Source organism: Verrucomicrobiota bacterium, assembly GCA_016871495.1.
GTDB lineage: Bacteria > Verrucomicrobiota > Verrucomicrobiia > Limisphaerales > VHDF01 > VHDF01.
In genome coordinates, this window is the sequence record VHDF01000029.1 from 1 (window position 1) to 53,871 (window position 53,871).

The 53,871-nt window shown below is 61.0% G+C and carries 36 protein-coding genes; 20 read left to right on the plus strand and 16 right to left on the minus strand.

Translation table 11 applies throughout. The features are described 5' to 3' along the window. Positions 1-220 precede the first annotated feature (220 nt). The 3 genes from FJ404_08505 to FJ404_08515 form a co-directional block, all read right to left on the minus strand. The gene (locus FJ404_08505; protein MBM3822907.1) at positions 221-691 is read right to left on the minus strand and encodes a fibronectin type III domain-containing protein; all 471 of its coding nucleotides are present in this window, start codon (positions 689-691) and stop codon (positions 221-223) included. A gap of 131 nt (positions 692-822) precedes the next feature. Beyond that, a complete protein-coding gene (locus tag FJ404_08510; GenBank protein ID MBM3822908.1) occupies positions 823-1,518 on the minus strand; it encodes a DUF4956 domain-containing protein in 696 nt (231 codons plus the stop codon). Next, positions 1,511-2,392, minus strand: coding sequence for a polyphosphate polymerase domain-containing protein (locus tag FJ404_08515; protein ID MBM3822909.1), 882 nt, complete (start codon positions 2,390-2,392; stop codon positions 1,511-1,513). The genes FJ404_08510 and FJ404_08515 overlap by 8 nt, the downstream gene beginning before the upstream one ends. A gap of 596 nt (positions 2,393-2,988) precedes the next feature. On the opposite strand from FJ404_08515, the gene FJ404_08520 reads away from it, so the two are divergent. Further along, positions 2,989-5,466, plus strand: a complete 2,478-nt coding sequence (locus tag FJ404_08520; GenBank protein MBM3822910.1) for a DUF4131 domain-containing protein — start codon at positions 2,989-2,991, stop codon at positions 5,464-5,466. A gap of 37 nt (positions 5,467-5,503) precedes the next feature. On the opposite strand, the gene FJ404_08525 is transcribed toward FJ404_08520, so the two are convergent. The 3 genes from FJ404_08525 to FJ404_08535 all read right to left on the minus strand — a co-directional run bounded on the left by FJ404_08525 (position 5,504) and on the right by FJ404_08535 (position 7,967). Next, a complete protein-coding gene (locus tag FJ404_08525) occupies positions 5,504-5,899 on the minus strand; it encodes a hypothetical protein (protein ID MBM3822911.1) in 396 nt (131 codons plus the stop codon). 3 nt (positions 5,900-5,902) lie between these two features. Then, positions 5,903-6,094, minus strand: a complete 192-nt coding sequence (locus FJ404_08530) for a hypothetical protein (protein MBM3822912.1) — start codon at positions 6,092-6,094, stop codon at positions 5,903-5,905. Between the two features lie 523 nt (positions 6,095-6,617). Next, positions 6,618-7,967, minus strand: coding sequence for a signal recognition particle protein (locus FJ404_08535; GenBank protein ID MBM3822913.1), 1,350 nt, complete (start codon positions 7,965-7,967; stop codon positions 6,618-6,620). A 757-nt stretch (positions 7,968-8,724) separates the two neighbouring features. Here FJ404_08535 and FJ404_08540 point away from each other — a divergent pair. The 5 genes from FJ404_08540 to FJ404_08560 all read left to right on the plus strand — a co-directional run bounded on the left by FJ404_08540 (position 8,725) and on the right by FJ404_08560 (position 22,145). Beyond that, complete coding sequence (locus tag FJ404_08540) at positions 8,725-9,243, plus strand: hypothetical protein (protein MBM3822914.1); 519 nt, start codon at positions 8,725-8,727, stop codon at positions 9,241-9,243. Positions 9,244-9,482: 239 nt separating this feature from the next. Continuing rightward, entirely contained in the window at positions 9,483-11,039 is a 1,557-nt protein-coding gene (locus FJ404_08545; protein MBM3822915.1) for a VCBS repeat-containing protein, read from the plus strand. Further along, positions 10,961-14,731 (plus strand): hypothetical protein, encoded by a 3,771-nt coding sequence (locus FJ404_08550; protein MBM3822916.1) that lies wholly within the window; start codon positions 10,961-10,963, stop codon positions 14,729-14,731. The genes FJ404_08545 and FJ404_08550 overlap by 79 nt, the downstream gene beginning before the upstream one ends. Further along, positions 14,728-18,441: a hypothetical protein gene (locus FJ404_08555; protein ID MBM3822917.1), complete on the plus strand. Its 3,714-nt coding sequence runs from the start codon at positions 14,728-14,730 to the stop codon at positions 18,439-18,441. Before FJ404_08550 ends, FJ404_08555 begins: the two co-directional genes overlap by 4 nt. Positions 18,442-18,476: 35 nt before the next feature. Then, on the plus strand, positions 18,477-22,145 hold the full coding sequence (locus tag FJ404_08560) for a hypothetical protein (protein MBM3822918.1): 3,669 nt from the start codon (positions 18,477-18,479) through the stop codon (positions 22,143-22,145). Positions 22,146-22,937: 792 nt separating this feature from the next. On the opposite strand, the gene FJ404_08565 is transcribed toward FJ404_08560, so the two are convergent. Both FJ404_08565 and FJ404_08570 read right to left on the minus strand, forming a co-directional pair. After that, positions 22,938-24,146, minus strand: coding sequence for a hypothetical protein (locus FJ404_08565; GenBank protein ID MBM3822919.1), 1,209 nt, complete (start codon positions 24,144-24,146; stop codon positions 22,938-22,940). A gap of 188 nt (positions 24,147-24,334) precedes the next feature. Then, positions 24,335-24,544, minus strand: a complete 210-nt coding sequence (locus FJ404_08570; GenBank protein ID MBM3822920.1) for a hypothetical protein — start codon at positions 24,542-24,544, stop codon at positions 24,335-24,337. A 156-nt stretch (positions 24,545-24,700) separates the two neighbouring features. Between FJ404_08570 and FJ404_08575 the strand changes: the two genes are divergently transcribed. The 3 genes from FJ404_08575 to FJ404_08585 all read left to right on the plus strand — a co-directional run bounded on the left by FJ404_08575 (position 24,701) and on the right by FJ404_08585 (position 30,499). Beyond that, positions 24,701-25,645, plus strand: a complete 945-nt coding sequence (locus FJ404_08575) for a cobalamin B12-binding domain-containing protein (protein MBM3822921.1) — start codon at positions 24,701-24,703, stop codon at positions 25,643-25,645. A 311-nt stretch (positions 25,646-25,956) separates the two neighbouring features. Then, on the plus strand, positions 25,957-29,004 hold the full coding sequence (locus tag FJ404_08580; GenBank protein ID MBM3822922.1) for a DUF1553 domain-containing protein: 3,048 nt from the start codon (positions 25,957-25,959) through the stop codon (positions 29,002-29,004). A gap of 43 nt (positions 29,005-29,047) precedes the next feature. Beyond that, on the plus strand, positions 29,048-30,499 hold the full coding sequence (locus FJ404_08585; GenBank protein MBM3822923.1) for a DUF1501 domain-containing protein: 1,452 nt from the start codon (positions 29,048-29,050) through the stop codon (positions 30,497-30,499). Here FJ404_08585 and FJ404_08590 read toward each other — a convergent pair. From FJ404_08590 to FJ404_08600, 3 genes are all read right to left on the minus strand, one after another. Next, positions 30,491-30,973, minus strand: a complete 483-nt coding sequence (locus tag FJ404_08590) for a hypothetical protein (GenBank protein ID MBM3822924.1) — start codon at positions 30,971-30,973, stop codon at positions 30,491-30,493. The genes FJ404_08585 and FJ404_08590 overlap by 9 nt on opposite strands. 260 nt (positions 30,974-31,233) lie before the next feature. Further along, entirely contained in the window at positions 31,234-31,446 is a 213-nt protein-coding gene (locus tag FJ404_08595; GenBank protein ID MBM3822925.1) for a hypothetical protein, read from the minus strand. 158 nt (positions 31,447-31,604) lie between these two features. Continuing rightward, positions 31,605-32,300 (minus strand): hypothetical protein, encoded by a 696-nt coding sequence (locus FJ404_08600; protein MBM3822926.1) that lies wholly within the window; start codon positions 32,298-32,300, stop codon positions 31,605-31,607. Positions 32,301-32,770: 470 nt separating this feature from the next. Between FJ404_08600 and FJ404_08605 the strand changes: the two genes are divergently transcribed. Next, on the plus strand, positions 32,771-33,025 hold the full coding sequence (locus FJ404_08605; GenBank protein MBM3822927.1) for a response regulator transcription factor: 255 nt from the start codon (positions 32,771-32,773) through the stop codon (positions 33,023-33,025). A gap of 182 nt (positions 33,026-33,207) precedes the next feature. On the opposite strand, the gene FJ404_08610 is transcribed toward FJ404_08605, so the two are convergent. Continuing rightward, positions 33,208-34,149, minus strand: a complete 942-nt coding sequence (locus FJ404_08610; protein ID MBM3822928.1) for a sigma-70 family RNA polymerase sigma factor — start codon at positions 34,147-34,149, stop codon at positions 33,208-33,210. Between FJ404_08610 and FJ404_08615 the strand changes: the two genes are divergently transcribed. Continuing rightward, complete coding sequence (locus FJ404_08615) at positions 34,095-35,876, plus strand: hypothetical protein (GenBank protein MBM3822929.1); 1,782 nt, start codon at positions 34,095-34,097, stop codon at positions 35,874-35,876. The genes FJ404_08610 and FJ404_08615 overlap by 55 nt on opposite strands. Before the next feature lie 185 nt (positions 35,877-36,061). Here FJ404_08615 and FJ404_08620 read toward each other — a convergent pair whose 3' ends face one another. The 4 genes from FJ404_08620 to FJ404_08635 form a co-directional block, all read right to left on the minus strand. Continuing rightward, a complete protein-coding gene (locus FJ404_08620; GenBank protein MBM3822930.1) occupies positions 36,062-38,218 on the minus strand; it encodes a hypothetical protein in 2,157 nt (718 codons plus the stop codon). A 352-nt stretch (positions 38,219-38,570) separates the two neighbouring features. Then, complete coding sequence (locus FJ404_08625) at positions 38,571-40,277, minus strand: DUF885 domain-containing protein (GenBank protein MBM3822931.1); 1,707 nt, start codon at positions 40,275-40,277, stop codon at positions 38,571-38,573. A gap of 113 nt (positions 40,278-40,390) precedes the next feature. Further along, positions 40,391-41,098, minus strand: a complete 708-nt coding sequence (locus tag FJ404_08630) for a YggS family pyridoxal phosphate-dependent enzyme (protein ID MBM3822932.1) — start codon at positions 41,096-41,098, stop codon at positions 40,391-40,393. A gap of 99 nt (positions 41,099-41,197) precedes the next feature. After that, a complete protein-coding gene (locus FJ404_08635; protein ID MBM3822933.1) occupies positions 41,198-42,613 on the minus strand; it encodes a DUF839 domain-containing protein in 1,416 nt (471 codons plus the stop codon). Between the two features lie 84 nt (positions 42,614-42,697). Between FJ404_08635 and FJ404_08640 the strand changes: the two genes are divergently transcribed. From FJ404_08640 to FJ404_08680, 9 genes are all read left to right on the plus strand, one after another. After that, positions 42,698-42,931: a hypothetical protein gene (locus FJ404_08640; protein ID MBM3822934.1), complete on the plus strand. Its 234-nt coding sequence runs from the start codon at positions 42,698-42,700 to the stop codon at positions 42,929-42,931. A 196-nt stretch (positions 42,932-43,127) separates the two neighbouring features. Beyond that, complete coding sequence (locus FJ404_08645; protein ID MBM3822935.1) at positions 43,128-43,880, plus strand: type II secretion system protein; 753 nt, start codon at positions 43,128-43,130, stop codon at positions 43,878-43,880. Positions 43,881-44,093: 213 nt separating this feature from the next. Beyond that, complete coding sequence (locus FJ404_08650) at positions 44,094-44,813, plus strand: hypothetical protein (GenBank protein MBM3822936.1); 720 nt, start codon at positions 44,094-44,096, stop codon at positions 44,811-44,813. Between the two features lie 141 nt (positions 44,814-44,954). Beyond that, entirely contained in the window at positions 44,955-45,545 is a 591-nt protein-coding gene (locus FJ404_08655; GenBank protein MBM3822937.1) for a response regulator, read from the plus strand. A gap of 50 nt (positions 45,546-45,595) precedes the next feature. Beyond that, positions 45,596-46,015, plus strand: coding sequence for an Hpt domain-containing protein (locus FJ404_08660; protein MBM3822938.1), 420 nt, complete (start codon positions 45,596-45,598; stop codon positions 46,013-46,015). Between the two features lie 5 nt (positions 46,016-46,020). Then, entirely contained in the window at positions 46,021-46,542 is a 522-nt protein-coding gene (locus FJ404_08665) for an HIT domain-containing protein (GenBank protein ID MBM3822939.1), read from the plus strand. Next, on the plus strand, positions 46,539-47,501 hold the full coding sequence (locus FJ404_08670; GenBank protein MBM3822940.1) for a PhoH family protein: 963 nt from the start codon (positions 46,539-46,541) through the stop codon (positions 47,499-47,501). Before FJ404_08665 ends, FJ404_08670 begins: the two co-directional genes overlap by 4 nt. Then, on the plus strand, positions 47,498-47,965 hold the full coding sequence (gene ybeY, locus FJ404_08675; protein ID MBM3822941.1) for an rRNA maturation RNase YbeY: 468 nt from the start codon (positions 47,498-47,500) through the stop codon (positions 47,963-47,965). The genes FJ404_08670 and ybeY overlap by 4 nt, the downstream gene beginning before the upstream one ends. Before the next feature lie 68 nt (positions 47,966-48,033). Continuing rightward, positions 48,034-53,481 carry a hypothetical protein gene (locus FJ404_08680; protein MBM3822942.1) on the plus strand — a complete coding sequence of 1,816 codons (5,448 nt, stop codon included), beginning with the start codon at positions 48,034-48,036 and terminating at the stop codon, positions 53,479-53,481. Positions 53,482-53,871: the final 390 nt, after the last annotated feature.

A 53,871-nucleotide genomic window follows, 5' to 3' on the forward strand; every position in this document is an offset into this window, starting at 1 on the left:
TCGGGGAGCTTCAGCGAGCGATAGACGCGCGAAGTGGCCAAGAGCCCCGCATGAGACGAAGCGGTCTCGTCGAGCGGCTTGGGATCGATGGCGAACGGCGACTTGGCTTGGACGGGCAAGCGAGCTGGCATGCGAAATAAATACATGATGTATATAACATTGCAAGAGAACAATTCACATCTGATGCGTCCTGAAGCGGTTTTTTTGAATCGCTACCGAATTACCCGTGGATCAGGGCCCTCGTGGGTGGCGTGACAATAATGTAGGTCAGAGGAAGGCTGGCGGAATCCGTGCCGGCGAGCGTGACCGTTTGGGGGGTGTCTTCAGACACGGTCAAAGAAGCGGCGTTAGCCGTCGGGCGCCCCGAGGCGGGAGAGCCGAACACCTCGTTGGAGGGATCACTCTCCAACCCGAAAAAGCTGTAGGCCACGACCACGAAGTAATAAGTTGTCCCCACCGTCAAATCGGGAACATTGTGAGTCATGACATTCCCCACATCCAGGGTGGTGGTGCAACGGCCGGTCGAGAGCCCGTACTTCACCTTGTAGCCGGCCACGGAAGGCTCCGGATTCCGATCCCACGCCAGTTTCACCACCCCCAAAGCACCCAAGGCTTCGGTGGAAATCCAGATCGAGAAGACGCAAACCAAGGAGAGCCAAGAAGATACTGCCAGGGAACGTTTCCTATACATCGGAGGAATTCATAGCCAATTTTCCGAAGGGAAGAAAGCAGAAAACTCGCATCGTTCCCAGGGCACACTCCACCCCGGCCTTTTACCCCTCCAGCCCAGACACGGGTCAACGCGACTGCCCGCACCCAGCGCTAATCATCGTCCTCCACGTCCATGTCCTGAAGCCGGACACTCTGCACGCCTTCCTTCTGGTTCAGGGCTTTGACCAGCGCACTCGCGGTCGAATCGAGCCTGAACACCACGCGATACCTCAGGTCCAAACTCAGACCTTGCTTGGCGCTCTCCACCGACAACATCCGGCACGAGGCAAGGTGGTCCGAAAGCATTCCTTTCTCCAGGACGGCGGGCTCCAACGAAGCGCTGACGCGCAAGCTCAGCAAACGCTCTTCCGCCCCCTCGCTCGCCTGAACCTCGGCCGCGGACCTTCGCATCAAATAGGCCCCCGTCCCCACGACGAGAAGACCCAAACCCGCGACCCAATAATGGTTGGCGCCAGCCGCCATGCCCACCACCACCGCAAAAATCACATAAGCCGTGTCTTGCGTGTCCCGCACGACGGTCCGAAACCTCACGATGGACAAGGCTCCGACCAGGCTGAAAGCCCGTGCCACATTGTCCCCGATCACTTGCGTCACCATGGCGATCAAGGCGGAAAGAAGAACCAGGGTCGTCGGAAAAGAGGGGGCAACAACAATATCTCTCCGGGTCCAGCGGTAAATCAAGGAAACCACCCAGCCCAGAGCGAGGGCCGCCGTCAGTCGAATCGCGACCGCGACCGGATCCGTGGGAGGACCGGATTCCAGAACCGGCTTCAGCCAATCAGGCATGGTGGGGTGCCACACGTCCGCCGCCGTTTACCTGCAAATCGGGCGCGCATCCGAGCTTGAACAGTCCCAGGCGGTACTTGGAGACGGCGCCGGGTTGCAAGGTCAGGAACTGGGCAAGCTCCTTGAAGACGGCGGGCATTTTCCCGCGAAATTTGAGTTCAAGGATCATGTGATTCTCGAGCAGGAGCTCGCCGGTCCCGGGTTCCGCGAATCGAGGCTCCTCCATCCGCACCACATGAACCGCCTCGTCCAAAGTCAGGCGCAACGGACCCCATTCGTTGGAGCCGACCAGAGCAATGCGCTCATAACTGATCTGGCAGACCACTCTAAGTCCGCGAAGGTGAAGCCGTTTCTCATACCACGCGGCTGAACCCCCGCTCTGCTTGGCGCCCGTCAAATCGAGGCCCGGCAATTCATCGATCGCCAAGTCGGAACGGCGTTTCGACACCTTGTCACCCACCTTCAACTTCCGCTCCAAGAAGACGCGTTTCGAGACCCCATATCTCCGAATGCGGAACTTCGCGCGTCCGAAGGATCCGTGCTTGCGATACACCGCGAAATCCGGAGTGTCCAAATACAGGCTGCTGATGGAATAACCGCCTCCTGCTTCCGGACGGCTGTAAGGATCGGTTTGAAATCGTGACTTGGCCCAGTCCAACACTCCGGCGGCCCTATCTCGCGTGATGAGAAATTTCACCTCATGCGCGCTTAAACTCGGATTCCCTGAGACCAAAGATGGCGAGACAGCAATATTCACTTCAGGAATCCGCCCGCTCATTCCACTCTCCGAGAGCACTTCCCCCTGGAGCTGTTCCGCGCGCCATCCGCGAGGCGGCGGAACCGTCCATCGAAGGCTGGGCTGATTCGTGGCCATTTCATGAAGGGGATGCCGCGAAAAGTCACGGAAAAGTTGCGTTCAGGCCGGAAGGGCGGTGCCTCCAGAGGTCGTCGGTGGCCGGGTTGTCGTGGTCACGCAGACAGCCCTGTCTGCTGTGGCGCAGGCTGCCCAGCCTGCGGGGCGACGAAGGAACTAGGCCGGTGCATCCCGATGTTGCCGGTGATGCAGGTAGGGCGCGTCCGTCCCGGCGCGCCGCCGGAGCATGATGTTTTGCATCCCGTGGGCGGCGGGCTGGGACAGGCCCGCCCTACCAACAACATCGGGATACACGGGAACTAGGCGCGTGGAGATCATGGAAGGACCTCGTTCTTCACCCGCCGGGCCGACGGGCAGTCGGCGATACGGCAGGCTGGGCAGCCTGCGCCACGCGACAGACCACTTCGGGAGGCACGGCCGAAATGGGGTCAGCCCATGGCGAAAATCCAGTCACGACCCTTGGGGAAGTCTGGCCGGCCTTTTCCATTGCGACACTCTCGTGCCGGGGGCATGATCTCGGCATTCCCGGTGCCAAGACTGTGAGATTCGACTGAGACGGAGTCGAGGCTTCGGGAGACTGAACACTCAAGGAGGGCATGGTGCGGTATCCGTTGCTGATGGTGGCGGCGCTTTTTGCCGCCGGAATTGCGTTGGGTGATGCGATCCCCGCGTGCGCCTATGGCTCAGGAGGGCTCAGCATCTGCTTGCTGGCTGGCTTTGCACTCGTGCGTGGAAAGGGTCGAACTTCATCACGGGAGGATGCGAACGCGACATGTTCTCAAGCCGCCGGAAATTTTGGACGGCCCGACTTGGTTTCGTCAGGTTTCCTGGCCGCTGCGATTTTAACCTGCGGATTCACGTCGCAGCGGTTCGTCTTGGAAACTGTCCCTCCCGACGATGTTCGACACGTTTCGCCCGCTGCCCCGGCGCTCGTCCGCCTTCGCGGCACGCTCCTGGAAAAACCCCATCTGCGCGCCTTCGAGAACGCCCGGCATGAAAGAAAGATTCGATCCCAATCCCGCCTTCGGGTCGTCGCCATCCTGCACGCCGGAACCGAATGGCGTCCTGCTTCCGGGATCGTCCTGGTCACCACGCCTTTCGAGCACGGCCCGGAATATCACACCGGAGCGCCGGTCGAAGTCTTCGGCCTCTTGGAGGTCCCGCCGGGCCCTCAGGCTCCTGGCCTCTTTGATTATCGGTCTTACCTTGCCCGAGGCGGAATTCATCGACGGCTCAAGACGCAAAGCCTGGAAGACTGGCGGCGGACACAGCGTTTTGATCCCGGGGAAGTGCCCTGGCCGGACCGTTTTGAGGACTGGGCGCGCCTTACTTTGGCGCGCGGCGTTCCGGTGGAGGACGACGGACTGCGCTTGAGTTGGGCCATGGCGCTGGGTTGGAAAACGGCGTTCACCGACGAAGTGAGCGATCCATTCATGAAAACCGGCACGATGCATTTGTTCGCCATTAGCGGACTGCATGTGGTGTTGATTTCCGGGATCTTCGTGCAACTGCTGAAAGGGATGCGCGTTCCCCGGGCTTGGAGCGGGTGGGCCATCATTCCCCTGCTCTGGGCCTATACGGCGGCCACGGGCTGGCAGGCCTCCGCCTTGCGCGCCAGTGTGATGATGACCCTGGTGCTGGCATCCTGGAGCCTGCGCCGGCCCGTTGATTTGCTCAATTCGTTGGGCGCGGCGGCCCTGGCCATTCTGGCCTTCGATCCCCAACAACTTTTCCAGGCGGGCTTTCAGTTGTCGTTCCTGGTCGTCTTCAGTCTGGCCGTGCTGACTCCGAGGCTGGGCGGATGGCACAGCAAGTTGCGATGGGTCGATCCGTGGGTTCCCGAACGTCTGATTCCTCCCTGGAGATTCAAGCTCGAGGCGGCGTTGCGTTGGGTGGATCAAGCCCTGGCGACCTCGCTGGCGGCCTGGCTGGGATCCGTGACCCTCACGGCCGAGTATTTCCATTTGATCGCGCCCTCGGGTTTGTTGGCCAATGTGATTGTGGTTCCTATCGGGAACCTGGCGTTGATGTGCCAGCTCGGATCACTCCTTTGCGGCCATGGACTGGCGGAGTTGGGCGAACTCTTCAACCTCAGCGGGTGGTTCTGGATGCATGTCATGATCCGGATTTGCGAAACGATGGCGGATTGGCCTGGATCCCACGCCTACGTTCATGCGCCGGGGGCAGCGGCCTGTCTGCTGGCTTTGGCCGCCATGGCGGCACTCCTCCTCGAAAGTCCAAATCGATGGCGCCTGCTGGTTTGGAGTGGCCTTCCCGTGGCGGTGGCCATGAGCCTGTGGATGGAGCGCTGGCATCGAAGCCAGAGGGAGACGCGGTTGACCGTGCTGAACTTGCCCCTCTCTCGAAGCCTCTTTGTCGATCTGCGCGGAAGTCAGGACGACGTTGTGCTGGATACCGGAGCCGACGACGATACCAAGCGGGTGCTCACGCCCTTCCTCCACAGCCTGGGCAAGAACAGTTTGCCGCTGGTCATCATCACGCAGGGGGATGTGGCCCATGCCGGAGGTTTGCAGCGCTTTCTCGACCATTTCGACCCGCCCGCCGGCATGGTGCCAGACCAACGTTTTCGTTCTCCAGCCCATCGTGCGGCCATGGCGGCCATGGAAGAACGCAAAATGCGGCTCGATCGAATTCAGCGGGGCGATCAATTTGGTGCTTGGGAAGTTCTGCACCCCGTTCCGCAAGAAAGGCCGAGGCAGGGTGATGACGCGGCAGCGGTGCTGCGTCTGGAAGCGGAGGGCGTTCGCGTCCTGTTCTGCGGCAGTCTCGGTGAATCGGCTCGCAAGAGTTTGTTGCATGCCCCCCATTCCATCCTGGCGGATGTCCTCTTATGCGCGATTCCAGCGCGGGACGATCCGCTCGACGAGGAGACTTTGCGCTCCATCAGTCCGCGCCATGTCCTGATCACAGAACGGGAAAACCAACTGCGTCGATCCGCGATCTTGAAGCAGCGCCTTAATCGATTGGGCATTCCCTGGCACAGCACTTTCGAATCCGGAACTCTGCAAGTGCGGCTTCAATCCGGGAGCTTCGAAGTCATTTCGAGCAAGTGAGAAGGGTTGGCGAACCGTGGGGAAACCGTCCTGGCGGTCAACTCGTCTTGTCGAGGGTCTCGCAGAATTCCTGGAACGCGCGCTCCTCGATGTCCGTGGCCACGCCCGCGACGATGTGCCCCGCGAGGCTGCGCGCGACCACGGCCTTGGCGGGGGGGAGCGACAAGCTACCCATCACATCACGGATAATCGCTGCAAACGTGTTGCCATTGTAAAAGCAGAATGGAGCGAGGCGATGGCAGCGGCGGCAAAGTTCGACGGCATCCTCCAATGGCATCGTGGTGGCGTGGCGACTTTCCCAAAGCTGCCTCGTCGCGGCGTGTCCATCGGAAGTCGGCTTGTGCAACGCATTTTTCGCGGCGCACAGGATCGCGTTCTGCGCGACGACAAACTCCCACGTGTAGTCAGCCAGCCATGTCCGCGCCCGGCTCACGGCTTATCGGCGGCGGCGATTTGCCTTCACTTGGGCGGCCCGCACCTCGGCCACGCCCGCGCTCTTGAGAAACCCCTTGCCCGTTTTCGCATAAACCGGCTCGGCGGCGAAGCGATCCTGGATCTCCAGCCCGTCTTTCATCACGCGCTGGAAGACGGGATTCGCCAGCAGCTTCGGGTCAATCGCCGGTTTCATGGCGGCACTTTACGCCGCGCGGGCAGCCCGCGCAATGCCGTTGTGGGCGCGCCCGTCCGCCGCCTGGGAACTTTGAACAAAGGTGTTCCAGCTTTCACCCCGGGGTTGGAGCGCAGCGCCTGCCCCGGGTGGACGGTCACTCACGCAGGCGCCAAGACACGGGAGGCGGGGAATCCGGACTTTTAGTTTTTCCGCTGAGGTCAGTCGAATCCGAAGCCATCTTCTCACTCATGCTCATGCTCATGATCATGTTCATTCACTTCTGCTCGGCGAGCGATGAGCTGGGACATGGCCGGCAGGAGGAGACCCTGCCGCACTGAACATCGGCGGGCGATCAAGAGTAAGAGCAAGATCACGATCAAGAAGACGGACGGACGATGATGACGCCATTCCACCGAACACAGCGAGGAATCGAAATTCATTCGCATACCCGGCCAGCCCCGCATTGCTCGCCATCGCCGAGTCCAGGTGTCTCCGTGGGAAGGCCGCGGATGATGAGGAACCCTTTCGCGGGTGCCGCCGTTTACCGGAACAGGCCCGGGTTGGGCGGGGCGCCGCCGCCCATTTTCCCCATCATTTTTTGGAACTTGTTCATCTTCCGCATCAATTGCTGCATTTGATTGAAGCGATTGAGCATCGAGTTCAGTTCCGACACTTTCACGCCGCTGCCGTTGGCAATGCGCAGCCGGCGGCGGGCGTTCAAAATTTGGGGATTGCGGCGCTCGACGGGGGTCATGGCGCAGATCATCGCCTCCATGCGGCGGAACTCGCGCTCGCTCTTCGAAAGGTCCGCCCCCTTGATCATTTCGGAGCCGCCGGGAAGCATGCCCACAATCTTCTCCAGGGATCCGAGCTTTTTCATCCCGCGCAACTGCTCGAGAAAGTCCTCGAGCGAAAACTGGCCCTTGCGCATTTTCTCCTCCATGCGCAGGGCATCCTCTTCGTCCACGGCCTGGGCGGCTCTTTCCACCAAACTCACCACGTCCCCCATGCCCAGGATGCGGGAGGCCATGCGCTCGGGATGAAAGGGCTCGAAATCCTCGGGTTTCTCGCCGACGCCGATGAACTTGATCGGCTTGCCCGTGACGGATTTCATGCTGAGCGCCGCCCCACCGCGCGCGTCGCCGTCGAGCTTGGTGAGGATCGCGCCCGTGACGTTCAACGCCTTGTCAAAATGAGTGGCGACATTCACAGCCTCCTGCCCCGTCGCGGCGTCAAGCACCAGCAGGATCTCCCGGGGCTGGACCAGGTCGCGCAGTCTCACGAGCTCCTGCACCAGCGGCTCGTCGATTTGAAAGCGGCCGGCGGTGTCGAAAATCACGATGTCGATCTGCTCGGCGCGGGCCCGGTCCATGGCCTCGCGCCCGATGCGCAGCACGTCCGTCTCACCCTTGAGCGTGAAAACCGGCACGCCCAACTGCCGCCCGAGCGTTTCCAATTGGTCCATGGCCGCGGGCCGGTAAACGTCCGCCGCGACGAGCAAGACTTTGCGTCCCTCCTTCGTGAGCAGGTTCGCGAGTTTGCCGCTGGAGGTGGTTTTGCCGGAGCCATGCAGGCCCACCATCATGAGGCAGGAGGGGGGATGGCTCAGGGCGAGTCCGGCGCCGCTGCTGCCGAGCAATTCGACCAACTCGTCATGAATGATTTTGATGATCTGCTGGCCGGGCTGGATGCTTTGGATGACCTGATGTCCGATCGCCTTCTCCTTGACCCGGTCGATAAAGTCGCGGGCGACCTTGAAATTCACATCGGCGTCCAGCAACGCCATGCGCACATCGCGCAACGATTCGCTCACGTTGGTCTCGGAAATCTTACCGAGCCCGCGCAGATTGCGAAAAACGTTCTGGAGCTTGCTGCTGAGGGAGCTGAACATGGGCGCGAAGCTAGGCCATCCCTCCCCGCCTGACAAGTGAAGGGCGAACGGTGGGCGGCGGGCATGGGATCCCACAGAACGGAAGTGTTCAGCCAGACGAGGCGAGGCAGGGCATCGACACGAGCTCTTTTCGCACGGCAGCATGCTTCATGGAGCCAGGCTTTCACCATCGCACGCATCCCGAAGCTGTTCCTGGCTCTCCTCGCCCGCGGATGAATGACTTTGGAAACCGTATCCCTTGTCTGTCATGTGGCGCAGGCATCATAGCCGGCCGTATCGCCGACGGCCCGTCGGCCCGGCGGGTGAAGAACGAGGCCCTTCCATGCTCTCCACGCGCCGGGTTCCCTTCGTCGCCCCGCAGGCTGGGTAGCCTGCGCTACAGCAGACAGGGCTGTCTGCGTGACCACGACAACCCGGTCACCGACAACCTTTGGATGCACCGCACCTAAAGGCTCCGTGTATCCCGATGTTGTTGGTAGGGCGGGCCTGTCCCAGCCCGCCGCCCACGGGATGCAAAACATCATGCTCCGGCGGCGCGCCGGGACGGACGCGCCCTACCTGCATCGCCGGCAACATCGGGATGCACCGCTAAAGGCTTCGCGCAAAAGCGGCATGACGCCGGAGATCTGGCCGGCTATCTTGGCCGCGTGGTTGAAGCATTGACCAAAGCCAAGCTGCTCGAATTTCTGACCCGATTGGGATCGAGCGCGAGGACGCCTGGCGGGAGCGGTGCCGGTTGGTCGGAAGCTTTGGGACCTTGCCGGTTTTCAACTATGACTTTCTTTCCCAAGCCCTGTCGAAACTTGAACGCGGACACACCCAGGACCTCTGGGACGTGCGGGAAATGCTCAGGCTGGGGCTGATCTCGGAAGCGGATGTGCTCACCCAGGCCCGGGCGCTGCGCCCGCGGCTTCACCGGTATTCCGCCATTGACGCGGATTCCTTCGAGCAACGGGTAAGGAATTCTTCGCAATCCCCGGCCATGCCTGAACCCTTGCCCGGAGGCGAGATTCTCACGGAAGGCCTTCGAGATTTGGATCGAGGGATCCGCAGTGTTCCGGCTTTGCTCGTGTTAATCGCCTCGCCACGACTTGCCCGCAGCGGCATTGTCATGCCGCCGGTGACGCCCTCTCTTCGACTACCGGAGCACGAGCTGTACGATCTGCTGGTCGCCGCGCATGGCCCCGAGGCTTACCGCATGTATCGATCGTTGCTGCGACGCCTGGTCAACCTGGAGAACGCACTCGATGTCTCCCAGCCTCCCTCAGCGCACTAGCCCGGAAAGGTCCCGCAGGTTCGGCGACTGGGGATTTCCGGGCTGAGGAACTTGCGCCGTGGTTGCACGAGAAGCTTCATGTTGGCCGCGTCCGGTGAAGAACTCCGCCCCACGAGGGGTGGAGCAGAAGAGATCGCCGCGGGCGGGTTCGCGCACGCGCCCCGGCAACTCGCGGATGCACCGCTTGAGTGGACTCGATCCTCTTGCGGATCGACTCCGGGTTGTGATTCGCTTCCCGCGTGACTTTGTTCCTATGGCCGGGCTTTGCCGCCGCGATGATTTCGTGGATGACGGCCATGACCTCCGCTCCGGCCTCCGGCCCGGCACGGCTCGAGTCAGGCAAGGCGCTCGCCCAGGCTTATTGCGCCGCCTGCCATCTTTTTCCCGAGCCCGACCTGTTAGACCGCAAGACCTGGGCGGAGCAAACCTTGTGGCGCATGAAGGTTCGGATGGGATTGGCGCCCGAAGACCTCAAACGCTACCCGGACTTTGAACGCATCAAGGCCTCCGGCTCGGTCTTGAGCGCGCCCCTCTGCACGCCGGATGAATTCCGACAGATCGCGGATTATTATCTGGCGTCCGCCCCCTTGAACGCTTTGCCCCAAGCCCAGCGCCCGGCCATCGAGTCAGGTGTGCCCGGCTTTCGGTTCGAGCCGGGGTCCTTCCGGATCCCGCCCCCGGCAACAACGCTGGTTCATATCAGCCGCGCCTCCAAAAGGATTTATGCCGCGCACGCGGAAACGAAAACACTTCACGTCCTCGATGCTTCCGGCCAGGAGGTCGATGCCATTGCGGTGGGCAACGTGCCCGTGGCCCTCACCGAGACGAGCCGGGGCCTCTACGTCACGATGATCGGACAATTCCTTCCCTCGGAGGAGGCGCTGGGCGAGATGACCCTGCTGGAGCGGCAGGGAGAACGGTTCCGCCCGTCGCGCGTCTTCTTTCAGCACGCTCCTCGGTTTACGCATTCCGAATTCGCGGACCTCAACGGGGACGGGCGGATGGATTTGGCGGCGTGTTATTTTGGTTATTTTACCGGACGCTTCGTCTGGCATGAGTCCTTGGGCGGAGGAGAATACCGCGAGCATGTCCTCTATCCCAAGCCGGGCGCGGTGCGCTCGGTCGCGCGGGATTTCAACGGGGACGGACGCCGCGATCTGGCCGTGCTGATCGCCCAGGAAACGGAGGCCATGTTTCTCTTTCTGAACAACGGACAGGGACAATTCACTCACCAAGCGGTGTTTCAACATTCCCCGTGCCACGGGCACACCTACTTCGAGGTGGCCGACTTCAATCGCGATGGCTTGGACGATTTCCTCGTCACGAACGGGGACAACGGCGAGTATCCGTCTCCGACCAAGCGTTACCACGGGGTGCGAATCTATTTGAACCGGGGAAATTTGCGGTTCGAGGAGTCCTGGTTCTTCCCCATGAATGGCGCTTTCAAAGCGGTCGCCCGCGATTTCGACGGGGACGGGGATCTGGACATCGCGGCGATCTCGTTTTTTCCCGATTACCGGCATTCGCCCGAGGAAAGCTTTGTGCTGTTGCAGAATCAGGGCGGCATGCGTTTCCGCGCCTTCAGTTTTCCGGAGGCCGTCTCCGGACGCTGGCTGACGATGGACGCGGAGGATCTCGATGGCGATGGCGACATCGATCTCGCATTGGGATCCTACATTCGCGGGCCGAGTGAGGTGCCGGAACAGGTGGCGACCAAATGGGAGGCCGAGGGAAGGTCGGTCGTCCTGCTCCGCAACTCGCACCGGAATGCCTCCGTGGACGCGCGAACCCCATGAGCGCGATTCCCGCATTCGGCCGCCTGCTCGCCGTGGGATGGATCGGACTCGGGGTGAGCCTGCCGTCCAGCGCCGCAGCGGATTCATTCGCGAGCGGGCCGGGTTATCGGGCGAAGCCGCTGTCCGTCACGCCCGGCAACCGGGTTGGATTCGCGCGGATGCAGGCGTCCGCCACAGGCATCGCGTTCACGAACGTCCTCTCGAGAGAACGTTACACCACGAATCAGATTCATCTGAACGGCTCCGGGGTGGCGGCGGGCGACATCGACGGGGACGGTTGGTGCGATCTGTATTTCTGCGGATTGGACGGATCCAACGCGCTGTATCGGAATTTGGGCGGTTGGCGCTTCGAGGAGATCGCCAAGCAAGCGGGCGTGGAGTGTGCCGGCTTGGACTCGACGGGAGCGGCCTTCGCGGATCTGGATGGCGACGGCGATCTCGATTTGGCGGTCAATACGATCATGGCGGGCACGCACCTGTTCCAAAATCAGGGGAACGGCGGGTTTCTTCCGTGGCCCGGCGCGCCGCTCAACTTCAGGCGAGGCGGGATGTCGCTTGCTTTGGCCGACATTGATGGCGACAGCGACTTGGATCTTTATGTGGTGAACTACCGAACCGTGACGGTGCGCGACCAACCCGCGATCCGCATCAAGGCTGAATACGTGAACAATCTGCCCGTGATTGCCAGTGTGGATGGCAAACCCGCTTCGGATCCGGAGGTGGCGGGGCGATTTACTCTGAGCCCGGCGGGCAAGATCTTCGAAAACGGGGAAATCGACGTTCTCTATCGAAATGACGGCGCGGGCAAGTGGACTCCGATATCCTTCACCGGAGGCGCTTTTCTGGATGAAGACGGCAAACCGTTGTCCGTCCTGCCTTTTGACTGGGGACTGTCCGCCATGTTCCGGGACATCAACCGGGACGGCGCGCCCGACCTCTATGTCTGCAACGACTTCCGTTCGTCCGACCGGCTTTGGATGAATGACGGGAAAGGAAACTTTCGCGCCGCGCCGCGTTCCACCCTCCGCCACACTTCGCTTTTTTCAATGGGCGTCGATTTCGCGGACCTTGATCGCGACGGATTCGACGACTTTATCGTCGTGGACATGTTGAGCCGGGATTACGTCCGCCGGCAGGTGCAGGTGGGAGAGTTGGCCCCTCCCGGCTCGGCTCCGGCGGGGGGCGCCGCGCGTCCGCAGTTTCCCCACAATACGCTGTTCCGAAACCGGGGGGATGGGACCTTTGCCGAGATCGCCTGGTACAGCGGCTTGGAAGCGTCGGAGTGGTCCTGGACACCGGCCTTCCTCGACGTGGATTTGGACGGTTACGAGGACTTGCTCGTCACGAACGGACACGAGCGTGACGCGATGAACGCCGACGTCATGCAACGCGCCGCGCAAGAGCAGAAGAGCAAACGCCTGTCGCCCTCCGAACTGTTGAATTTGAACCATCTGTTCGGAAGGTTGAACACCCCGAATGTGTCCTTTCGGAATCGCGGGAACCTGACGTTTGAGGAAACGAGCGATCAGTGGGGATTCAACGCCGCGGCCGTTTCGCACGGACTCGCGCTGGCGGATCTGGACGGCGATGGCGATCTCGACGCGGCGGTGAACAATCTGAATGACGAGGCCGCGCTGTATCGAAATGAAGCCGGGGCGCCCCGCGTCGCGGTGAGGCTCAAAGGCACCGGAGGCAACCGCTTTGGCATTGGCGCCCGGATCACACTTCAAGGAGGAGCGGTTCCGGAGCAGAGCCAGGAAATGATGGCGGGCGGGCGATACCTTTCGAGCGATGAACCCTTGCGCGTTTTCGCGGCGGGAACGCGCAACGATCCGATGCACCTCGAAATTCGATGGCGAAACGGCAAGAAGAGCCGCATTGAAGGCGTGCGCGCCAATCACCTTTACGATGTGGAAGACGCCTCGGGACTCGAGCCGGCGACCGCCCCGCTCGCCCCCCCCAACCTGCCGGTGTGGTTCGAAGATCTCAGCGGGAACCTGGGCCACGAACACCACGATGATCCCTTCAACGAAGAGGCGCGGCAGCCCCATTTGGGAAAAAGTTTGAACCGGCTCGGACCTGGCCTGGCCTGGCTGGACGTCGATGGCGATGGCTCCGAGGAGTTGGTCATTGGAGGAGGCAGGGGCGGCGCGGTCCGCGCGTTTCGATACGAAGGTTCCGGAAAATTCGCCGAACTCACCGGGGCGCCTTGGAATCGTCCGCTCCTCCAGGACACGCTTGGGCTGGCGGGCTGGACCGGGGTGTTGGTGGCGGTCCACGCGGGGTATGAAGACCTTCAGAGTAAAAGTGGAACGTTGCGGATTTTTGATGGCCGCCGAAAAACGAGCGGAGAAAGCTTGAAGGGTGAGACCTCCAGTTTTGGGCCGATGGCCATGGCGGATTTGGACGTGGATGGGGATCTTGATTTGTTTGTGGGAGGTCGTGCAGCCCCCGGCCGTTACCCGGCGGCGGCGGACAGTTTGTTGCTGCGCAACGATGGGGGCCGGCTGACCGTGTGGCAGCGCTTCGAGAAGTTGGGCATGGTCAGCGGCGCGATCTTTACGGACCTGCGCGGGGACGCGGCCCCCGAACTGGTCCTGGCCTGCGAATGGGGTCCGGTCCGGGTGTTCGAGTGGCGAGACGCCCGCCTGACTGAAGTGACGGAGTCGTTGGGATTGGCGAACGATCGAGGATGGTGGAACGGGGTCGCGGCGGGCGATTGGGATGGGGATGGGCGACAAGACCTGGTGGTGAGCAACTGGGGTTTGAACAGCCGTTATCGAGCCAGCCACGCGCATCCCTTGCGCCTTCATTACGGAGAACTCCGGGGAGATGGCAGCGTGACGTGTTTCGAAACGCGATGGGAACCCTCGGTCGGCAGGGATGGGTTTGTGAGAGATCGCCAAGCGATTCTCGGAGCGCTGCCCGCGCTGGCCGAACTTTTCCCGAGCTTCGAGGCGTTCGGAAAATCCAGCGTCGAACAAGCGCTCAGCGACTTTGCGGGTCACTTGGACAAACGAGAGGTCAACACCCTGGCGAGTGCGGTGTTTCTGAACCGGGACGGGCGCTTGGAACGTCGCGATCTTCCGCCCGAAGCGCAATGGGCGCCTGCTTTTGGAGTCAACGTGGCGGATGCGGACGGGGACGGCTTCGAGGATCTCTTTCTGAGTCAGAACTTTTTCGGGAACGTGGATGAGGGCAGCCGCGGAGACTCGGGACTGGGGCTGTGGCTGCGCGGGGACGGGAAGGGAGGATTCAGAGCCGTTCCGGCCACGCTTTCGGGTGTTCGCGTGTGGGGCGAGCAACGAGGCAGCGCGGTGGGCGATTTCGATGGTGACGGGCGCGTGGATCTGGCGGTGGCTCAGAACGGCGCGGCGACGCGACTTTTCCGGAACACGGCCGCGCGCCCGGGACTGCGCGTGCGAATGAAAGGCCTCGGCGCCAATCCTGCAGCCGTCGGAACGATCGTGAGAGTGAAATGCGATGGAAAGTGGGGGCCGGCGCGCGAGATTCGGGCCGGGGGGGGATACCTTTCCCAGGACAGTTCGATGCCCGTGCTCAGTCTTCCCGGAACACTCGAAGCCGTCCGCGTGCGCTGGCCGGGCGGCGCCTCGGCGGAATGGCCGGTGGCGCCCGGTTCGAAAGAAATTGAAATCGATCAGCAAAGCGGGCAACTCCGCGTCGTGCGATGATTCCTCAAACTCGGAAGCCTCGCGTCCTAGGGTGGGTGCCCGCGGCTTTGCTCGCCGCACTGGGATGGTTCTCCGCGCGCGCCGCCGACCCGTTGCGATGGGAAAGCTTTCCCCATCACCGCAGGGCGGCGTTGACGGTTCCCACGTCGGATCGGGTTGGATTCACCCGGATGTTGCCCGAGATCACAGGCCTCCAGTTTACGAACCGGCTCTCCGACACGGCCACCGCCACCAACCGCATCCTCGAGAATGGCTCTGGAGTCGCGCTGGGGGACATCGACGGAGACGGCTGGTGTGACATTTATTTTTGCCGATTGGAGGGATCCAACGCGCTCTATCGCAATCTCGGCGGATGGAAATTTCAAGAGGTGACCGCCCCGGCGGGTGTCGCGTGCGCGGATCAAATGTCCACCGGCGCGGTCTTCGCCGATGTGGAGGGGGACGGAGACCTGGACCTCTTTGTCACCTCCCTCGGCCAGGGCGTCCGGCTCTTCATCAATCAGGGCGGCGGCACGTTCCTCCCTGCGTCCGAGAGCGGTTTGGTCGCGCGAGGCGGGTCGACCTCGATGGCATTGGCGGACATCGATGGCGATGGGGATCTTGAACTTTACGTCGCGAACTACAGAACCACGACCTACAAAGACGCGCCGCCGGGGGTGAAGGCCGAGGTGGCGCTCATCGACGGCAAGATCGTCGTCACGCCCGAGGATCGGTTCGAAGGACTTCCCTACAAGGGCGGCGGCATGGGGTTGATTGAGAAAGGCGAACCCGATGTCCTCTACGTCAACAAGGGGGGCGGCAAATTCGGGCGGATCGCCTGGACCAGCGGCGCGTTCGTGGATGAGGAAGGCAAGACGCTTTCCGGACCGCCGCTCGATTGGGGACTCAGCGTGATGTTTCGCGACATCAACGGCGACGGCACCCCCGATTTGTATCTGTGCAACGACTTCTCCTTTTCGAGGGACCGGATGTGGCTCAATGAGGGAGGAAGGCGCTTCCGGGCGGCGCCGCCCTTTTCGTTGCGCACCCTGAGCATGTCGTCGATGGGCGTGGATTTCGCGGATATCAATCGTGACGGCTGGGATGATTTCGTGGTGGTGGACATGTTGAGCCGTGATTGGGGCGCACGCCAGCGCCAGAGGGCCAACACGCTGAAGGGTAAAGTCGATTTGCCGGTCGGCGATCCGAAGTATCGTCCGGAGGTATCGAGGAATACCCTGCACCTCAACCGTGGCGACGGCACTTACGCCGAAATCGCCCAGCTCGCCGGACTGGAGGCGTCCGAATGGTCCTGGGGTGCAGTGTTCCTGGATGTGGACTTGGACGGTTACGAGGACTTGCTGGTAACGACCGGCAACAACCATGACTCGCTGGACGCCGATCTCCTGAAACAGATTGCCAAGCCGCCGGATCAGGTATCCGCCCAGGAGCACTTCGAGAACCTGTCGAAGTTCCCGCGACTCGAAACGCCCAACCTCGCGTTCCGCAATCGCGGCGACCTGACGTTTGAAGAAATGGGCGGCGCCTGGGGATTCGGAGATTCGGGCATTTCTCACGGCATGGCCCTGGCCGACCTCGACCTGGACGGCGACCTCGATGTGGTGATGAACAACTTGCACCAAGTGTCCGGCGTGTATCGCAACGATACGAGCGCGCCCCGGGTCGCGGTGAAGTTGAGAGGAAGTGGCGGCAACACACGCGGCATCGGCGCCAAAATCAAACTGCGTGGCGGCAAAGGGCCGGCCCAAAGCCAGGAAATGATCGGCGGCGGCCGCTACCTTTCCGGAGACGATTGCCTCCGCGTGTTCGCGGCCTCACCCCCTGGCCCAAACGCCACCCTCGAGGTCCTTTGGCGTCACGGCACCCAGACGGTCATCTCGAACATCCAGCCGAATTTCATTTATGAAGTGATCGAACAGCCGGGCCTTCCGGCAGCCCCCAAGCCACCACCGCCCTCCCCTCCCCTTTTCGAAAACATCAGCGACCGGCTGGCGCATACTCATTGGGATGATCCCTTCGACGACACGCTCCGCCAACCCGCGTTGAGCCGCGGACTCAGCCGGCTGGGACCCGGCATCACCTGGTTCGATGAAGAGGGTGATGGCTGGGACGATCTCGTGATCGGCGCCGGACGCGGAGGCACCTGGACCTTTTTCCGAAACGACCGCAAAGGCGGGCTCATACTGGAATCCGATCCGGCTTTCAAAGAGACTTTGTTGCGAGACCAAACCACGGTGCTGGGCTGGATCGATCGGCGCCAGCACCGGGGTTTCCTTGCCGCCGAATCTTCCTACGAAGCGTCCAATCCGGGAGATCCCAGTCTGCAACACTACCGGCTTCAGGAGAAGCGCGTGACGCCCATCCTCAAAGCAGGACGCAGCAGCCCGGGCCCGACGGCCATGGCGGACATCGACGGCGATGGCCATCTGGATCTGTTCGTCGGGGGACGAGTCATCCCCGGGCGTTATCCTGAACCCGCGACCTCGCAAGTCCTGCTCGGCGGGAACGACCTTTTTGCGTCGAACAGCCCGGGAGAGATGGGACTGTCCATCACGGGCATGATCAGTGGAGCTCTGTTTGCCGATCTCGATCGCGATGGTTTCGCGGAGCTGATCCTGGCTTGTGAATGGGGTCCGGTTCGGATTTTTCGGAACGATCGAGGAAAACTCGTTGAAGCCACACGCGAATGGGGACTGGCTGACGAACTCGGCTGGTGGAACGGCGTGACCGCCGGAGATTTCGACGAGGACGGGCACGTCGACCTCTGCGTTTCCAACTGGGGCCGGAACTCAAAATACCAGCGGTTTCTCGGCCAAACCCTCCGCCTTCACGCCGGTGATTTTCATGGCCAGAATGTCGTTGACCTCGTGGAAGGGCAGTTCGATCCCAGGCTGGGTTACTTTGTCCCGGTCCGCGATTTCGATACGATCGCCCAGGTTTTCCCCGAGTTGCGGGAGCGCGTGACGACCTACCGTGCCTTTGGACAAGCTTCCGTCGCAGAGGTCCTGGGATCGCATGCCTCGCGAGCCTTGGAGTTCCGCGTGAATACGCTCGACAGCAAAGTGTTTTTGAATCGCGGCGGAAGATTCGAAGCGCGCTCCCTGCCGGTCGAGGCCCAATTCGCGCCGGCCTTTGGAGTCAGCGCAGGCGACTTGGACGGGGACGGCCATGAAGACTTGTTCCTGGCCCAAAACTTTTTTGATGTGGACCCCGACAGTTCCCGTTTCGACGCGGGAGTGGGCCTTTGCCTGCTCGGGGATGGTCGCGGTGGATTCACCGCGCAGTCCCCTGCGGCGTCAGGCATTCGCATCTATGGGGAGCAACGGGGCATCGCCCTTTCGGATTTCGACCGCGACGGGCGCCTCGACTTGGCCGTGGGTCAGAATCGGGCCCCAACCCAGCTCTATCACAACCGGCGCGCTCGTCCTGGCCTTCGTGTCCGGCTGACCGGTCCGGCCGGAAACACACAGGCCGCGGGGGCCACACTCCGTTGGGTGGCCGGGAAGAGCAGCTCTCCGGTCCGCTCAATCGCCATCGGCTCAGGCTATTGGTCTCAAGACAGCTCTGTGCAGGTTCTGCCCTCGCCCCCTTCGAACGCGGAATTGGAGGTCGTCTGGCCTGGCGGAAAACGCACGCGCTCGGCCATCCCGGGATCCGCCCGGGAAATCGAGGTCCATGTTGATGGCGTGATCAAAGTGGTCCTCTTGTGAAACCCGGCCTTCCATCCTGGATCCCTGGGGCATGGATGCGCGCCATGGTTCTCGCCGGCGCCGTGCAGTGCGGCCTTCAAGCGGCCGCTCCTTCCTTCCGCGTCCTCTCGCTGCCGGCGCCGGCAAACCCTCCGCGCGCGGGTTTCACCCGGCTGCCGGCCGGGCAAACCGGGGTGGCCTTCACCAATGTGCTTTCGGACGAACGCTCCATTGCCAATCGCAACCTGCTCAGCGGCTCCGGTGTCGCCGCGGGCGACGTCGATGCGGACGGCAAGGCCGACCTCTATTTCTGCGGGCTCGATTCGAACAACAAATTGTTTCGCAATCTGGGCGGATGGCGGTTTGAGGACATCACCGACCAAGCCGGGGTCGCGTGTGCCGGCCAGGATTCCACGGGCGCAGCCTTCGCGGATGTGGACGGGGATGGAGATCTGGACCTGCTGGTCAACGCGCTCGGCGGCGGAACGCGCCTCTTCAAAAACGAGGGTGGAGGAAGGTTTCGCGAGACGACGGCGGAAGCCGGACTGGCTTCACGCCACGGGAGCATGTCGATGGCTCTTGCCGACATCGAAGGCGACGGGGATCTCGACCTTTACGTTTGCAATTTCTTTCCCACCACCATCAAAGACCAGCCCCGAGCCCGATTCTCCATCACACCGATGGAGGGACGCCCGGTGGTCACGGCCGTCAACGGACGCCCGGCGACGGACGCCGATCTGACCAACCGCTTTGTCTTCACCCCCTCCGGTGAAGTGTTGGAATACGGTCAGGCGGACGACTTTTTTCGCAATGACGGACAGGGCCGCTTCAGCCGCATCTCCTTTACCGACGGCACGTTTCTGGACGAAGACGGACGTCCGCTGAACTCCGCCCCGCAGGACTGGGGGCTGGCCGTGCAGTTTCACGACCTCAACGCCGATGGCGCACCGGATTTGTACGTTTGCAACGACTTGTTTACGCCAGACCGCATTTGGATCAATGACGGGCGGGGACGCTTCAGGGCCATCGCGCGAACCTCGATTCGCAACATCTCGAGCTTTTCGATGGGCGTGGATTTCGGAGATCTGAACCGCGACGGCCATGTCGATTTTTTTGTCGTCGATATGCTCAGCCGCGACACGTTGAAACGGCTGGTCCAAGTGAGTTCGATGGACAACTTTCAATGGCCACCGGGATTGTATGACAACCGCCCCCAGTTTTCCCGCAACACCCTGCACATCAATCGCGGCGACGGCACGTTCGCGGAACTCGCTTACTTTGCCGGTCTCGAAGCGAGCGACTGGTCTTGGGGTCCGATTTTCCTGGATGTGGACCTCGATGGCTACGAGGACATCCTGGTCACCAACGGACAGTGGCGCGATTTCCAGAACGCCGACATGGCAGCCCGCATCGACAGCGCCCGCGCGTCCCGCCAACTCACGGCGGCAGATATCGCACGGCTGCAACGGGAAATTCCGAGGCTCGACACCCGGAATGTGGCGTTCCGGAATCGGGGGAATCTCACTTTCGAAGAAGTGGGCGAAAGGTGGGGGTTCGCGGACCCGGGCGTCTCCCAAGGCATGGCGCTGGCGGATTTGGATGACGATGGAGACCTCGACGTGGTGGTGAACAATCTGAACGCGCCCGCCGCAGTCTATCGCAATGAAAGCACAGGCCCGCGGGTCGCCGTCCGCCTCAAGGGCCGGGGACCGAATACTTTCGGCATCGGCGCCAAAGTCCGGTTGCTGGGAGGACCCGTTCCCGTTCAAGGCCAGGAGTTGCTCGCGGGGGGGCGATATCTTTCGGGAGACGATCCTCGGCGTGTTTTTGCCGCGGGAACCAACCCCAAAAACCTTCGACTGGAAGTGATCTGGCGCGGCGGAAATCAAAGCTCGATCGACGCCGTGGAGCCGAATCGGATGTACGTCATCGAAGAAATGGACGCGGCGGCTCCTCCTGCATCGCCGCCCAACAAGCCCGCCGCTCCGGCGTGGTTCGAGGACCTTTCGGCGAAATTGAACCACTCGCACCACGAGGAACCCTTCAACGATTTCGAATTACAACCGCTCCTGCCCCGCCGCTTTAGCACTCTCGGCCCGGGCGTAGGATGGGTGGACCTCAACGGCGACGGGCGTGAGGAAATCGTCGTCGGCAGCGGGCGTGGCGGTCCAGTCGCAGCCGTGACATTCGATCCCTCCGGGGTGTTCCAACCCCTGGAAGGATCCCTCTGGAAGCGCCCGGTGACAAGGGATACGGCGGGTCTGGCCGGGCTCGAACAATTCCTGCTGCTGGGCAGCTCCAGTTTCGAGGATGGCCGGACTCAAGCCGGCATCTTGCGCATTTACGATGCGCTCCGCGGCGCCAGTGGCGAAAGCGTGTCCGGCCACGACATGATCGCGGGGCCCCTCGCCGTCGCCGATTTCGACCTTGATGGCGACCTGGATGTTTTCGTGGGATGCCGCGCGCTGCGCGGGCGCTACCCGGAACCGGGCGCTTCCCTGTTGCTGCGCAACGACGCCGGACGCTGGGCAGTGGCCCAATCCCTCGACGCCGGAATGGTCACCGGTGCCCTCTTCTCCGATCTCGATTCGGACGGTCGCGCCGAATTGGTCCTGGCCACGGATTGGGGTCCTCTTCGCGTTTTTTCCATCCGGGATGGAACCTTTCACAGTGGCGGGGTCTTGGATCGCAAGCTCGCGGCATGGACCGGTTGGTGGAGTGCCGTGGCCACAGGGGATTTCGACGGGGATGGACGTCTGGACCTCGTGGCCTCGAACTGGGGCCGAAACCACCGAATGCGAGCCTCCAGCGAACATCCGGCGCGGATCCGCTTCGCCGATCTGGACGGCAATGGAACGGTGGAAGTTGTCGAGACCCTTTGGGATCAGAACTTGAACCGGGAAGCCCTTTGGACCGGCTGGCAGGATTTACGCCCCGCCGCTCCTTTTCTGGCCGAGCGCGTGGAAAAATTTGAACAGTACGCTTCATCCACTTTGCCCGACGTCTTTGGGCCGGCTTGGGCAGGCATGAAGGAGAGGACAGCCACGACGTTCGCGAGCATGGTCTTTCTGAATCGTGGAGATCGCTTCGAGGCGCGAGAATTGCCGATGGAAGCTCAATGGGCTCCCGGATTCGGACTTTCCGTGGCGGACTTCGACGGGGACGGGCAGGAGGACGTGTTCATGGCTCAGAACTTCTTCGGCCAGCACCGATCCCAAAGCCGCCAGGACGCAGGCCGCGGGGTGCTTCTGAAGGGTGACGGCCAAGGGGGCTTTGGATCCATTCCAGGCCAGGAATCCGGATTGCTCGTTTACGGGGAAGGTCGTGGGAGCGCCGTGGGTGATTTTGATGCGGACGGGCGTCCGGACTTGCTGGTGGGGCAGAACGGCGCCGAGACCAAGCTCTTTCGAAATCGCGCGGCTCGTCCAGCGCGACGGATCCGGATCGAAGGCCGCGAAGGCAACCGCCATGGCATCGGGGCACTCGTGAGAGTGCGGCAGGGGGCGCGATGGAGTTCCGTGAAGGAGATCAAGTCCGGCACCGGCTACGGTTCCACCGATGCTCCGGTGCTCTTGTTCAACCTTGAGGATCAGCCCGGGGAAATCGAGATTCGCTGGTCGGGAGGCGCCGTGATGAAGCACTCGCTCCCGGCGGGGCCAGGCGAGATCAAGGTATCCCAAAAAGAGAACCGCGTTGTGAGTTCTTCCGTCAGGGCAACGCCTTGACCATGCCATGCTCCGTCAGGAACTTGTGGCTGTGGACACGGTCGTTTTCGGAGGCGCCAACGTGCCAAGGTTACTCGGGTTCGGGTAATCTCGAAATCGTCAATTCAGCAGCGTCGAGAGGCGCAAAAGCTGGAGCGTCAAAACGGCATTTGAACGTGGTGAAGATTTTCTAAGGCCTGGATGAGAAAGACACGACGAAGCACGAGGCCTATCCTTGATGGATCTGGTGAGTGATTCAGAATGGCTTCATCGCCAGGACCTCGCGAAGATTCATGAAGGGCAATTGCCGTTCTGAGATTCAACCCTTCGCAACCGACGTCACGCAACTCAAACTCGTCCCGCCAAGAATCCCAACGGGATTCCGTCCCGAAGCCCAAGGTTGCGAGGAACGAGCTACCTTGGGTCACGGTTCGCCCATGGAAACCAACCCCAACGGGGTTGTGACGAAAACCTATTTCCGTTTGGCGGGGTCAAGCCACAACCGCGTTGCGGTTGAATTGATTTCCAAACGGCGACCCAAGGTAGCTCGTTCCTCGCAACCTTGGGCTGGAGGACACAATCCCTTTGGGATTGAAGGTGGGATTCCGTCGCCGTGGGCATCGCCCATTCCGTGGCCCATTCGCCCTGGCGAACCGCGTCTCGTTTCACCATCCTTGCGCCACCGTCCAATCACCCTCCTCCGTTTCCATCCATCGAATCCACCATCGATGGCTCCGCAATACTGAATCTGACCCTCGCGAAGCCCTACACCGCTGACCCGGGCCAAGCCCTGCACAAAGTTTTTTCGGATGATCAACGCGAAACGTTTCTTGGTTCGATGCGAAAAAAGTAGACCTTGGATTTTCCATCGGTGATTTCTCGCGGTGGTTCTTGGTCGGTGAACGAACCGATCACGGCTCCATCTTCGGTCACCTTGCGATAACCTCCGATCGAGTAGAGTCGGAACGATTGCTCCGATCGCGCGTAGTCCTGCCAGGTCTCTCCTGCATCATGACTGACCAAACAGGCCAGATTCCCTGAGTCGTTTCCGATCAGAAATAGGCGATCGGGGACGGATGGATGATGCGCGAGAAAACCATCCAATCCACTGAGATTGATGCGATTCCCCGACACCTTCGGGTAGCGGTCAATCTGCTTTTTGCCTGTGGCCAGGTCGTAGCGAACATAGTGCTGGCGTGGTGGCTGGGTTTGGGCTTGATAGAAGCCATGCCAATGCTCGGCGGTCGCCAGTCCGCAGGCGAGCCAGGTATGCACCTCAAACTCATCATCGAGCGTCACTCGCAGAGCGGGGCCTGTTTCATCGGCGATGATCGGGAGCTCGAGTTCCTTACGGCTGGCATCACCCGCCGGTAACCATGAATAAAAACTGTCGCCACCATCCTGCGAGATCATGTGATGGATATCCCGGTACATATACTCGCCGTGCTTCTGCGTGGTCCACGCCAAGTGTAGTTCACCTTGCGGGTTGAGTGAGAGCAGTGGGTACTGCAGCATTCCGTTGGGGCCCGAAGCGAGCAACACGCGGGAATCGATCCAAGTGCCATCCAGTCGCAGGCGATGAAAGGTATTGTTGTGGGAGAAGAAGTAGAGTCGGTCACGTGCCGCATCGATCATGGCCGAGTACTTGCCGGCCGCCCCGCCCGGGATCCGGGTCGTGCTGGGTCCAGGCCGATTGCCGGACGGGTTCTCTAACCAAGATCGGATCGCGGCCAATTTCCATCGATCGAGAAACGCGTCGCCGCGGACGAAGTCGACTCGGATCAGATAGAGATTGCCGTGGACATCGCACTCCAGGACGGGCGGATTGGTCGCCTCGGACCGCTCGACGAGCGTAACGAAGCGGACTCCCGCATCGCGGCTGACCGAGAGTCGCCAAGCTTGATCGGTGTAAGCTTCATTTCGGGAACGCAGATGGGTCATGAAGATCAGCCCGCCCCTTTGGACCACTTTTTGGTTGTGGCTTTGGAAGGTGGCGTAGTGGATGACTGGCTCATCGACCATCGTCAAACGAACTCGACCAGGCAACGGTGGATCTGTTCGGGCTTCGCTGCTGGAAGCATTGATCCATAAGCAACAGGTTAACAGGGGGACAAACCCCAGATGCTTCCGAGATAGATTCAATGGGTTGCAAATCATTTCTGGGATCCTCGATCGCAGCGGGATGTTGGATTCGAGGAAACCGGGACATTTTACAAGTCCAGTCTTAAGTCAAGGTTCATCGTCGCCCTGAACAATCTCACCATCGAATCCGCCATCGCCGCCTCCGTCATCTCGAATCCCGTTGATTGCGCGTCGCTGGTCTGCGGGACTGGCTTTTCGGTGGTCGTGATTTGGTTTCGGGCTCCTTCCAGTGCGTGAGCATCCAAAACCTCTTCTTGAATGGCAGAGCAGCAATTCATACGTCAACTTTTTGACTAAAATAATCAGAGCACAGTTGGACGAGAGACTGAAGCACCGATGCCCCACCTCCATCGCACGTTGGCGCCCAATACGCTCAATCTGCGATATTTTCTTTTGCAACTCTGCTTTTGTGTGTCTATGCTTTGTCTCAATATATGTCGGAAGCGCATCATGCAATCAAGGCGGTCGCGCTGCGCACGGGGTTGACCGCCCACGTCATTCGCATTTGGGAGAAGCGATACCAGGCGGTGAAGCCTGAACGCACAGGCACAAACCGCCGCCTCTACTCGGAAGAGCAAATCGAGCGACTCAGCCTGCTCCGCGACGTCACGCGTGCGGGCCATCACATCGGTCCTGTGGCCGGACTGCCGACCGAGAAGTTGCGCACACTCGCCGCCGAGGCCGAAACAGAAGAAGGCCGAATTCGGCAAGCGACCAGCGGCGCCGAGGGAAAGACGTCCATTCTCAAGGACTGCATCGCCGCCGTGGAGAATCTCGACTCCCGCGCGCTGGAAGGCGCGCTCAAGCGCGGGGCGTTGGAGTTGGGCGCCCAAGGATTGTTGCAACGCGTGATTGCGCCACTCGCCCAAACCATCGGCGAACTGTGGCGGGACGGAACCATCACCGCTGCCCATGAACACTTCGCGAGCGCGGTGATCCGAATTTTCCTCGGGCACGCCGCAAGGCCATTCGCCGGCTTGGAGATCGCGCCGGCCTTGGTTGTGGCAACCCCCGCCGGACAGCTTCATGAATTGGGCGCGCTGATTGTCAGCGCGGCGGCGGCCAATCTGGGCTGGTACGTCACCTATCTCGGAGCCAGCCTGCCTGCGGCAGAAATTGCGGGAGCGGCGCGCCAGAACCAAGCCCGGGCGGTGGCGTTGAGCCTCGTCTATCCCGAGGACGACCCAAGGCTGGAGGGCGAAATGATGCGACTTCGAGAATGCTTGCCGATGGAAGTCCCGATTCTGGTGGGCGGACGCGCAATGCCAGCGTATCGCGAAGCCCTGGATAAAATCGGCGCCCTTCAAATCAAGGACTTGGCGCATTTCTGCAACGTGCTGGATGAACACCGCAAACCACTCGGAAAGACCGGACGATGACACCAGTGCATCCACAGGTTTTCGGTGATGCGCACGGCAGCGCCGGGGCGCGGCTTTGACGCCGCCTCACGGCGTGTCTGCAACGGGGCATGGCAGGTCAACGAGCGAGGGTGCTACCAGGGGCGAAGTCGTTCACCCAGGGCAATCCATGAGCGGGAGAACATCGCCGCGGCCGATTGGCGCGAGCGGAAGCGCCGTGAACGGCGCGCCCTGACAACTTGCGGATGCACCGCGGCAGATTCCCGGGTCCGCTTTGACCTTGTTTGCACCCTCCTGCGTCTCTACGATGACAAGCATTGGATTCCTGATCCGTGATGTCTCATTCCGGCATAAAGCGCGCCGCCTGCCTTTTCGTGCTTTGGAGCTTCCCGGCCCTGAGCGCAGGGACGGCCCGGATTGATTTCACCCGCGACATCCGGCCCATCATGGCCGACACCTGCTTTCGCTGCCATGGCTTCGATGCCACAGCACGCAAGGCCGGATTGAGGCTGGATGTCCGAGAAGAGGCGATCAAACCCGCCAAGTCCGGAGCTCGCCCGATCGTTCCGGGGAATCCGGACGAAAGCGAGATCCTGCGCCGCATGGTCTCCACCGATCCGGATCGGATCATGCCGCCCGGGACACTGCACAAGGATCTGACCGAAGCCCAAAAAGATCTCTTCCGCCGATGGATTGCCGAAGGGGCGGAATATCCAGCGCACTGGGCCTTTGTCAAACCGCGCGAACCGGCGATTCCCGCAAGCGGAATCGGCATTCGAAATCCAGTGGATGCGTTTGTGAAACATCGTCTAGCGGCTCAGAAGCTGACCGCCTCCGCCGAAGCCGACCGGGCCACTTTGTTGCGGCGAGTCACCCTCGACCTGACTGGACTGCCGCCCACGCCATCCGAACAGCGCGCGTTCCTGTCCGATCGCACTCCCCTGGCTTATGAAAGGCTCGTGGACCGTCTGCTGGACTCACCCCGGTTCGGCGAGCGGATGGCGCAAGACTGGCTGGACGTGGCGAGGTATGCGGACAGCAACGGATACCAGGTCGATCGCGATCGTGATCTTTGGGCGTGGCGGGATTGGGTGGTGAATGCCTTCAACCGGAACCAGCCGTTCGACCAGTTCACCCGCGATCAACTCGCCGGCGACTTGCTGGAGAAACCGACGTTTGCGCAACGCGTCGCGACCGGATTCAACCGCAACCACATGATCAACGAGGAGGGGGGCATCATTCCGGAGGAATTCCTCGCCGAGTATTGCGCGGACCGGGTTGAAACCACGGCCACCGTCTGGCTGGGGCTCACGTTCAATTGCGCCCGTTGCCACGATCATAAATACGATCCGTTGACCCAAAAGGATTATTACGGACTCTATGCTTTTTTTCACAATGTGGCCGAACAAGGCGTGGGCGACTACGGCGCCCATTACCGCCACAGCACTCCGCCCTTTCTCAAACTTCCGACGCCCGGGCAGGACGAAAAACTGGCGCGGCTCAAGGCTGAGCTCAGCCAGGCGGAACAGGAATTGAAGCAAGTGGCCGACCGGCTGCTGGAGAACCCCACGAGCTGGGAAAAGCGAGCCGTCAGCACCTCACCCTCTTGGACCCCCCTCCATTGGACGAGCGCGGAGTTCGCGCTTCCAGCAGACAAAGCCCCAGAAACGCAAATGGAGGACGGTGCGGTGCGGGTCCGTTCCGGTGGAACTAACGTTCACCTGTTGAAGCTGGAGGCGGCGATCCCAGCAGGTCAATGGACCGGATTCCAGCTCGACTTCGAAAACCATCCCGAGGGTGCGGGGCCCGAGACCAATCGGCTCTCGATTCACGAGCTGCGAGTGAAATGGCCGGGAACGAATCAGCTTGTCCTGCGGGGTCGGGCATTCACGAATTCTGCGCCGGCCGCAGAATCCGCTCGGGCGGTGGATCAAAATACAAACTCGGCGTGGCAACTCCATCTCAGTGATGGAAGCCGACGGACTGGAACCTGGGACGCGCTGGCAACGGTCACCTGCTCGACGGAATCAAAACTGAGGGTGGAACTGGTGTTTTCGAACCGGCTCCCGGGACATGCGTGGCGCATGCGGCTCAAGTCCACCGACACCCCGCTCGAGTTGCTTCTCACGCCGACGGTGGCGTCCCTTTTGCAAAAGCCCGGAGAAAAAAGAAGCGCGGAGGAACGCAAGGAGCTTGACGAATTCCGGCTGGCTCAATCGACCGAACATGTTCGACGCAAAGACCAGGCAGGCCAACTCCGCAAGCAAGTGGCCGACACCGACCACACCATCCCGGTGACGCTGGTGATGTCCGAATTGGAGAAACCACGGGAAACCTTCGTTTTGAAACGGGGTGCGTATGATCAAAAGCTGGAATCGGTCAAACCGGCCCCCCCGGCCAGTCTTCCCGGGATGCCTCCGGAGTTCCCGCGAAACCGACTCGGCCTCGCCCGATGGTTGGTGGATCCAGCCCATCCCCTGACCGCCAGAGTGACGGTCAACCGAATCTGGCAGTCGATCTTCGGCACCGGATTGGTGCGGACACCGGAAGATTTTGGCGTGCAGGGCGAGGCGCCAAGCCATCCCGATCTGCTCGATTGGCTGGCGGTCGAATTCGTCCGGACCGGTTGGGACATGAAACGGCTTGTCCGTCTGCTCGTGACAAGTGCCACCTACCGGCAGGATTCCCGGGTGCGGCCTGAACTTCTCGCGGCAGATCCCGAAAATCGCTGGCTGGGACGCGGACCGAGGCATCGTTTGTCAGCCGAGGTCATCCGGGATCAGGCCCTGGTTTTTGGCGGATGGATGGTGGATCAACTCGGCGGGCCGCCGGTCAAACCCTATCATCCACCCGGACTCTATGAGCAGGTGGTTTCTGGCTCATCGGCCTCGACCTATGTGCAGGATCATGGCCGATCGCTCTACCGGAGGACGTTATACACCTATTGGAAACGGTCGGTCCCCAATCCCGCCCTTTTGCTCTTCGACCGTCCTTTTCGAGAAACCTGCACGGTGAAGCGACCGCGTACGTCCACTCCGCTCCAAGCGTTGAATTTGATGAACGACCCCACCTACGTCGAGTCCGCGCGTCTCCTCGCAGAACGAATCCTGCGCGGCGAGGGTTTGCTTTCGGAAACGCGGATCCGCCGGGCGGTCCGGACGGTGTTGGCTCGTGAAGCCAGCCAGAGGGAAGTGGAGGTGCTGCTTCGCGGACTGAGTCGCATGCGTCGGAGTTTTGAGGCCGATCCGGATGCCGCCCTGCAGTTGGTTTCAGTCGGAGAATCGAAACCTGACCTCTCCCTTGGAACGATCAATCTCGCGGCCTACACGACCATGGCCTGCACCCTGCTCAACCTCGACGAAACGATCACGAAACAATGACCACGCGCGTCCCCAGGCCCGAGTGATGTTCCGGTAAAAGCCCATGACTCCAGATCCTTTCCAGACCGGTTTGTCGAACACCCGCCGGCAGTTTCTCGGGCGGATGACCTCGGGCATTGGAATCGCCGCGCTGGCGTCGCTCTTGAATCCGCCGGTGCGGGTCGCCGCCTCGCCGGCAATCCGCTCCGCCGGCCCGCATTTCGCGCCGAAAGCCAGGCGAGTCATCTATCTGGCGCAGGCGGGGGCGCCATCCCAGGTCGACCTGTTTGATTACAAACCTGGATTGAAGCAGCGCTTCAAACAGGATCTGCCGGCCTCCATCCGCGGAAGCCAGCGCTTGACCGGCATGACCAGCGGCCAGAAAACGTTTCCGATCGCTCCCTCCACGTTCGCCTTTCATCAGCACGGCCAGAGCGGCATGTGGCTCAGCGAGTTGCTGCCCCACATCGGACGCGTCTCCAACGAGATCTGCCTGATCCGATCGCTTCACACCGAGGCGATCAATCATGATCCGGCGATGACCTTCCTCCAGACGGGCCATCCACAGGCGGGACGCCCCTCGCTCGGAGGCTGGCTCTCTTATGGATTGGGAAGCGATAATTCAAACCTCCCCGCTTTCGTGGTGATGATCTCCCGACCCAGTGGCCCCACCAACGCTCAGCCGCTCCACGAGCGCATGTGGGGGGCGGGCTTTCTTCCTTCGCAGCACCAGGGCGTCCGCTTCAGTCCGGGAAAAGACCCGGTCCTTTTCCTCTCGAATCCGCCCGGGATCAACCCGGAGCGCAGGCGGATGATCCTGGACGATCTGGGGGATTTGAACCGGAGAAAATTCGACGATTACCAGGATCCGGAGATCCAGACCCGCATCTCGCAATACGAACTGGCCTACCGCATGCAGGCTTCTGTTCCCGAATTGGCGGATCTTTCCAAAGAATCCAAGTCCACGTTGGACCTCTACGGTCCGGACGCCTCCACACCCGGAACCTTTGCCGCGAACTGTTTGCTCGCCCGCAGGCTGGCCGAGCGCGGCGTGCGTTTCATCCAGCTTTATCATCGCGGATGGGATCAACACGCCGATCTCCCGGCCGGAATCCGGCATCAGGCGCGGGATGTGGATCAACCTTCGGCAGCCTTGATTCAGGATCTCAAGCAACGAGGCATGCTGGAGGATACCCTGGTGGTTTGGGCGGGCGAGTTTGGCCGCACCGTTTTCAGCCAGGGCGAGTTGACGGAGACCAACTTTGGACGGGATCATCATCCCCGGTGTTTTTCCATCTGGATGGCTGGAGGCGGGATCCGAGGCGGCATGACCTTCGGGGAAACGGACGAATTCTCCTACAATATCGCGGCCGATCCTGTGCATTTGCACGACCTGAACACCACGATCCTGCACTGCCTCGGTTTGAACCATGAACGCCTCACCTTCCGCCATCAGGGTCGCGACTACCGTTTGACCGATATTCACGGCAGTCTGGTCCGGCCCATTTTAGCTTAGAGCGTGTCTGAAAATTGAGATAGGTCCTGCGGCGAGGGATTTTGGCGCTGGCCGAGGGCGTCGGAAAGACCACAGGCCGCCGCCCGCGAGCAACAGGCCGATGGATGCCGCCGCAGCGACTGGCACCCAGCGCCGGCCAAGCACGGCCAGCACTTCCCCAGGCCAGTAACGTGGGCGGCGGCGGACGGCTGCCGTGACCCGGGAATAAACCCGCGGCCAGATCTCCACAGCCGGCAAAGCGCGGGCTGCTTCCTGGTGACAGATTGCCAGCGCCGACATTTCCTTGAAATAACTCTGACAAGCAGAGCAACCCTTGAGATGGCGGTGGATCATCATGCTGCAAAGCCAAGTGAAAAACTTGCAGCCGCCGCGAAAACGCGGCAAGCCCCGCCATGCCTCGATCAACGTTTCCTGCACGAGATCCTGCGCGGCGTTCACGTCGCCGCACAGGGCGGCCGCTTGAGGATCAGTCACCGTTCAGCGACGAAAGGTTCACTCTATTTCGCACGGTTTCACGCAGAGGCGCGGAGACGCGGAGGGTATCTCGATCGCTCCACCGCGCGCCAGAGGTGATACGCAGCGTCATGAATCGGCGCCTCGTCAGGGCACGCGCCCGCCATCAGAACTCCCAACGCGTGGAAGCTGGGTCCCCCAACCTGGCACTATGTTTGATGACATTTTGTCGAGGTCCTCGCGTTTTGCACATAAGCCTCCCGACTAACTTGATGCTGAATTTACTTCCCGTTCCGCACTCCGGCCCGGCGGAGTTCATTTGCTGGAAACGGCCATTGATCCGTGTCGATCTCTCGCAGGACTTGGCGGTAAAGGCCTTTCTCAAGTTTCGAGGGATCACCCTGTGGATCCACCTCAACGGGTTCTTCGCTGTATTCGGTGGAATTGGAGGACGGCCAGCCAGGAGGGCGAAAGACAAAAGCCCCGCGATTCATCGAGAACTGGAAGGCGGCTCTGAAGGGGCAACGTCTCAAGCCGTTTGAGAAGTTGGCCGGATTGGGCTCCGGTCAAGAGTTCGAATGCCTTCGCATTTTCGTTTCGCATGGAGGTGGAGGCTTGGCGGGCAAGCCTCCACCCAGGCGAAGATGAAACCCTATTTCCGCCGATGCCGATGCAGCGCGAGCGCGGCCAGGCCGGACGCTGTCAAAAGGGCGCTACCACCTCCGTCGGGCACCCCTGTCGCTCTTACGGTGGGGGCCTTAAACAGATGCGCCGGCGTGAGGGCGAACTCGTCAATATAGAGCTTGTCACCGACCGTCATGGGATGAATGAGCGAAAGTGAGCTGTAAACAAAGCGAGGATACCAGAACCCGGCATCGTTGGTGAATTCCTCATAGACAAACTGCCATTCCTTATTGCCCGTATCGAAGTAGGATTCAGAACCGACATCGCCGAAACGATCCATGCGCCCGGTGTTCCGGGAATCGCTGACCGCAGCTCGAACAAAACCGCTGAGAACATAATTTCCTCCCAACGGAAGCGTCTTCGCAGCACCAGAAATCGCAAACGCCCAGTAAGCTTGACCGCCATTAAAGCTCAGAACACCAGAATAGCTGCCTGCAAAGGGGGCGATACCATCCACCGAGATCGAGTTATCAATGCCTGGCCCACCTTGCTGAATGTGGAAGTGATCGGTGTTTCCCAGCTCAAAATCGCCGTTGGGCAGCAACGTCCAATCCCCACTGCCGGGAACGAACGGACCGTTGATGACCGCCGCAGACAAGTGGATCGGATGGATGACCAGCATGAGCGAAGCGCTCAGTAGCAGTTTGGTTTGTAATGCTTTCATGATTCTTTCGACCAACTCTCCACTCATCCATCGTGGCTTACCCAAACGCTGCCTGAAAAACGGCTCCAGCGTCCTTCCCTTTTCAAACAAGCCTGCTCCACACGGAGCATCCTGCGCCTTGACTCCTGACGGGCGAGAGAGATCAGGTCTCACTCTGTTCTATGGATTTTCCCGACAGTGGTTACCAAGAATCTTCAAAATCTTTCTCTCGCTCCTCGGCCTGACTCTTCGAGCGATTCCGGACCCGCCAGAACGAATAAGACGGAACCTTTGAGGTTGGCGAGCGCATCAGTTCAGGAATTTCCGCCGGGTTCTTTATCAGAAGAACGACCCAAGTGCCCATGGAACATCTGTTCCAAATTCAGGAAAGGCGCCTTGACCGAAGCTGAGGCTGGCGTTCGCACCCACATTTTTTGCAACACAACCTGATTTTCTGAAATCGCTGGCCAAAAAATCCATAGAATAGGGTGATGATGAACCCTTCCAGCCGACGGGCCTTGGCCTCCACCCGGCGCGACGATCCCGCGATGGAGTCGTCGGCGATGACGCACAAACTGACACCCCGCGAGCGCGAGGTGGTGGACTTGGTCTGCGCGGGACGAAGCAACCGCGAAATCGCTACGGCGCTCGGCAAGAGCGCGGCCACGGTGCGGAATCAACTGCACGCAGTCTTCGAGAAGCTCCGCGTGACCCGTCGGGCGGAACTGATTGCGCGATGGAAGTAGAAGCGTTCAAGTTCCCGGACGCTTCACCTCGCTGGCCGAACCTTCGACACTGGACCGGATTTTCGGAGACTTTCGGGAAGCATGTTTTCCTGCCCAGGACTTGGCCGGGACACCGTTCCGTTTCCGATTGCGGACTTTGCAGAGGGTTCAGGTGAGCGCCCCGTCAACTTCGGGCACAAGCTTCACTCCAAACCCTTGAGTTCCGCATGGACCTTGCGAAACAAGTTGCCAACCCGGTGTTTGGCCAGATACACCGCCGCCGCACTGACTCCGAGGATTCTCCGAACTTCCTCCACAGGTCGTTCTTCCACCACGTGCAAGTGGTATATCGCGTAGTGTTCAGGACGGGCTTGGCGTTTGACCCGCGTCAGCGCCTGCTCCAACCGGTGCCGATGCCACTCGGCATCCCAGATCGCCTCAAATTCCTGCTGCGGATCCGACAACTCCAAGCGCGCATGGACGGGCTCGGATTCCAAGCCTTCGACCACGGCAAGACGTTCAGCGACACTCGGGGATTCCGCCGTGGACGCCGCCCCCGCTTGCCTCGAACGCCGCCGAAATTGGTCGGCGACCTTCCACCGCAAGAGTTGCAAGAGCCACCCTTTGAAAGAATCCCGTCGGGAATCGTATTGGAAATCCGGCAATTTCCGCGCCACCCCAATGAGGGTGTCCTGGACCGCCTCCTCCGCTTCACCTTCATCCAAGCCCGCACGGCGTGCCACGCCCACCAGAAGCCCGCGATAGGTGCGATGGAACTCCTCCCAACTGGCGTGATCACCGGCGTCCTTCAGACGTTGCAACAAACTCGCCCGAGTGGGGAGAGGCTCTTCACTTTTCATGGATGGGGCACAGGAACAAGCGAGTTCGTCCGTGTTTGAACCAAGTTCGCCGAGGTTGAGCATGGAACGAGGCGGTTCGCCGCATGCCGCAACGGCGGCCTGTGCAGCCCAAGAAGGCTCGTAATGGCCTGAAAACGCAAGCCCTCGTCCATCAACCGGCTGATCATGGTCGATTCTTTCAAGATGTGGATTTCTGCAAGATCCGCGGCTCGACCCGCGGTTGATCGGTGATGCAAACCACACCTTGCGCCCAGTCCTCCAGGCCCGGAAATTCTCCTCGCTCATCTGGCGGCCAATTCGAATTCTGCCATTTCCATCAAGATTCTTTTCGACGTGCCTCGACCTATTTCCGGGCTGCCATGGCACTGACCCTTTTCCTCGCCATCTCGATCACCGCTCAAGACCCACCCGTCATCACTCGTCACCCGGCAGGAGCCTCGGTCAGCCTGGGTGTGAGGGTGGTGCTCAGCGTCCGGGCCAGTGGCGAGGAACCCCTCCGCTTCCAATGGCGGCTCAATGATCGTCCACTGCCCGGGGCGACAAACGCCTCCCTGACCCTCACCAACGTCTCCCTCGCCCATGACGGAGATTACACTGCCTTGGTCACGAATCCGCAAGGAACCATCGTGAGCGAGCCAGCCCGGCTCGAAGTCGACCCTACTTTCATCAAACTCAACCCGGAACGGCTCGCCGATAAACTCGTCTATGCGGTGACTTGGGCCGACACCGATGGCGACGGAGATCTCGATCTTCTGGTCACCGAGTTCGGCCAGCATCACGTGCTGGAGAATCTCGGCCAAGGAACCTTCAAACGCGCCAGCGCCTCCCATCCGTTGCAAGCAGGCTCGCCCGGGGAAAATTCCATCTCGATCTGGGCGGATTTCGACAATGACGGCCTGCTTGATGTTTACCGAACCACCGGGCTCGGCTTCGCGGGAGGCCTCCAGGACCGCTTGTTTCGCAACCGCGGGGCCGGGGCATTCGCCGCCGTGGCCAATCTGCCGATGCACCTCGCCCCAACCCCCACCACCGGTGCCGCCTGGGGCGATTTCGACAACGACGGGAACGTGGACCTCTTTGTCGCTCATTCTGGAAACAATCCCAATGCCCTGTACCGCAACATTGGCCAGGGCGGCTTCGCCAAAATCACGGATTCGCCTGTCACCGAGATTTCCGGCAACACGAATGGTGGCACTTGGGCAAACTATGACGACGATGGCGATTTGGACTTGCTCGTTTACGCCCCGCGAAACAGTAACCTTTATGAGAATCTCGGGGCGGGAAAATTTCAAATCAGCGACGACGCGCTACTCGGGGACCGCATCCAGGGCGCGGCCTTCGCCGATTTTGACAACGATGGTGACCTCGACCTCCTGGTCACAGGAAATCCCATGCGACTGCACCGCAACGATCGCGGCATTTGCCCGACGGCCGCGTGGGGTGACTTCGACAATGACGGCTTCCTGGATCTGGCCGTGGGCAAAGGGGGATCGGCCCTCTACCGGAACAGCGGCAACCCCCATGCCTGGCTGACCCTGAAACTCATCGGCACACGGTCCAATCGCGCGGCCATCGGCGCCAAAGTGCGCCTGAAAGCGACGATCAAAGGACAATCATTTTGGCAGCGGCGGGACATCACGAGCACGAGCGGTCCGAGTGCCGGCAGCGACCTCCGCGCCCATTTCGGTCTCGGCGATGCCACGCAGGCTGAGATCCTTCGAGTCGAATGGCCCAGCGGCCAAGTCACTGAATTAAGCAACGTTCCCGCCAGGCAAATCCTCACTCTCACCGAGCCGGACTTGTCGCCCCGGCTCCAAGCGAGCTGGGTTCGAGGGGCCATTCAACTCACCCTCACCGGCGCGTCAGGCCACACTTATCACCTGGAAGCTTCCCACGATCTCCAGACCTGGAGCCGCGTCACCTCGGTCGTCGCTGGAACAGGTCCAGCCCTCATCGAAGACACCCGAGCCCAAGTCAGTTCACACAGGTTTTACCGCGCCCAATTGCAGTAGCCGGGCGCCCAACTCAATCGATCAGGCTAGTGTGCTGTTCATGAATTGGGTGGGCATTTGTTGCACGAGAGCGCACGCACGAGGAGTGGTTGGAGGAAGAACTCCTTCCTACGGGGTGGAGCATGGGAAATGCATCCGTTGGTTGAACCGGGGGCGCGGTTCGATCTCACCCGCATGGCTGAAACTCAATGGGGAACGTTTCCAAACCCAGTCGAGTGTGAAAGGGGCGGGTTAGGACGATGCATCCGCTGCGGCAAATAGCGGTCCAATCCCGTTCTGCTGAGGATCTCGTCAAATCGCTTATCATTCCAAAGCGTCCGCCAGTAAGGATGCACCACCACATCCAGGATCGCCTCGTCACGCTCCTCGCATGCGCGCTCAAGGTGATGGAAGGCCTGATCGAGGTTGCCCGCGTGCCTGTAGGCATCCGCCCAGATGACCGGGGACAGCCAGCCATGGGGTAGAAGCATGCGTTGGCGGCGATCGGCGAAATCGAGGAAAACCTTCGCGAAGGCCGGGAGACCGTCGCGACGGTAAGCCTCGTGCGCCGCCTGATTGATGGTGGCGATGCCGTGGACCTTCAAGGAGCCTGCAGTCTCAGCGCTCATGGATTCATCGAGCCGTCCTATCGCCCATAGAAGTTTGGACAATTCGAACAACGCAACGCCATCACCAGAGTCGCGCCGGATGGACTCGCGCAACAGTTCTTCAGCTTCCTTCGATCGTCCGGCGCAAACGAGAACAACTCCCTGTTTTCTCGCCAGCCATGGAAGGTCCGGTGCGGCCTGTCTCGCGTTCTGGAGTTCTCTCACGGCCTCGTCGTGTCGACCCACCAAGGAAAGCCAGGTCGCCAGCCATGATCGCGCTTCGGGATGGCGGGGATCGAGTTCGACTGCGCGGCGGAAATCGCGCTCCGCTCCCTCCCAATCCCGTTCATATTCCATCTTCAAACGGCCCAGCAGGACGATCGCATCGACCAGCCTGCCATCCAGGCTCAACGCCTTGAGCGCTGCCTCGCGGGCTTGCGGCTTGCAAACCTTGGGCGGGAGAAAACAGAAGCCACCAAGCCCGTAACGGGCATTCGCGAGTTGCAGCCACGCGCGGGCGAAGCCGGGATCAAGATTCACCACGATCTCGAGTTGGGCTATGGCAGGCACGTAGCCATTCGTCGATTGAAGCCGCATGGCTTCTTTGGCCTGCAGGTATCGGTGGAATCCTTCGTCGCTCGAAGCGCCAGAGGTCTCAAATACTTCGGCCACGGGCGACAAGGAAGCGACCGGCGCAACGGGTCGATCCGAAGCCGATGGAATACGTCCAGTCATCGCCATGCGGGCCAGGACAACGATCGCCGAGCATGCCAGCAAAATGAGCGCAATCCGGCCACGCCGCTCCCAAGCCCGCCGCTTGCGAACAGAACCACCCTCCGACAGTCGATCGAGATCAGCCACCATGGCCCCGGCGCCCCCATACCTCCGCTTCGGATCCGCCTGGCAAGCCCGGTGGATGACAGCTTGGAGCTCCAGCCAGCGCTCGCGATCAGGACGCGTGGCCAATCCACCCGGCGGGACCGGGAAGTCCCGATGAGTGAGCCCCGTGCTCATCACATAAAGCACGATCCCCAGACTGTAGAGATCCGCCCTCACCGTCCCCGGGCCTTCGGGTGGAATAAACCCCTCCGTGCCGACAAACGAGCGCGCTTCGCTCGCGGCGGACACCAACCCCACATCCACCAACTTGGGCGCTCCATCCACAAAAATGATGTTTGAGGGCTTAATGTCACGATGCACGAGCCCATGCCGGTGCAACTCGGCCAGCGCCAACGCCAGTGCCCGTCCAATGCCAATGGACTCCTCCAGCGGCAGCGCTCCCCGAGCCTTCACCTCGCTGGCCAGCGTTCGGGGAGAATACGTTTGGAGCTTCGCCATCGGGGGGGGCGAAGGCCGGGCATTCGAAGCCCATGTGGAACTGTTGCCGCCCAACGATTGAGTGCCGAAGTCCGGACCGGAAACAGCCGCATCCGCGAGTTCCATCACGTAATAGAACCAGCCCTCGGCGTCATTGCGGCCAACCTGGAGCAAATCGACAAAGCCCTCGTGCAAGCGCGAAATCGGTTCGAACCGGCGAATGCCCGCGAATTCGCGCTCGTAAGGACGCTCATCCTCAAACGTCATCCGCCGGACGATCTTCACCGCGCGCAGCGTTCCCAGCGAATTACGCGCCAGCCACACTTCACCATAGGCGCCTTGGGCGAGTAGGTGCAGCAACACATGATCTGGAATCGAAGGCGGCGCTTGGGGCCCGCCCGGAGGCTGGGCGCTGTCCCTGACAGTGGACGCGGACATGATAATGCCGAAGGAACTCTTTTCGAGCTTTCTTGTCGAGCCACGCCATCAGGTCGATTAGGGCATCGGTGCATCCAGAGGATGTCGGTGACCGGGTTGTCGTGGTCACGCAGACAGCCCTGTCTGCTGTGTCGCAGGCTGCCCAGCCTGCGGGGCGGCGAAGGGAACCCGGCGCGTGGAGATCATGGAAGGGCCTCGTTCTTCACCCGCCGGGCCGACGGGCCGTCAGCGATACGGCAGGCTGGGCAGCCTGCGCCACACGACAAACAGCTTCGGGATGCACGATCAGGGCATGGGCATCGAAAGACCGTAAAACCGGATGTTTAGAAGAAGAAGACCGAGGGGCAGGAAGTCACTGCGTTCGGATCCATTCGAGGACGCGCGTTTCGAGCAGGTCGAGGGGCAAAGCCCCGGCCAGCAGCACCGCGTCGTGGAAAGCACGCAGATCGAATCGCACACCCAACTCGCGTTGGGCCAGGGCGCGCAGTTCTTTGATCTTCAGCTCACCGATCTTGTAAGCGAGGGCCTGCCCGGGCCAGGCGATGTAGCGGTCGATCTCGTTCGCGATGTCCAACTCGCTCTTGGGCGCGTGTTCCGTAAAGAAATCGATCGCTTGCTTTCGGCTCCAGCGTTTCGCATGGATTCCGGTATCGACCACCAATCGCACCGCCCTCCACATCTCGTAGGTGAGCTGGCCCATTTTATCATAGGGATCCTCGTAGAGCCCCAACTCGTCGCCGAGAGATTCGGCATAGAGCGCCCAGCCCTCGACAAAGACCGTGTAGCCGCCGTAACGGCGGAAATGGGGCAGATTCCCCTGTTCCATCGAAAGCGCGATTTGCAGGTGATGACCGGGAACGGCTTCATGCAAGGTCAACGCCATGATCTCATGACGAAATCGAGTCTCCGGACGATACAGATTCACGGAATAAAAACCCGGACGAGTTCCGTCCGCAGCCGGAGGCCGGTAATAAGCCGTGGTCGTGTGGGGAGCAATCCCGTCCGGAATCGGCTCCACCCCGTAAGGAATGCGCGGCAACGTGCGGAACACTCGATTCAACAGGGGATCGACCCGCTTGGCCGCGGCCTTGTACGCGGCCAGCAACTGGCCCGGACTGCGGTAGGCGAATTGAGGATCCGTGCGTAGATGCACGAAAAACTCCCGAAGAGAACCCCGGAACTGCACGCGATGACGGATCTTCTCCATTTCCTCCCGGACTCGGCTCACCTCGGAGAGTCCCAAGTCATGAATCTGGTCCGGGGTCAAACGGGTGGTCGTGAACTTTCGGGCCAGGAAGGCGTAGAGTTCCGCCCCGTCCGGCATCTGCCAGATCCCCTCTTTCTCGAAGCAAGCCGGCAGATATTCCTGTTGAAAGAACTGCTCCAAGCGCTGGTAGGCCGGGATGACGACCTCGCGAATGGCCATCACGGCCTCGCGCCGCGCTTTGGAGAGATCGAGATTCACCCCCGTCTCCTTCGCCACGGCATAGGGCTTGAGAAAGAGGCTTTCCTCAGGGTCATCCACGATTTGCTTGGCGATTTGAGGCACGATCCGTTCCGCGATGACACGGGCGTGGACACGACGCGTTCGAATCCCCTCGCGCATGAGGGCGATGGCCTGATCGACGCTTCGACCGACGCCACGCAAACGGGCATTCCAATCAAGATAATCACGGATGCTTTGGAAGCGAAGATCGTCCGCCAGCAGATGAGCGGTTTGATGACCTTCCCGTTGATTCATGGGAAGCAGGTACCAGCGCGCACCCAGCTCCTCGATCTCCAAGGCCATTTCGCGGCGAAACAAACCCCAATTCAGCTTATCCGCCGGACTGAGCTTGGACGGATCGATGCGGTCGAGTTTCTTCAGTGTCCATCGATAATGATTCGAACGCGCTCCAAATGCCTGAAGGCTCAAATCTTCCCACGCTCGATTCCATCTCCGATCCCCCAACGTCGAAGAGAAGGTGGGGTTCTGCCGCAGGCGGTAATCCCATTCGCGAGCCAAGAGCCGTCGCAAAGCAGCATCCTCGGAAGTGGACGGACGTTCGTCCGCGGCCATCCCATGATGCAGGGAGGCCAGAAGTCCGAAGCCCATCGCTAACCATGGCAAGAACCGGCGCCAGCGTTGGACGACCACGCTCAGAAGTCCGCTTGGTGGAGAATGCCTCACGGTCAGGCCTGCTCTTCTCGATCCAACCGCCTGGGACGGGCTCCGAAAATAGCCGTGCCGATTCGCACCATCGTCGCTCCTTCCTCGATGGCCACACCGAAATCACCGCTCATGCCCATGCTCAGTTCCGGAATCGGATAACCCAGGAGATCCTCGCAACGAGATCGGAGCTCGCGGAGCGATCGGAAAAAAGGACGCACCCGCTCCGAATCGGTGGACCAGGGCGCGATCGTCATGAGCCCGTGGATTTCCAGTCGCTTCAGCGCCGACACTCCCCGGATCTCTTCGACGAGCTGCGCCGGACGATAACCAAACTTGCTCCCTTCCCCCGCCACGTTGACTTCGAGAAGGATCTTGGCGGTCTTGGCCTGACGCTCGGCGAGACGATGGATCTCTTCCGCAAGCCGCAGGCTGTCCACGCTTTGAATGACGCTGAAGAAGCCCAACGCATCGCGAACCTTGTTGGTTTGGAGGTGTCCGATCATGTGCCAGGTGATGCGGCTCGAACAAAGCGGGATCTTGGCCCTGCCTTCCTGGACCTTGTTCTCGCCGAACAACGAGATTCCCGCTCGGAAAGCTTCCTCCACCGCCTGGGGCGGATGTCCCTTGCTCACCGCGATCAGCCGAACCCCAGCCGGGTCGCGCCCGGCTCGAAGACAGGCTTGATCCATGGCTTGCCGAACGCGGGCGATGTTGGCTTCAATGGACACGACGACCCAAACTAATTTCAAAAGAAGCCCGTTTCAATAGCTGCGAGGAAGAACAACGAACGCACCGCTCCGTTCCCGACCCGGAATCGAAAGCTTGCCCTAAGATCTTCGGAGCTGTTCCCAAGGGCCCGTGATGGCGAGGGTGAGGCCTGGAGTTTGGATGTTCACGAAAAGCGTGGTGCCGTCCGGCGAAAAACAAGCACCCGCCAACTCCCCCAGTGTTGTCTTGGCCAAGTGGTACGTCTTGCCTTCGGGAGTGACGCCCACCACGCACTGTGGACTCAAACCATCCTCGCAAATAATGAGGTCCCCCCAGGGTGCCACAGCCAGGTTATCCGCGTTCTCCACCAAATTGCCGTCATTCGGCTCAATGAAAAGTTCGAGTCGCGGCGGCTTCGTCGCTTCTCCGGGTTTGCCTTCCGCCGTACTGGGGAAGTACCGCCAGATTTGTCCCTTCTTCTTTCGGCCGCCGTTCGTACAGGCGAAGAAGATCGAATCCCTCCCATACCAGCAGCCTTCTCCACGGGCGAAGCGCGCCGCACCTTTTTCGAAATACCCGTGGTAACGAAGATCGTTATCCTCGGACTCGACATGGGCCACGTCCACCCATTCCACCTCCAACGTCTGGCGCGGCGCCCATTTGCGATCATGCCAGTTGCGCGTATCCATGCGGCTGGCATCGATCACCTTGAGGGCTTGCAAACGACCCTTCCCCGCCAACTGCCCCGGCTGTTCGGGGAGGAATCGATAAAACAAGCCGTCGCTGCAGTCCTCGGTCTGGTAAACCGCTCCGGAATTGGGATCAACCGCGATGGCTTCGTGACGGAAACGGCCCATCCCCCGAAGCGGGATCGGATCGGCTAGACCGATCTCGACCGAAGGCGCGACTTCGAAATTGTAGCCGTGCATTTGTTCCATTTCCTCATCCGGAGTCTGGCCGCCCTCGTTCGGACGGCTCACATCCTCCTCGCAGGTCACCCAGGTGCCCCAGGGTGTCACTCCTCCCGCGCAGTTGCGATAGGTGCCCGCCAGACTCAGAAAATGCTTCTCCAACGTCTGCGTTCGAGTGTCGAAGACCAAGGTCGTCGTGCCCCCCAGTCCGGGTTTCTTGCCTTTTCCCGCGTCATACATTTTGGCCCGCGGCACTTTTCTCATCAACCCCCGCTTGTTGCCGAAAGGGCTCCCTTCGGTGGCACCCGCCTCCATCTCGTGATTGCGGATCAGGATCGTCTTCCCGTTCGGGCCGGGAAATGCGCCCATGCCGTCATGCTTTCCCGGCACGAGCAGTCCATCATCCATTTTTTCTCCCGTCTCCGAGAAGACCACATAGTTGAACCCGGGCGGCAGATCCAGGGTGCCGTGAAAATCGGATTCCAGGGCCGGCTTCGCGGTTTCCGCGTGGGCGGAATCGAGAAAACTGCGCAGGCCCGTGAAGGCCAAGGCGACCAGACCGGACCGTTGAAAGAATTGACGCCTGCGCAGCGGGCTCGTCCGCGTTACGACTTTTTGATTCATGTTGAATGGAACTGGATTCATGACCGGCTTCAGCGGCCCATCTTGCTGGCGCCCACCCGGCAAGTGCTTGTCCAGTTTCCATTGGTGAAGTTCGAACTCAAGCACACATTGCGTGCGTTCGTCCGGGCCTCACCGGATTTTGCCGTCGAGAACCTGTTTCTTGCTTTTCACTCTCGCCAGGCGGTCGAACGACCTCGCTCATCGACCGCCGTGGTCAGCGCGCGTCAGCGTGGCGTTCCGCCCGCGAACCACCGGGTGCACTGCAACCGCGACGCGGGCGGCGGTTCGTCTGCAGCGACGGGTTCGGGAATCGATTGAAGAAAGCCTCGACCGCGTCTGAAAGGCTCCAATGCCTGGCGCGGAAGTGGACCGCCTCCGAACCCATGCGATCGAGCCCAAACCATGTTCCGTCCGGAGCATGCCATCGGTTCGCCCTCCAACCCGGGGATTTGACTTGTGAATCCACGGGTTCGAGCGTTTTCTCTTTCTCAATCTCCAACTCAGATCGACCATTATGAACCCCCTGGCGCGCCGACCTCGTTCGGCCTTCACGCTCATCGAACTTCTGGTCGTCATTGCCATCATCGCCATTCTCGCCGGGATGCTGCTGCCCGCGTTGTCCAAGGCCAAGGAGAACGGACGCAAGGCGAAATGCCTCAATAATTTGAGGCAGATCGGCATCGGCATCGCGATTTACGCGGATGACAACCGGGACCGGGTTTTGGAGGCGCGATTTGGGGTGGTGCAAATCTGTTTGAATCCTCCCGAGCGCAAAGCCGCGGAATCCGTGGGCCTCACGATCTTCTCCAACAGCCCTTCCGGCCAGATTTGGACTTGTCCGAATCGCCCCACCTTTCCTCAATACGAACGCGAGTTCGATCAGTGGGTCATCGGATTCCAATATTTTGGAGGAATCACCAACTGGCAGAATCCCGCCGGGACCTTTCCCTCGAGAAGTCCGGTGAAGACCTCCGCTGCCCAGCCGGGTTGGGTGCTTGCCGCCGACGCCAACATGAAAATTGATGGTCGCTGGGGTGGAGGACGCGACACGTCCTTCAAAGGCATGCCGCCTCACAAGGATCGAAACGGGCGGCCGGCGGGTGGCAATCAGTTGACCATGGACGGATCGGCGAGGTGGATGAAATTCCAGCAAATGCTCTTCATTCACAGTTGGGGCACCGAGGGTAGCCGGGACGCCTATTTTGCCCAGGACGACCTCGGGGAGGCGCTTCAATCGCGCATCGACCGCATCAAGCCAAGGCCCTGACCGGCATCTTTCCCAGACCTTCGGCGTGGGAGAGAACCAGGGCGACGTCATGGCCCTGCGGGCGAAGAGGCTTGGCGAGCACGGCACCGCGCTGAATCCGGCGAGATCGACCTTCGAAGCCACATTCCTGGGCTCGATTCCTTGGCTGACGGCTTAAAGCCGGGGGATTTCCGGCCGATAGGAGGGGTGAAGCTCGGTTCCCATTGCGCGGTCGTGAGTTCCATTGCCACCATTTCACAGCAGCCCCGGCTCGAACCCCATCCCGGGGTGATCCAGACTTTCGACCCGAGCCTGGATCAAGCCCTGGCCTCATTATTGGGCCTCGTGCCTTCTCTCGCCGGACCCTCCATGGCGGCGATTCTCGTCAAGCGAGGCCGAGGCTTCCAGTTTGCCGCTCTTCATGGTTGTGCACCTTTCCGCATCGATCCCGACACGTTCCCCTCTCTCCTGTCGTGGAGCGAGTCGTCGTGGTCGTGCTTCCACTCTCCATTTCCACAAACTGAGGTCGCCGCGAAAGGGCCGGAATTCCAATTCCCCCCCATCCAATTCCTCGCCAGCCATGCCTTGCGATCAGCCGAAGGCGTCGTCTGGGGCCAATTGCTCGTCATGGATTCGCGCCCGCTCCATTGGACCCCGGCGCGCGAACAGGCATTAGCCCCGCTTTGCCTTGGTTTGGCACGCATCCTCGAATGGGAAGGCAAGGGCCGCGAAGGTCGATCCTTCCCCGAACCATCGCGCGATCGGGCGGAGACCCACTATCGCACGCTGGCGGAGGCCTTGCCGCAGAATGTCATACGAAAGGACACGCAAGGACGATTCAGACTTGGGCAGTCCAACTGCGTGGCAGCCTGGCAAGCCGAGGCAAGGCCGAGTCAAACGCGATTCGAGGCTGGACTCACCCTTTGGCCCGGGAGGCCTTGGATTAATCGGTGAGCCACCCGTTTACAGAATGCGCCTCCTGTGCCATGATTCTCGACAGCAGGATCAAGAACCCCGGTCCTGGCCCCGGTTGCCCACCCGACACTCCAAACTGCGCGCCACCCTTTCCATCCATTCCCCCAACCTCTCTCCACTATAAACATCCTCATCGCCGAAGATGATCCGGTCTCGCAACGCATCGTGCGTCTGACTCTGGAAAAACAGGGTCATCAGCTCTATATCGCCGACGATGGGGAAGAGGCGTGGGAGCTGATCATGTACCATCCGATTCATGTCGTCATCAGCGACTGGCTCATGCCCAAGCTGAGCGGGCTCGAGCTTTGCCGCAAGGTGCGGGGGCGACGACGACGCGAGTATGTTTACTTCATTCTCGTCACCGCCCTCTCCAGCCAGGAAAACTTCAACGAGGCCATGGAGGCCGGCGTGGACGATTTTCTCAACAAACCGCTGCGGCCCGATGCCCTGCTGACACGGCTTCGCGTCGCGTCCCGCATCCTCGATTTCATCAGCCAAATCCGGGAATTGAAACGGCTTCTCCCCATTTGCATGTACTGCAAGAACATCCGGGACGACCAGAGTTACTGGCACCAGATCGAGAGTTACATTCACGAGCAAACCGGCACTGATTTCATCCACAGCATTTGTCCCGATTGCTTCGAAAAGAAGGTTAAACCCGAACTCGAAGGCCTCGGCGATCCCGACCCCGCATCGCCAAAACCGGCTTGACCCTGGAAGGGCGGACGGGAGAGTGGTCGAACTCGACGAGCTCCACCGCCATGTCTGGACCCCAGCCGAATTCCCCCTCTGACCCTCCTCCGGATCCGCCCCCCGGCGAGGCCTCCTTGGTGCTCGACCTGCACGTGATCGAGGAACTGCGCCAGCTCGAATCTTCCGGCTCCAGCTGGGGTTTGGACGCTCTCATCGACCTCTTTCACAAGGAATTGAAGACCCGCCATACTCAACTGCAAGCCGCCCTCCTCTGCCAGGACCTCGCCGCCGCACAACATTCGGCCCACACCCTGAAAGGAGGCGCCGCGGGACTCGGAGCGAGAGAACTGGCCGCGCTCTGCCAGCAAATCGAATCGCGAATCAAGGAACGCCGGCTCGATGGAGTGAAGGAACTCCTGGACGCCTTGGAACAGAGTTACCAATCCCTCGCCCCCATCCTCAACCGCCAAAAATCTTCCCCGGACTAACCACCATGGATCAACTGCACGCCCCCTGGCGCATTGACTATATCCTCGCGCCCAAATCCCCGCCGGGAGGAGACTCGGTCTTCACCCAGATCGCCCAGTCGTCCGATGACGTCGGCAACCATGTTCTCAAACGCGGCCGTACCTGCTTTGCCGTGCTCAATGCCTGGCCCTACACCGGCGGCCACCTCATGACCGTCCCCTACCGTCAAGTCCCCGACTTGCGCGATCTGACCGAAATGGAATTGCTCGAACTCATGCTCCTGACCCGCCAGTGCCAGGACGCACTGGCTCAAGTCATGCGACCGGAGGGATTCAACATCGGACTCAACCTCGGCAAAGTCGCGGGCGCAGGGATCATCGAACACCTCCATTTTCACATCGTGCCGCGCTGGAATGGGGACACCAACTTCATGCCCGTCATCGCCGGCTCCATGGTCTTGCCCGAGGCTCTGGCCGATGTCGCGGCCAAACTTCGGGCCGCCCTCGCCAACCCGGCGGCTCCATCCTCCCACCCCTCCGAACGATGACGTCCGACACTTTGCATTTCGAAACCGCGCGCGTGGCTCAGCAGCTCTTCAACAACGAGCCCCGCAACCTCGAATCCCTCGATTCCCAACTGGGCGTCAAAGCCACCAGCCGGGACGGCTGGATCAAACTTGAAGGACCCGAGGAGGCCGTGGCCAAGGCCAGGCGGCTCTTCCAACTCCTCGAGGAGTCTTTGCGCGCGGGCGGCATCATCCGCAACCGGGAATTCAACCACGCCCTGCACATCGTCCACCACGACGGCGCGGAGGCCCTGGCCAAGGTCCTCAACGACCGCATCACCACCTCGGCCCGCAAGCCGGCGGTTTCACCCAAGACCCTCGGCCAGAAGAAATACGTCGATGCCATCCGCCAGCATGACATCACCCTGGCCGTCGGGCCCGCCGGAACCGGCAAGACGTACCTCGCCATGGCCATGGCGGTCGTCGCCTTGAAGGAGGAAAAGGTCTCGCGCATCGTGCTGACCCGTCCCGCCGTCGAAGCGGGCGAAGCCCTTGGATTTCTGCCCGGAGATCTTTACGAAAAAATCGGCCCCTACCTGCGCCCGTTGCAAGACGCTCTGCACGACATGCTGCCCTCCGAGGAAATCGAGAGGCTCCGCGAAAAAGGCATCCTGGAAATCGCTCCTCTCGCTTATATGCGAGGTCGAACCCTCAACAACGCGTTTATCATCCTCGACGAGGCCCAGAACTCGACGCCCGAACAGATGCTCATGTTCCTGACGCGGCTCGGCTACAATTCGAAAGCGGTGGTCACCGGCGACCTCACCCAGATCGATTTGCCCAACTCCAAACGATCCGGCCTGGTCGAGGCCCGCAAAGTCCTCACCGGCGTCGACGGCATCGCGGTCATCGAATTCCAGAAGAAAGACGTGGTGCGCCATCCCCTGGTGCAACGCATCATCGCCGCCTACGAACAGCACCGCGGACGCGCGGGCTCATGAGGGAAATCGTCCTTTTCAACCGGCAGCGGCTCCGACCGCTCCGGCTCCCCGGCTTCCGGGCGGCGATCATCGATACTCTCCAACACCAGTTGAGGATTCAGGACTGCGAGCTTGGCTTCCACTTCGTGAGTCCCCGTCGCATGGCCGGGCTCAATCTGGAATTCCTGGGCCATTCCGGCCCCACCGATGTCATCACCTTCGACCAACGCGAAACCAACCGCCCGGCCCTCGTCCGCGGAGAAATCTTCATTTGTGTGGCCGTCGCCTTGGAGCAGGCGCGGGAATTCCACACGGATTGGCGGGAGGAAGTCCTGCGCTACGCCCTCCACGGCTTGCTCCATCTGCTGGGATGGGACGATCTGATGCCCCAGGCGCGCCGCCGCATGAAGGCTCGTGAAAATCAACTGGTGCGCTGGCTCGGCCAGCGTTTCCCGCTGCAGGAGCTCTCGGGCAGCCTGCGCTGAATCGATTTCGTTGCCAAGGCCCCGGGAAAAGCAACCGAATTCAGCATCCCTCGCTCAAGTCGGCACGAATGTTGCCATCAAATTCGACGCCATCCTTCATGAATCACCCACTTCCTTCAATTTTCCCCTATCCCCGCCGTTCCTCATCCCGGATTGGGGGCCGTTTCGCTGTCCTGGCCGCGCTCGTGTGCCTTGGCCTGTCGGGTCACGGCCAATTGTACCTCTCTGAATTTCTGGCCAGCAACACCAAGGGACTCCAGGACGAGGACGGCGCGTTTTCGGACTGGGTCGAGATCGGCAACGCGGGGGCAGCACCTGTCAACCTTGAGGGATGGTTCCTGTCCAACAGCACCAACACCCCGGCGCAATGGAAATTCCCGTCCGTGACCATCCCTGCGCGCGGGGTGCTCATCGTGTTCGCGTCCGGCAAGAATCGAGTCGTCGCGGGACGCAATCTGCACACGTCGTTCAGCCTCAACGCGCGGGGTGAACCTCTGCTCCTGGTCCAACCCGACGGGCGAAGCGTCGTGAGTTCATTCCTCCCTCAGTACCCGCGTCAAATTCAGGATGTTTCCTACGGACGCGCGCTGCCCGACTCCCCTCCCCGTTACTATTCCGTCCCCACCCCGGGGGCGCCGAACAACCCCACCGGTTTCATCGATCTCGTCGCCGACACCAAGTTCAGTCATGACCGCGGCTTTTACGACAACGCTTTCGATCTCGAGATCACCTGCGCCACTCCGGGAGCGGAAATCCGCTACACCACCAATGGCACTCCTCCCACCGCCACCACCGGTCTGATCTACTCCGGCCCCGTTCGCGTCCGCGGCACAACTGTCCTGCGGGCCGCCGCGTTTCGCGCCAACTTTCAACCGTCGAACATCGACACGCACAGCTACCTCTTCACCTCGGATATCGTCAAACAAGCGCCGGATGGCCAGCCTCCGGCGGGGTGGCCCGCGACCTGGGGCGCCAACGTCCGTGATTACGGCATGGATCCGGACATCGTCAACCATCCGCTCTACAGCCCCACGATTCAAAACGATTTGAAGACGCTGCCTTCCTTCTCGGTGGTCATTGAATTACGCCATCTCTTCGATCCCGCCACGGGGATTTACGCCAACCCCGGCCAGGACGGACGCGCGTGGGAGCGTCCATGCTCGCTGGAACTCATCCATCCCGACGGTCGCCGCGGATTTCAAATCGACGCCGGCATTCGCATTCGGGGGGGATTCAGCCGCAGCACCTCCAATCCCAAGCACGCCTTTCGCTTCTTCTTCCGCGACGAGTACGGGGAGGCCAAACTGAACTACCCCGTTTTCGGGGAGCAAGCCGCGCCCTCCTTCGACAACTTCGATCTGCGCACCTTCCAAAACTATTCCTGGAGCTTTCAAGGGGATTCCCGCGGGGTATTCCTGCGCGACCAAATGTCGCGCGACCTCCAGCTTGCCATGGGACATCAGGCCGAGCGCGGTGATTATTTTCATCTCTACATCAATGGCATGTATTGGGGCCTCTTCAATTCTTGCGAACGCCCCGAGGCTTCCTACGGAGAGACTTACTTCGGCGGGAACAAGGAGAATTACGACGTCATCAAAGTCGAAGCCGGCCCCTACACCATCAACGCCACGGACGGCAACCTCAACGCCTGGACGCGCCTTTACAACGAGGCAAAAGCCGGTCTCGACTCCAACGAGGCGTATTTCAAAGTTCAAGGCCGCAACCCCGACGGCACTCCCAACCCCGCCCTCGATAACCTGATCGATGTGCCCAACCTCATCGATTACATGCTGGTCATTCTCTACGGAGGCAATCTCGACGCGCCCATCTCCAACTTCCTCGGAAACACCTCTCCGAACAACTGGTACGGCATGAGGGACCGAACCGGTCGCGCCGGTTTTCGCTTTTTCGCGCACGACGCCGAGCACACCCTGCTCGATGTCAACCAGGATCGCACCGGCCCCTACAGCGCCGGCAGTTCGTCCGTGACCAAAAGCAATCCCCAATGGATCTGGCAGGCCATGTGGAACAACCCGGAACACAAGATCCTGGTCGCCGATCATGTCCACCGCCACTTTTTCAACGGCGGCCTCCTGACTCCAGGGGCGGTTCGCCAGGCGCTTCTGACTCGGGCGTCTCAAATCGAACGCGCCGTGGTCGCGGAATCCGCTCGCTGGGGCGACGCCAAGCGATCCACTCCCTTCACACTGCAAGATTGGCGCAACGCCTTGACCAACATCGTCAACGCCTATGCCGGACGCCGCACCGAGATCGTGCTCAACCAACTGCGCGCGAAAGGACTTTATCCTGATCTCGCCGCGCCCGTGTTCAGCCAGCACGGGGGTCCCTTCTCCACCGGCTTCCGCCTGGCTCTTTCTGCGCCGGCAGGCACGATTTACTACACGACCGACCACACCGATCCGCGCCTTCATGGCGGTGGCCTCTCTCCCACGGCCCGTCCCTACAGCGGTCCCGTCGCGCTGGCCGAAAGCGTCACCTTCAAGTCCCGCGCCTGGCGGAATGGTGCCTGGAGCGCGCTGAACGAGGCTCCATTCACACTCATGCAAACATTCACCGAATTGCTGGTCACCGAAATCATGTACCATCCGCCCGGAGAACCAAGCCTCGACGGCGATCGCTTCGAATTCATCGAGATCAAGAATATCGCGGCGAGAGAACTGGATCTCAGCGGCGTCTTTCTCACCAACGCCGTCCAATTCACCTTCCCCCAAGGCTTCAAGCTGGCGTCGGGCCGGTTCGCCATCCTGATCAGCGATCCCGCCGGATTCACCAATCGCTACCCTTCCGCGCGGTTCGACGGAGTGTATCAAGGCCGCCTCTCCAATGGCGGGGAAACGATCGAGATTCGTCATGCGGTCGGCACCCCGATCACGTCCGTGCCATACCAGGACGACGCGCCGTGGCCACGGTTGGCCGATGGGGATGGATTTTCTCTGACCTCGGCGGATCCCAACCGGAACTCCAACCCCAATCTCCCCGCGAACTGGCGTGCCAGCTCGATGGTTTTGGGTTCCCCCGGCCAGGATGACCTCGCGCCCGGTCTTCCACGCGTCGTGATCAACGAAGTCCTGACCCACACCGATCCTCCCGAACTCGACGCCATCGAACTCCACAATCCCGGTTCGTCGCCCGCATCCATCGGGGGATGGTTCCTCAGCGATCAAAATGAGGTTCCCCGAAAATTCCGCATCCCCGATGGCATCGTGATCCCTCAGGGTGGTTTCCTGGTCTTCACCGAACGAGACTTCAACGCTTCCCCGGGCTCCTCGAACAGTTTTTCGCTCTCCTCCCGCGGGGAACAAGTTTACCTCTTCTCCGCGGATGCCACCGGTCGCCTGACGGGATACAGTGACGGATTCGGCTTTCCGGCCGCCGCCACCGGCATATCTTTCGGACGCTTCACCAATTCAGCCGGCGAAATCCAGTTTCCACCTCAAACTCAAATCTCCCTTACGCAGGCCAACGCAGGCCCGGCGACCGGGCCCATCGTGTTCTCCGAGATCCATTATCAGCCGCGTCCAGGCGATGAGGAGTTCCTCGAAATCAAGAATCGTTCAAGCCAAGTCGTGCGCTTCTTCGATCCGTCTCGCCCGGCTCATCGCTGGCGGATCGATGGCATCGGCTTTGAATTCCCACCAGGATTCGAACTCGCGCCCGGCGCCATCGCGCTGGTGGTTCCAAACGATCCGGTCGTCTTCCGTTCACGCAATTCCATCGCGGCTCACATCCCGGTCCTCGGCCCCTATTCCGGCAACCTCGAAAACAACGGCGAGCGCATCGCACTCCTCCAGCCCGACACGCCGGAGCCGTTGCCAGACGGTCAGGAAGTCGTGCCCTACATTCCTGTGGATTCGGTCCGCTACCACCATCGCACGCCGTGGCCCGCCGCTGCGGACGGTTTGGGCGAGTCCCTGGTGCGCGTGCGCGATGACGCGTACGGAGACGATCCTTCAAGCTGGCGCGCCAGTTCGGAGGGTCCCAGCCCGGGACAAGGCCCCGGCGAGAACCGGCCGCCTCGAATCAGCCCCCTGGCTTCCATCCGAATCGAGAGCAACCAATTCCCCGCCAGCACTCGCCTCACGATCAACGCCACCGACGACGGTCTCCCCAATCCTCCCGGCAAGCTCGCCTATCGATGGGAAACTCTGTCGGGCCCGGCTCCCGCGCTGTTCGCCGACTCCATCGCCGCTTCCTCGTCGGTTTCCTTCCCCGGCGTGGGCACCTACCGTCTCCGGGCCTCCGTGTCCGATGGGACATTCTCCAGCGTCTCCGATTTCAGCGTCTCCGTCGAACGGGGGTCGCTTGGAACCACACTGATTCCGGCGGGCTCAACTTGGAAGTATCACGATCGCGGAAACGACCTTGGATCTTCCTGGAAAGAATCCGTGTTCGATGACACCGCTTGGACATCGGGCCGCGCGCAATTGGGCTACGGAGATGGCGACGAGATAACCACCCTCGGGTTTGGACCCAATGCCGCCAACAAATTCCCCACCGCTTATTTCCGAAAGTCATTCCAAGTCAATGGCCGGTCCAGTGTGAAGGGCCTTCGCCTGCGCCTGTTGCGAGACGACGGCGCCGTGGTGTATCTGAACGGCCTGGAAGCATACCGAAACAACATGCCCGAGGGTCCCATCCTGTTCACAACCCGAGCCAACGCCACGGTCAGCGGTGATGAAGAACTGACCGCCTTTGTCGAGAACATCGTTCTCGATCACTCCACTTTGCGGGAAGGCGCCAACGTCCTCGCGGTTGAAGTCCATCAAGTCAACGCCTCGAGCACCGACCTCAGCTTTGACTTGGAACTGATAGCAGCCATCGAACCCGAAAATCAGCCTCCTTATGTTGATGCCGGTCCCGATGAAACCGGCATCCCCGGTTCACCCCTGCTGCTGCGCGGCGCCGCAGCCGACGACGGCCTTCCTCTCACCCCGGGATCTATCACCGTTGCCTGGACCCAGGTGAGCGGACCCGCCACCGCCGTATTCCAACATTCCGCCGCGACTCAAACAACCGCCACCTTCCCTTCGCCGGGCGTTTACCTGCTCCGCCTCACGGCGCGAGATGGCGCCACCACCAACAGCGATGAACTCCAAATCACCATTCGTGCGGGCGAAGATTACCAAACCTGGGCTGCCCGCAATTTTGCAGCGCAGGAGCTTGCCAACCCGGCCGTTTCTGGACCCCAGGCAGATCCCGACGGCGACGGCCATCGCAACGATCAAGAGCGGTTGGCCGGCACGAATCCCAAGGATCCCGCCAGCCGGCTCTCACTCCGCGCCGTGCTACAGGCAGATGGCAGTGTCCGGTTGCGATTTGAGGCGGTGCCGAATATCGGCTACGCCTTGCAGTATCGTGACCGCGTGGAAACCGGAGCCTGGACCACGCTCCGGGAATTAACTGCCACACCCGGCGGAGGGATCGTTGAAGTGACCGATTTGCGGCGATCCGGACAACCCGAACGTTACTACCGACTGGTCACGCCGAGCCCTTGACCCTAATCAATCCGGAGCCCTTCGCCCCCATCAGTTCCATGGACTCGGATGACATCCGGGACGGATTGGGCGAACGGGTGCGGCTCACCTCAAGGCGGGGGACATCCGGACCCGAGATCTCGGTCCCCAAGCGAACTTCCCCCTTGATGTTCTCTTTGCGTCCTTCGCGACCTCTGCGCGAGGAAAAGCAAGATCCTCGCACCCAACCCGTAACACGGTGCAATGGAAACCAGCGTGATCTCGGGATATGATTCGAGATCTCTGTCCCCAAAGAACTTCTTCCTCTCCATGCGAAGAATGAGCGGGGAGAGGACCGAGGAGAGGGGTAGCCTGAGAATGCCCCTCTCTCCGGCTCTCTCCCCACTCGTGCCTCGCAGGGCGAGAGGGAAA

What these genes read in the sequence shown, in the direction of transcription:
- FJ404_08585 (MBM3822923.1), top strand. Translation starts at nt 29,048, where the DNA reads ATGACTCCAGATCCTTTCCAGACCGGTTTGTCGAACACCCGCCGGCAG.
- FJ404_08505 (MBM3822907.1), bottom strand. Translation starts at nt 691, where the DNA reads ATGTATAGGAAACGTTCCCTGGCAGTATCTTCTTGGCTCTCCTTGGTT.
- FJ404_08660 (MBM3822938.1), top strand. Translation starts at nt 45,596, where the DNA reads ATGTCTGGACCCCAGCCGAATTCCCCCTCTGACCCTCCTCCGGATCCG.
- FJ404_08510 (MBM3822908.1), bottom strand. Translation starts at nt 1,518, where the DNA reads ATGCCTGATTGGCTGAAGCCGGTTCTGGAATCCGGTCCTCCCACGGAT.
- FJ404_08615 (MBM3822929.1), top strand. Translation starts at nt 34,095, where the DNA reads ATGCAAACCACACCTTGCGCCCAGTCCTCCAGGCCCGGAAATTCTCCT.
- FJ404_08620 (MBM3822930.1), bottom strand. Translation starts at nt 38,218, where the DNA reads ATGTCCGCGTCCACTGTCAGGGACAGCGCCCAGCCTCCGGGCGGGCCC.
- FJ404_08645 (MBM3822935.1), top strand. Translation starts at nt 43,128, where the DNA reads ATGAACCCCCTGGCGCGCCGACCTCGTTCGGCCTTCACGCTCATCGAA.
- ybeY (MBM3822941.1), top strand. Translation starts at nt 47,498, where the DNA reads ATGAGGGAAATCGTCCTTTTCAACCGGCAGCGGCTCCGACCGCTCCGG.
- FJ404_08610 (MBM3822928.1), bottom strand. Translation starts at nt 34,149, where the DNA reads ATGAGCGAGGAGAATTTCCGGGCCTGGAGGACTGGGCGCAAGGTGTGG.
- FJ404_08680 (MBM3822942.1), top strand. Translation starts at nt 48,034, where the DNA reads ATGTTGCCATCAAATTCGACGCCATCCTTCATGAATCACCCACTTCCT.
- FJ404_08530 (MBM3822912.1), bottom strand. Translation starts at nt 6,094, where the DNA reads ATGAAACCGGCGATTGACCCGAAGCTGCTGGCGAATCCCGTCTTCCAG.
- FJ404_08635 (MBM3822933.1), bottom strand. Translation starts at nt 42,613, where the DNA reads ATGAATCAAAAAGTCGTAACGCGGACGAGCCCGCTGCGCAGGCGTCAA.
- FJ404_08535 (MBM3822913.1), bottom strand. Translation starts at nt 7,967, where the DNA reads ATGTTCAGCTCCCTCAGCAGCAAGCTCCAGAACGTTTTTCGCAATCTG.
- FJ404_08555 (MBM3822917.1), top strand. Translation starts at nt 14,728, where the DNA reads ATGATTCCTCAAACTCGGAAGCCTCGCGTCCTAGGGTGGGTGCCCGCG.
- FJ404_08560 (MBM3822918.1), top strand. Translation starts at nt 18,477, where the DNA reads ATGCGCGCCATGGTTCTCGCCGGCGCCGTGCAGTGCGGCCTTCAAGCG.
- FJ404_08600 (MBM3822926.1), bottom strand. Translation starts at nt 32,300, where the DNA reads ATGAAAGCATTACAAACCAAACTGCTACTGAGCGCTTCGCTCATGCTG.
- FJ404_08595 (MBM3822925.1), bottom strand. Translation starts at nt 31,446, where the DNA reads ATGAATCGCGGGGCTTTTGTCTTTCGCCCTCCTGGCTGGCCGTCCTCC.
- FJ404_08670 (MBM3822940.1), top strand. Translation starts at nt 46,539, where the DNA reads ATGACGTCCGACACTTTGCATTTCGAAACCGCGCGCGTGGCTCAGCAG.
- FJ404_08515 (MBM3822909.1), bottom strand. Translation starts at nt 2,392, where the DNA reads ATGGCCACGAATCAGCCCAGCCTTCGATGGACGGTTCCGCCGCCTCGC.
- FJ404_08570 (MBM3822920.1), bottom strand. Translation starts at nt 24,544, where the DNA reads ATGAATTGCTGCTCTGCCATTCAAGAAGAGGTTTTGGATGCTCACGCA.
- FJ404_08575 (MBM3822921.1), top strand. Translation starts at nt 24,701, where the DNA reads ATGTCGGAAGCGCATCATGCAATCAAGGCGGTCGCGCTGCGCACGGGG.
- FJ404_08605 (MBM3822927.1), top strand. Translation starts at nt 32,771, where the DNA reads ATGATGAACCCTTCCAGCCGACGGGCCTTGGCCTCCACCCGGCGCGAC.
- FJ404_08520 (MBM3822910.1), top strand. Translation starts at nt 2,989, where the DNA reads ATGGTGCGGTATCCGTTGCTGATGGTGGCGGCGCTTTTTGCCGCCGGA.
- FJ404_08550 (MBM3822916.1), top strand. Translation starts at nt 10,961, where the DNA reads ATGGGAGGCCGAGGGAAGGTCGGTCGTCCTGCTCCGCAACTCGCACCG.
- FJ404_08625 (MBM3822931.1), bottom strand. Translation starts at nt 40,277, where the DNA reads ATGGCCGCGGACGAACGTCCGTCCACTTCCGAGGATGCTGCTTTGCGA.
- FJ404_08565 (MBM3822919.1), bottom strand. Translation starts at nt 24,146, where the DNA reads ATGGTCGATGAGCCAGTCATCCACTACGCCACCTTCCAAAGCCACAAC.
- FJ404_08665 (MBM3822939.1), top strand. Translation starts at nt 46,021, where the DNA reads ATGGATCAACTGCACGCCCCCTGGCGCATTGACTATATCCTCGCGCCC.